Source organism: Thermomonospora catenispora (assembly GCF_006363815.1).
GTDB classification, from domain to species: Bacteria; Actinomycetota; Actinomycetes; order Streptosporangiales; family Streptosporangiaceae; genus Thermomonospora; species Thermomonospora catenispora.
In genome coordinates this window covers 169,259-214,715 of sequence record NZ_RRYT01000005.1, presented here as the reverse complement: position 1 = coordinate 214,715, position 45,457 = coordinate 169,259, and the positions used below count along the sequence as shown (strand labels likewise).

The 45,457-nt window shown below is 73.4% G+C and carries 47 protein-coding genes; 23 read left to right on the top strand and 24 right to left on the bottom strand.

Features of this window, described 5'->3' with window-relative positions; translation table 11 throughout:
• Positions 1 to 512 precede the first annotated feature (512 nt).
• Together EIO00_RS06790 and EIO00_RS06785 are read left to right on the top strand one after the other, a co-directional pair.
• Positions 513 to 863 carry an ArsR/SmtB family transcription factor gene (locus tag EIO00_RS06790; RefSeq protein WP_140176252.1) on the top strand — a complete coding sequence of 117 codons (351 nt, stop codon included), beginning with the start codon at positions 513 to 515 and terminating at the stop codon, positions 861 to 863.
• Positions 864 to 969: 106 nt separating this feature from the next.
• The gene (locus EIO00_RS06785) at positions 970 to 1,494 is read left to right on the top strand and encodes a GNAT family N-acetyltransferase (protein ID WP_140176250.1); all 525 of its coding nucleotides are present in this window, start codon (positions 970 to 972) and stop codon (positions 1,492 to 1,494) included.
• 169 nt (positions 1,495 to 1,663) lie between these two features.
• Here the strand turns inward: EIO00_RS06785 and EIO00_RS06780 are convergent, their stop codons facing one another.
• Together EIO00_RS06780 and EIO00_RS06775 are read right to left on the bottom strand one after the other, a co-directional pair.
• Entirely contained in the window at positions 1,664 to 2,575 is a 912-nt protein-coding gene (locus EIO00_RS06780; RefSeq protein WP_140176248.1) for a DUF6891 domain-containing protein, read from the bottom strand.
• Between the two features lie 264 nt (positions 2,576 to 2,839).
• Entirely contained in the window at positions 2,840 to 3,316 is a 477-nt protein-coding gene (locus tag EIO00_RS06775; RefSeq protein WP_140176246.1) for a hypothetical protein, read from the bottom strand.
• A 447-nt stretch (positions 3,317 to 3,763) separates the two neighbouring features.
• On the opposite strand from EIO00_RS06775, the gene EIO00_RS06770 reads away from it, so the two are divergent.
• Positions 3,764 to 4,285 (top strand): GNAT family N-acetyltransferase, encoded by a 522-nt coding sequence (locus EIO00_RS06770; RefSeq protein ID WP_175596144.1) that lies wholly within the window; start codon positions 3,764 to 3,766, stop codon positions 4,283 to 4,285.
• A 201-nt stretch (positions 4,286 to 4,486) separates the two neighbouring features.
• Entirely contained in the window at positions 4,487 to 5,077 is a 591-nt protein-coding gene (locus tag EIO00_RS06765; protein WP_140176242.1) for a hypothetical protein, read from the top strand.
• 43 nt (positions 5,078 to 5,120) lie between these two features.
• Here EIO00_RS06765 and EIO00_RS06760 read toward each other — a convergent pair whose 3' ends face one another.
• The 3 genes from EIO00_RS06760 to EIO00_RS25560 all read right to left on the bottom strand — a co-directional run bounded on the left by EIO00_RS06760 (position 5,121) and on the right by EIO00_RS25560 (position 7,990).
• Positions 5,121 to 5,675, bottom strand: coding sequence for a DUF4240 domain-containing protein (locus tag EIO00_RS06760; protein WP_140176240.1), 555 nt, complete (start codon positions 5,673 to 5,675; stop codon positions 5,121 to 5,123).
• 171 nt (positions 5,676 to 5,846) lie between these two features.
• Positions 5,847 to 6,476, bottom strand: coding sequence for a DsbA family oxidoreductase (locus tag EIO00_RS06755; protein ID WP_140176238.1), 630 nt, complete (start codon positions 6,474 to 6,476; stop codon positions 5,847 to 5,849).
• Positions 6,477 to 6,667: 191 nt separating this feature from the next.
• Entirely contained in the window at positions 6,668 to 7,990 is a 1,323-nt protein-coding gene (locus EIO00_RS25560) for an FAD-binding oxidoreductase (protein ID WP_140176236.1), read from the bottom strand.
• A 62-nt stretch (positions 7,991 to 8,052) separates the two neighbouring features.
• On the opposite strand from EIO00_RS25560, the gene EIO00_RS06745 reads away from it, so the two are divergent.
• The 4 genes from EIO00_RS06745 to EIO00_RS06730 all read left to right on the top strand — a co-directional run bounded on the left by EIO00_RS06745 (position 8,053) and on the right by EIO00_RS06730 (position 10,914).
• Entirely contained in the window at positions 8,053 to 9,051 is a 999-nt protein-coding gene (locus EIO00_RS06745; RefSeq protein WP_140176234.1) for a helix-turn-helix transcriptional regulator, read from the top strand.
• 241 nt (positions 9,052 to 9,292) lie between these two features.
• Entirely contained in the window at positions 9,293 to 9,691 is a 399-nt protein-coding gene (locus EIO00_RS06740; RefSeq protein WP_140176232.1) for a MerR family transcriptional regulator, read from the top strand.
• A 207-nt stretch (positions 9,692 to 9,898) separates the two neighbouring features.
• Complete coding sequence (locus EIO00_RS06735) at positions 9,899 to 10,516, top strand: sigma-70 family RNA polymerase sigma factor (protein WP_140176231.1); 618 nt, start codon at positions 9,899 to 9,901, stop codon at positions 10,514 to 10,516.
• 104 nt (positions 10,517 to 10,620) lie between these two features.
• The gene (locus EIO00_RS06730; protein ID WP_140176229.1) at positions 10,621 to 10,914 is read left to right on the top strand and encodes a hypothetical protein; all 294 of its coding nucleotides are present in this window, start codon (positions 10,621 to 10,623) and stop codon (positions 10,912 to 10,914) included.
• Positions 10,915 to 10,993: 79 nt separating this feature from the next.
• Here EIO00_RS06730 and EIO00_RS06725 read toward each other — a convergent pair whose 3' ends face one another.
• A complete protein-coding gene (locus EIO00_RS06725; RefSeq protein WP_140176227.1) occupies positions 10,994 to 11,188 on the bottom strand; it encodes a hypothetical protein in 195 nt (64 codons plus the stop codon).
• Between the two features lie 102 nt (positions 11,189 to 11,290).
• Here EIO00_RS06725 and EIO00_RS06720 point away from each other — a divergent pair, with 102 nt between their 5' ends.
• The 4 genes from EIO00_RS06720 (at position 11,291) to EIO00_RS06705 (ending at position 15,040) form a co-directional block, all read left to right on the top strand.
• Positions 11,291 to 12,475 carry a site-2 protease family protein gene (locus tag EIO00_RS06720; RefSeq protein ID WP_140176225.1) on the top strand — a complete coding sequence of 395 codons (1,185 nt, stop codon included), beginning with the start codon at positions 11,291 to 11,293 and terminating at the stop codon, positions 12,473 to 12,475.
• A gap of 112 nt (positions 12,476 to 12,587) precedes the next feature.
• On the top strand, positions 12,588 to 12,986 hold the full coding sequence (locus EIO00_RS06715) for a hypothetical protein (protein ID WP_140176223.1): 399 nt from the start codon (positions 12,588 to 12,590) through the stop codon (positions 12,984 to 12,986).
• 251 nt (positions 12,987 to 13,237) lie between these two features.
• Complete coding sequence (locus tag EIO00_RS06710; protein WP_140176221.1) at positions 13,238 to 14,086, top strand: LLM class F420-dependent oxidoreductase; 849 nt, start codon at positions 13,238 to 13,240, stop codon at positions 14,084 to 14,086.
• Positions 14,087 to 14,269: 183 nt separating this feature from the next.
• A complete protein-coding gene (locus EIO00_RS06705) occupies positions 14,270 to 15,040 on the top strand; it encodes a MerR family transcriptional regulator (protein ID WP_140176218.1) in 771 nt (256 codons plus the stop codon).
• 20 nt (positions 15,041 to 15,060) lie between these two features.
• On the opposite strand, the gene EIO00_RS06700 is transcribed toward EIO00_RS06705, so the two are convergent.
• The 3 genes from EIO00_RS06700 to EIO00_RS06690 form a co-directional block, all read right to left on the bottom strand.
• Complete coding sequence (locus EIO00_RS06700) at positions 15,061 to 16,782, bottom strand: sigma-70 family RNA polymerase sigma factor (protein WP_161602663.1); 1,722 nt, start codon at positions 16,780 to 16,782, stop codon at positions 15,061 to 15,063.
• 397 nt (positions 16,783 to 17,179) lie between these two features.
• Positions 17,180 to 18,805 carry a long-chain fatty acid--CoA ligase gene (locus EIO00_RS06695; protein WP_241661176.1) on the bottom strand — a complete coding sequence of 542 codons (1,626 nt, stop codon included), beginning with the start codon at positions 18,803 to 18,805 and terminating at the stop codon, positions 17,180 to 17,182.
• Positions 18,806 to 19,053: 248 nt separating this feature from the next.
• Positions 19,054 to 19,581, bottom strand: a complete 528-nt coding sequence (locus EIO00_RS06690; RefSeq protein ID WP_140176212.1) for a SigE family RNA polymerase sigma factor — start codon at positions 19,579 to 19,581, stop codon at positions 19,054 to 19,056.
• A gap of 315 nt (positions 19,582 to 19,896) precedes the next feature.
• On the opposite strand from EIO00_RS06690, the gene EIO00_RS06685 reads away from it, so the two are divergent.
• Positions 19,897 to 20,865, top strand: coding sequence for a hypothetical protein (locus EIO00_RS06685; RefSeq protein WP_241661174.1), 969 nt, complete (start codon positions 19,897 to 19,899; stop codon positions 20,863 to 20,865).
• A 2-nt stretch (positions 20,866 to 20,867) separates the two neighbouring features.
• Positions 20,868 to 21,815: a MauE/DoxX family redox-associated membrane protein gene (locus tag EIO00_RS06680; protein ID WP_140176210.1), complete on the top strand. Its 948-nt coding sequence runs from the start codon at positions 20,868 to 20,870 to the stop codon at positions 21,813 to 21,815.
• Positions 21,816 to 22,054: 239 nt separating this feature from the next.
• On the opposite strand, the gene EIO00_RS06675 is transcribed toward EIO00_RS06680, so the two are convergent.
• From EIO00_RS06675 to EIO00_RS06665, 3 genes are all read right to left on the bottom strand, one after another.
• Positions 22,055 to 23,248, bottom strand: a complete 1,194-nt coding sequence (locus EIO00_RS06675; protein WP_140176208.1) for an ATP-binding protein — start codon at positions 23,246 to 23,248, stop codon at positions 22,055 to 22,057.
• Between the two features lie 261 nt (positions 23,249 to 23,509).
• A complete protein-coding gene (wrbA, locus tag EIO00_RS06670) occupies positions 23,510 to 24,139 on the bottom strand; it encodes an NAD(P)H:quinone oxidoreductase (RefSeq protein WP_140176206.1) in 630 nt (209 codons plus the stop codon).
• Between the two features lie 562 nt (positions 24,140 to 24,701).
• A complete protein-coding gene (locus EIO00_RS06665) occupies positions 24,702 to 25,340 on the bottom strand; it encodes a hemerythrin domain-containing protein (RefSeq protein WP_140176204.1) in 639 nt (212 codons plus the stop codon).
• A gap of 131 nt (positions 25,341 to 25,471) precedes the next feature.
• Between EIO00_RS06665 and EIO00_RS06660 the strand changes: the two genes are divergently transcribed.
• Positions 25,472 to 26,314 carry a MarR family winged helix-turn-helix transcriptional regulator gene (locus EIO00_RS06660; protein WP_241661173.1) on the top strand — a complete coding sequence of 281 codons (843 nt, stop codon included), beginning with the start codon at positions 25,472 to 25,474 and terminating at the stop codon, positions 26,312 to 26,314.
• Positions 26,315 to 26,326: 12 nt separating this feature from the next.
• Here EIO00_RS06660 and EIO00_RS24760 read toward each other — a convergent pair whose 3' ends face one another.
• Positions 26,327 to 26,944, bottom strand: coding sequence for a hypothetical protein (locus tag EIO00_RS24760; RefSeq protein ID WP_206664059.1), 618 nt, complete (start codon positions 26,942 to 26,944; stop codon positions 26,327 to 26,329).
• 134 nt (positions 26,945 to 27,078) lie between these two features.
• On the opposite strand from EIO00_RS24760, the gene EIO00_RS06650 reads away from it, so the two are divergent.
• Positions 27,079 to 27,939 carry an SDR family oxidoreductase gene (locus EIO00_RS06650; protein WP_140176200.1) on the top strand — a complete coding sequence of 287 codons (861 nt, stop codon included), beginning with the start codon at positions 27,079 to 27,081 and terminating at the stop codon, positions 27,937 to 27,939.
• Between the two features lie 31 nt (positions 27,940 to 27,970).
• Here the strand turns inward: EIO00_RS06650 and EIO00_RS06645 are convergent, their stop codons facing one another.
• From EIO00_RS06645 to EIO00_RS06620, 6 genes are all read right to left on the bottom strand, one after another.
• On the bottom strand, positions 27,971 to 28,294 hold the full coding sequence (locus EIO00_RS06645) for a DUF202 domain-containing protein (protein WP_140176198.1): 324 nt from the start codon (positions 28,292 to 28,294) through the stop codon (positions 27,971 to 27,973).
• Positions 28,291 to 28,641, bottom strand: a complete 351-nt coding sequence (locus EIO00_RS06640) for a YidH family protein (protein WP_140176196.1) — start codon at positions 28,639 to 28,641, stop codon at positions 28,291 to 28,293. The genes EIO00_RS06645 and EIO00_RS06640 overlap by 4 nt, the downstream gene beginning before the upstream one ends.
• 305 nt (positions 28,642 to 28,946) lie before the next feature.
• On the bottom strand, positions 28,947 to 31,262 hold the full coding sequence (locus tag EIO00_RS06635) for a heavy metal translocating P-type ATPase (RefSeq protein WP_140176194.1): 2,316 nt from the start codon (positions 31,260 to 31,262) through the stop codon (positions 28,947 to 28,949).
• A 78-nt stretch (positions 31,263 to 31,340) separates the two neighbouring features.
• Positions 31,341 to 32,273: a hypothetical protein gene (locus EIO00_RS06630; RefSeq protein WP_140176192.1), complete on the bottom strand. Its 933-nt coding sequence runs from the start codon at positions 32,271 to 32,273 to the stop codon at positions 31,341 to 31,343.
• A gap of 6 nt (positions 32,274 to 32,279) precedes the next feature.
• Positions 32,280 to 32,486 (bottom strand): heavy-metal-associated domain-containing protein, encoded by a 207-nt coding sequence (locus tag EIO00_RS06625; RefSeq protein ID WP_140176190.1) that lies wholly within the window; start codon positions 32,484 to 32,486, stop codon positions 32,280 to 32,282.
• 839 nt (positions 32,487 to 33,325) lie between these two features.
• On the bottom strand, positions 33,326 to 33,784 hold the full coding sequence (locus tag EIO00_RS06620) for an SSI family serine proteinase inhibitor (RefSeq protein WP_241661172.1): 459 nt from the start codon (positions 33,782 to 33,784) through the stop codon (positions 33,326 to 33,328).
• 22 nt (positions 33,785 to 33,806) lie between these two features.
• Here EIO00_RS06620 and EIO00_RS06615 point away from each other — a divergent pair, with 22 nt between their 5' ends.
• Complete coding sequence (locus tag EIO00_RS06615) at positions 33,807 to 34,142, top strand: rhodanese-like domain-containing protein (RefSeq protein ID WP_140176188.1); 336 nt, start codon at positions 33,807 to 33,809, stop codon at positions 34,140 to 34,142.
• A gap of 43 nt (positions 34,143 to 34,185) precedes the next feature.
• Here the strand turns inward: EIO00_RS06615 and EIO00_RS06610 are convergent, their stop codons facing one another.
• Complete coding sequence (locus EIO00_RS06610) at positions 34,186 to 34,566, bottom strand: hypothetical protein (RefSeq protein WP_140176186.1); 381 nt, start codon at positions 34,564 to 34,566, stop codon at positions 34,186 to 34,188.
• A 313-nt stretch (positions 34,567 to 34,879) separates the two neighbouring features.
• On the opposite strand from EIO00_RS06610, the gene EIO00_RS06605 reads away from it, so the two are divergent.
• Together EIO00_RS06605 and EIO00_RS06600 are read left to right on the top strand one after the other, a co-directional pair.
• Positions 34,880 to 36,640 (top strand): PAS domain-containing sensor histidine kinase, encoded by a 1,761-nt coding sequence (locus tag EIO00_RS06605; protein WP_241661175.1) that lies wholly within the window; start codon positions 34,880 to 34,882, stop codon positions 36,638 to 36,640.
• 614 nt (positions 36,641 to 37,254) lie between these two features.
• Positions 37,255 to 37,764: an ATP-binding protein gene (locus tag EIO00_RS06600; RefSeq protein WP_241661171.1), complete on the top strand. Its 510-nt coding sequence runs from the start codon at positions 37,255 to 37,257 to the stop codon at positions 37,762 to 37,764.
• Between the two features lie 9 nt (positions 37,765 to 37,773).
• On the opposite strand, the gene EIO00_RS06595 is transcribed toward EIO00_RS06600, so the two are convergent.
• Complete coding sequence (locus EIO00_RS06595; protein ID WP_140176182.1) at positions 37,774 to 38,967, bottom strand: arginine deiminase; 1,194 nt, start codon at positions 38,965 to 38,967, stop codon at positions 37,774 to 37,776.
• 157 nt (positions 38,968 to 39,124) lie between these two features.
• On the opposite strand from EIO00_RS06595, the gene EIO00_RS06590 reads away from it, so the two are divergent.
• The 4 genes from EIO00_RS06590 (at position 39,125) to EIO00_RS06580 (ending at position 42,587) form a co-directional block, all read left to right on the top strand.
• The gene (locus tag EIO00_RS06590) at positions 39,125 to 40,336 is read left to right on the top strand and encodes an MFS transporter (RefSeq protein WP_140176180.1); all 1,212 of its coding nucleotides are present in this window, start codon (positions 39,125 to 39,127) and stop codon (positions 40,334 to 40,336) included.
• A 223-nt stretch (positions 40,337 to 40,559) separates the two neighbouring features.
• Entirely contained in the window at positions 40,560 to 40,691 is a 132-nt protein-coding gene (locus EIO00_RS25555; RefSeq protein WP_277752852.1) for a hypothetical protein, read from the top strand.
• Between the two features lie 127 nt (positions 40,692 to 40,818).
• Complete coding sequence (gene tuf / locus EIO00_RS06585; RefSeq protein ID WP_140176178.1) at positions 40,819 to 42,006, top strand: elongation factor Tu; 1,188 nt, start codon at positions 40,819 to 40,821, stop codon at positions 42,004 to 42,006.
• A 170-nt stretch (positions 42,007 to 42,176) separates the two neighbouring features.
• On the top strand, positions 42,177 to 42,587 hold the full coding sequence (locus tag EIO00_RS06580; RefSeq protein WP_140176176.1) for a nuclear transport factor 2 family protein: 411 nt from the start codon (positions 42,177 to 42,179) through the stop codon (positions 42,585 to 42,587).
• 105 nt (positions 42,588 to 42,692) lie between these two features.
• Here EIO00_RS06580 and EIO00_RS06575 read toward each other — a convergent pair whose 3' ends face one another.
• From EIO00_RS06575 to EIO00_RS24475, 3 genes are all read right to left on the bottom strand, one after another.
• Positions 42,693 to 43,370, bottom strand: a complete 678-nt coding sequence (locus tag EIO00_RS06575) for a hypothetical protein (RefSeq protein WP_140176174.1) — start codon at positions 43,368 to 43,370, stop codon at positions 42,693 to 42,695.
• 179 nt (positions 43,371 to 43,549) lie between these two features.
• Entirely contained in the window at positions 43,550 to 45,112 is a 1,563-nt protein-coding gene (locus tag EIO00_RS06570) for a long-chain-fatty-acid--CoA ligase (RefSeq protein WP_140176173.1), read from the bottom strand.
• A gap of 87 nt (positions 45,113 to 45,199) precedes the next feature.
• Positions 45,200 to 45,370: a hypothetical protein gene (locus tag EIO00_RS24475; RefSeq protein ID WP_175596143.1), complete on the bottom strand. Its 171-nt coding sequence runs from the start codon at positions 45,368 to 45,370 to the stop codon at positions 45,200 to 45,202.
• Positions 45,371 to 45,457 lie beyond the last annotated feature (87 nt).

Sequence of the window (45,457 nt, the reverse complement as noted above, 5' to 3'; positions counted from 1 at the left end):
AGGGGTTCGAATCCTCTCGGCTGCGCCACAGGTCAAAGGCCCCTCGCGATCACCGCGAGGGGCCTCTGCGTCGGCCATGGGAGCCACGCTGGGAGCCACCGACCGATCAGCCCTCTAGCAGAGCGCTCACCATCGACCCGACCGCCGCGGCGAAGACATCGCGACCCCCATGAGCCGTCCGCCGCTCACGCGCACGCAACCCCAAGGCCTGAAGGACGGATCTGCATGGCCTGGCCGAGCAACCACCTCATGAACGGGAACGCGCACCTGAACCAGCGTGGACGGCATGAATGCGACAAAGGTCATGCAGCCGGGCGTGCGGCAGCGGCCCGACCGGAGGTTCGACGTCCCCGCCGGACAGCCGATCGAGGACATCCGGTCCATCCGCGACGAGATCGAACGCCTGCGCGGGTTCCCTGCTCGCCGAGCTCCTGCCCGCCGACGCCTGACGCGCCCCGTGCATCGGTCGCCGCCTTCCCCGAACCCAATTCATCGTCTATCGTCGATGGACGATGAATGGGCAGAAAGGGCCGCTCGACCGGCGGACGGCGACCGAGTACGCGTCATGGTTCAAGGCGCTCGCCGACCCGACGCGCGTCCAGATCGTGTCCTTGCTCGCCCGGCGGGGACGGCCGATGAACGTCAAAGAGATCGTCGACGCCGTCCACGTCGGGCAGTCGACCGTGTCCGCGCATCTCAAGGTGCTCACCGAGGTCCGGTTCGCGCTGGTCGACCAGCGCGGCACCTCCCGCTTCTACCGGATCAACACCGCGTGCGTGGAGCGCTTCCCCACCGCCGCCGATCTGGTCATGGGACGTCCCGCACCGGTCGCCCCTGCCCGCCCGCCCGAAGGGGAGGCCTGATGCCCGACGCCCACATCACCATCGCCCCCACCGCCGACACCGGGGACGGGCCGTACGCCGCCCCCGTCCGAGCCGCCGAGCCCATCAGCCAGCCGGGGACAACGCCATGCCACGCCACCAGCCTCCCGGCGTCGCCATCCGCGCCATGGAACGCCGCGACGCCGACCAGGTGCTGACGATTTACCAGCAGGGCATCGACACCGGAAACGCGAGCTTCGACACCACCGCACCCACCTGGCAGGAGTTCGACGCCGCCAAGCTCGACCGTCACCGGTTCGTGGCGATCGACCCCACCGCCGAGCCGGGCAGCGACGTGCTCGGCTGGATCGCCGCCAGCCGCGTTTCCGACCGCTGCTGCTACGCCGGGGTGGTGGAGCACAGCGTCTACATCGCCTCCCACGCTCGCGGGCGGGGCATCGGCGCCGCCCTGCTGGCCGCGTTCATCGCGTCCACCGAGGCCGACGGCATATGGACCATCCAGGCCGGCGTCTTCCCTGAGAACACGCCGAGTCTCCGCCTGCACGCCAAGGCGGGATTCCGCACGGTGGGCATCCGCCAACGCCTCGGCCGCATGCACGGCCGGTGGCGCGACGTCGTCCTGCTGGAGCGCCGGAGCCCCGTCGTCCTGTGACCCGATCCGCCCCGGCCCGGCGGCGAGGGATCACGCCGGCGCGGGCCGGAGGCGGCCGGGTCGGTGCAGGTCGGCGAATGCACCGGATCGACGCGTCGTCACCCGCTTGTCGTCCGCCTGTCGCCCGTCCTCGGACGGCCGCACACGTCCCGCTCTCGATCCGTGCCCGTCAGGACCGGTGCTCGATGGCCGGCTCGCCCGGCTCGTCGACGGCGACCCGGTCTTCCTCGGCGAGGATCCTGATCATCCTCTCGGCCTCGGTCATGGTCACGTCGCGGCGGCGGGAGCGGCGTCGCGCGGGGTCGGACGACTCCAGGGACAGCGTCCCGTCCCGGGTCCAGGTGACCTGGAGGCGTCCTCCGGAGCGTCCGATGAAGCCGGCGAAGTTGCCGGGATGGGGATCCAGCTCCAGCAGGACGTCCCTGGCCTCGACGTACGACACCGGCGTCGGGGTGTCCTTTCTGCGGCCCCGGTGGCCGCGGTAGAAGACCTCGAGAGGACGGGGGGAGGCGTCCTGGGGTTCGGGGCCGCCCGGCCAGGAGGCGAGCCGGCCGAACCGGCGGCGACGCCAGGTCAGGGGCACATGAATGCGCTTACTCGGGTCGCCGTTCCAGGCGGGGGAGAGGCCGTGGCCGCGCAGCGCGGCGACGACCTCCTCGCCGATCTCCACGACGTCCCCGGCGTCGCTGAAGACGCCGAAGGCCAGGTAGCAGCCATGGCCTTCGGCGGCGACCTCCATGTCCTGGTGGTGGGCGAAGACGTAGCCGCGGCGTTCCTGACCGTCGGGGATCTCGCCGTCGATCTCGGACGTTCCGCAGCGGAGACAGCAGGTGAAATCGGTGCGCGCGACGATGCCCGCGGTGTTCAGGTCGCCGAACGCCAGCAGCAGCCGGTCGGAGTCGAGGAGGTCGGGCCAGGTGCGCTGCTCTTCGAGGTAGGACTCGAACTCTTCGATGACGACCTGGCTGAAGTCGGCGGAGTCGTCCCCCAGGTAATCCGCGCAGTCGCTCAGGATGGTCTCGTAGTCGTCCTTTCCCAGGGCGAGCCGAAACCTGACGAACTCTCGGAGCTCTTCGTCCATACGGCGCAGCATTGCACACGGCTGTGACAGTTCCGACGTTTCTCCTCATCCGTCCGATCGGATGAACCCCCGGCCGGACGACTCCTCTCGATCGGATGAGTCCTCTTGGCCGACGAGTCCGCTCGATCGGGCGGACGACCGTTCAGGACGGCCGTCACCGCGGCCGCGGCGTCATCGTCGCGTCCGCCCCGGCCCGGATCCCATACCGTCCCGGCGTCTCCGCCTTCCGCTTCGAAACGCCGGAGGGGACCGGCGGCCCGCCGTTCACTCCGCCGCGACGAGTCCGTGGTCGCGTTGGAAGTCCCACCACCAGTCCCGGCTTCCGGTCAGCCGCGCATAGCCCTCGCCGAGGAGGAAGCGGTCGACGAAGTCGTCCACATCGTCGGCGAGCCGCTCGAACCGGGTGGCTATGAAGCTGTATTCCAGCCAGAGCTCGGGGAACCACCAGATCGCGCCCGTCGGCCGCTCCATGACCAGCGGGAAGTCGTCGACGAGGCCGAAACAGAGCCACCGGTCGCGATCCCCGCCCATGAGCTGCACGGTGTCGGCGTCGTCCAGATGGAACTGGTTGCGGTCCAGCTCCCGGTAGGGGAAGACCACCACCCATCCGGCTCTCAGGCCGTCTGCGAGCGTCAGCAGGTCGCGCAGCCCTTCCGGGATGTCGGGCATGGGGTCGCGCGAGCCGGGCTGGAATTCGGCGAACATGTACGAGTCCGGGACGGCGGCCAGTGCCGCTCTCACCGCCTCGAACTTCCGCCGTACCCGCTCTTTCACTCTGGGGTTTCCGTTCCGGTCGCCACGCCGCCCGCCCAGGATATTCGCCCTTCGTCCTCCGAGTCGTCCGTTCGTCCGCCGCCCGCGCCGGCGAGCGCCCCGTCCACCGCCGTCGGCCGCCATGGGCGCCGGTGCGCGCGGTGCCGCCCCGGATCGCGGCCGGGAGGCGTGCGGGCGGCGCGCATGTCCTCAGCCGGCCCGCCTGAGGGCCCGCCGGGACGTTCTCCCCGGTCGCGTCACGCTCCCGCGCCGAACGTTCCGGCGCCCCGAGGAGGGCGTGGAGGCCGCGCGGCGAAGACCGGTCGCGGGCGGGGGCGACGGGCCGGAGCGGCGGCGCCGTGCGCCATCGCTCTCGCGGGCGTCCGATGCCCTCGATGCACGGCTCGGGCGGCATCGGCTTGGGATCATGGACGGGTGACCACCACCCGGCTCCTCACCCTCGACGACGCACCGGTCCTGGCGGAGCTGGTGCGGCTCAACCGCGATTTCCTGACGCCCTGGGAGCCGCTCCGGAGCGAGGAGTACTACACGCCGGAGGGGCAGCTCGCCGAGATCCGGGAGGCGCTGGAACGGTATGAGCAGGGCTCGTCCGTGCCGCACGTCATCGTGGACGATCACGGCCGGGTGGTGGGGCGCATCACGCTGAGCGGCATCGTGCGCGGCGCCTTCCAGTCGTGCAGCGCGGGTTACTGGGTGAGCGCCCACGCCAACGGCCGGGGGCACGCCACCGCGGCGGTGCGGGAGATGGTGCGTCTGGCCTTCGAGGATCTGGGGCTGCATCGGGTGCAGGCCGAGATCCTGCCGCACAACGTCCGATCGCGACGCGTCCTGGAGCGCAACGGCTTCGTCCGCATCGGGCTGGCGCCCGCCTACCTCAACATCAACGGCCGCTGGCAGGACCACATCCTGTACCAGAAGGTGAGGCCCGATCCCTGACGGCCGGCCTCGCGGGCCCGCCGCGGACCCGTGCGGGCCGGAGCGGGGTTCCGGTCCCGCCGGTCTCGCCGCGCCGCGTTCTCCTCACGGTCCGCCCCGGGTCCGGGGCGGGAGAGGAGGGCGGAGAGGTCCGGCGGCGCGTCGTCCGCGGCGCTCGTGCGCCCGAGCCGGCTCGGTTCCGGGGCGGCGGATAATCGCCGCGTGGACATTCGAGATGTTCTTCGCCAGGCGGTCCGGCGCGTCCCCGACTCGGTCGTCGCCGACGGCGGGGTGACCGCGGCGGACGTCGGCGAACTCCTGGACCAGGACGAGTGGGAGGTCGTACTCGAATTCCTCATCGAGCTCGGCGAGGCGTATCCCGCGGACCCCTCGTGGTGGGACCTGCTGGCCGAGGCCGCTCGTCAGCTGTGGCTCGACCGCGTCGAGGCCTGGTGTCTGTGGCGGCGCTATGAGGCCGTCCACGGCGTCATCCGCGCCGACCTCCGGCTGGTGCCCTCCACCGCGCCCGGTGGGCGGCGCCTCCCCGTTCCCGCTCGGGGGGTGCTGCGTCCGTTGTGGGACATCGGCGACGTCACCGCGGCGGGTCATCCCGACCTGTACGTGGCGCGGATCTGGGTGGAGGACGCGCCGGAGCTCCCGCCGGGCGGGCGCGGCACGGTGCGGCTGGCCCCCTTGTCCCCCGAGCGATGGCGTCGGCTGGCGCCGGGCGATGTGATCACCATGCACGAGCAGGCGCCGGTCGCCGGCACGGCGACGATCCTGGAGGCCTCCTTCACCGAGCGCGCCGGCTGAGCGCGCCGGCGGCCCGCCCGGGGCGCGGCGATGGTCGCGCCGCTCAGGCTGGGAGGAACAGCTCCGCCAGGCGGGGCAGCCGGGCGCGCATCTCGGCGTCGTCGTCGAAGTCGAACTCCTCGCCCATGTCGGCCTCGTCCTCGTCCGGGTCGTGGGAGTCCCGGTGTTCGTCGACGGCCTCGTAGAAGTCGTGCTCGTCCTTGCCGGTGATCCGTTCGTAGGCCTTGGCCGCCGCGTGGCCGGCCTGCTCGTAGAACACCGGATAGCCTTCGCCGTCGGTCGCGGCCTTGATCACCGCCGGGTGGTCGGCCAGGGCGTCGGGCGAGCGCCGTACGCGTTCATGCCACTCCCGCCCGAGGGCGATCAGCCCGGCGCGGAAGTCCGCGAAGGAGTCGTCGGAGCAGCCGCCGCCGATCAGGTGTGCGGCGGCCCACACGTCCCACCGGCACACCGCCGCGTCCAGTTCGTCGAAGCGGGCCTGGAAGGCGCAGATCTCCTCCGCGGAGCGTTCCGCGAGCCGGTCCTCCAGCGCCTCGTGGAACGCCTTGTCGTCCGCTCGCGCCGCCTCGACGATGCCCCAGAAGTCGTCCTCGTTCACGGCGGTCACTTTGCCACAATTCGAGTGATCTTCCGGGGTTTGAGTTGATCATCCCTAATCGAAGGGCCTCGTCGACCGACACATCGTGCTCCGCCCCGGCGGGCGCGGGCCCTCGCGCCCGTTCGACCACCGGTCTCGACGGCGCTCGAAGGCCCGCCCGGGAGGCCGTGCTCAGGAGGCGACGGCGTCGGCGACCTGGCGGAGGGCGGACTCCAGCACCTCGACGGACTGGGCGCCCGAGACGCCCCACCGTCCTTCGAAGAGGAAGAACGGGACGCCGCTGACGCCCATGGCCCGCGCCCTGGCCCCCTGCTCCTCGACCTCGGCGACGCCCCGGTCGGACGCCAGCAGGTCGCGCACCGCCGCGGCCTCCAGCCCGGCCTCACCGGCCAGCTCGGCCAGGGTGTCGTGGTCGGCGAGGTTGCGTCCCTCGGCGTGCTGGGCGCGGAAGAACCGTTCGACGACCGCGTCCTGCACCCCCGCCGTCCCGGCCAGGCCGATGACGCGGTGGGCGTCGCGGGTGTTGACGCTCAGCGCCTTCTCCGGGGCGAACGGCAGGCCCTCGGCGGCGGTCAGCGCCCGGAGCCGGTCGTGTGCGGCGGCGACCTGCTCGGGGCCGCCGAACTTCTCCGCCAGCACCTCCACGACGGGCCGGGCGGTGGCGGGCGCGGCGGGGTCGAGCTGGAACGGCCGCCATCTGACCTGCACATCGCCGCCGAAACGCGCCACCGCGGAGCGGAACCGCGCCTGCCCCAGGTAGCACCAGGGGCAGACCACGTCGGAGTAGATCTCAACGTTCATGCCCCGGTCAACCCGCGCCCCGTCCGCCGCATTCCGCCGGCGGGGGACGTCGTTTCGCCCCGCCGGCCGACCGTGCGCCTCCCGATCGGGCGCGCCGCTCGACCGGCCGCGTCCCCGCCACCCGGCCGCGTCCCCGCCGGCCGCTCAGGCCCCTCGCCCGGTCGTCGCCGCCCGCGTCCGGGCGGGGCGCTTCAGCGTCGGCGCCCGTCGTGGAACAGGCCCGCCGGGTCGTGCCGGGCCTTGAGGTCGGCGAGGCGCTCTCGGTGCCCGGCGGGAGAGGGGTCGTCGTGCCCGGGGCCGTAGAGGAAGTTCCCCATGCGGCCGACCGCGTGCGCGGCGAAGGGCTCAAGGAGGGACCGGTGGAGGGCGCGGATCCGCTGCGGGTCGCCGGGCTCGGCCGGGGAGAGGACGGTGAGGGAGTAGGCGGCGTCGCGGTGGGCGACCGCGTTGGGGACGCGCGGCGGGCGGGAGAGGGCGCCGCCCAGATGGCGCAGGCCGACCACGCACATCAGCGGGGCCGCCGGGCCGGCGTCGTGCACCAGCGCCGCCAGCGCGGCCGGTGTCAGGTCGTCCACCAGGAGGTTGTCCGAGAGGTAGGCGTGGGGCCGGTCGGGTTCGTCGAAGACGGCGCCGGACTCGGCGTAGGGGAGGTCGCGCAGGGTGTCCAGCAGGCGGGGGCCGATGTCCCGGAGGGGTTGGAGGAGGCGTTCGGCCCGGTCGGCGGGGCCCGCGTAGGCGAACTGGAGCTGGATCACGTGCCGGCCGCGCAGCGGTTCGGGCACCGGCGGCAGGTCGGGGAGAGGAAGCATCGTCACCGCCGAGGTCATCTCCTCGGGGACCGTCGCCGTCCACTCCCGCCAGGCCTCCAGCGCGTCCGGGACCTGCTGTGCGTCGAAGTACAGCCCTCCCCCGAACAGCCGGGCGACGGGCATCAGGTCGATCTCCATCCCGGTGACGACGCCGAATCCGTGGCCGGCTCCGCGCAGCGCCCAGAACAGGTCCGGGTCGGCGTCGGCCGTCACCCGGCGGAGCGCGCCGTCGGCGCCGACCAGGTCCATGCGGCGCACGTGGTCGGCGGCGAATCCGTGGCGGCGGGCGAGCAGGCCCACGCCTCCGCCGAGGGTGTAGGAGAGCGCGCCGACGCCGGGGAAGCTGCCCGACGGCGGCGCCAGCCCGTAGGGGGCGGCCGCCTCGATGACGTGCCGCCAGGTCGCGCCCGCCTCGATCCAGGCGGTGCGGGCGGCGGGGTCGACGCGGACCGCGGTCATCCGGCGGGTGCTGATCAGGATCCCCCGCTCCATGGGGTCGCCCAGGCCGTGGCCGGTGGCCTGCACCGCGACGGGCATGCCGCGGGCGGCGGCGTGCCGGACGGCGGCCTGCACGTCGCCGGCGTCGGCCGCTCCCACGATCAGGGCGGGCCGGTGGGCGGTGAGGCGCTGGTAGCCGGTGCGTTCGGTGTCATAGCCGTCGTGGCCCGGGGCGAACACCGGGCCGCGGGTGGTGAGCTCGTCCATGCCGCCCACGCTAGGAAGCGTTCAGGACGCATCCTGTCCGCAAGTCGGGTCACTGTGGAGGCATGCGCAAAGATCTGCCGGGGCGGCTGCTGCGGCTGCTGTCGCTGTTGCAGAGCCGGCGTGAGTGGTCCGGGACGGAGCTGGCCGAGCGGCTCGGGGTGACCGACCGGACGGTGCGGCGCGACATCGACCGGCTGCGGGAGCTGGATTATCCGGTGGAGAGCGCCCCGGGCACCGGCGGCGGCTACCGGCTGGTGTCGGGGCGGGATCTGCCGCCGCTGCTGCTGGACGACGACGAGGCGGTGGCGATCGCGCTCGGGCTGGCCACCGGGGCGCAGAGCGGCGTGGCGGGCCTGGACGAGAGCGCGATGCGGGCGCTGGCGAAGCTGGAGCAGGTCCTGCCGGCGCGGCTGCGGCCCAGGCTGGCGGCGCTCGGCGGGGTCACCGCGGCGGTGCCGCATCGCAACGCGCCCGCCGTGGATCCGACGGTGCTGGCGGTGCTGGCCTCCTGCCGCCGGGACCGCCGGATGGTGGTGTTCGACTACCGGCCTCGGTCGGGGGAGCCCGGCGAGCGGCGGGTGGAGCCGCACCATCTGGTGACGCTGCGGGGGCATTGGTATCTGGTGGCCTATGACCCGGACCGGGAGGGGTGGCGCACCTTCCGGGCGGATCGGATCGACGAGCCGCTGCCGTCCCGTCGCCGGTTCTCCCCGCGCCCGCTGCCCGAGGCGGATCCGGCGCGTTTCCTCGCCCGTTCGTTCGCCGAGGCCTCCTATCGCCACACGGCGCGTCTCGTCGTGCGGATGAACGCCGACGAGCTGCGGGAACGGCTGTTCGTGCCCGTTCCGGGGGAGGTGGAGGCGCGGGGGGAGCACGAGTGCGCCGTCCGGTTGAGCGCCGAGTCGCCGCAGCTGGTGGTGCAGTTCATCGCGGCGATCACGGCGCTGGGGGCCGAGGTCGTCGTGGACGCGCCCGAGGAGATCCGTGCCCGGGTGCGGGAGCTGGGCGGCCGGTTGATCGAGCTGGCCGCCGGCGGGGAGGGCGGCGGGCGTGCGCGGTGAGCGGGGCGAGGGGCGGGCTCCGGTCGGGATCGCGGACGGTGGTCGGGGCCGCCTGCGGGGAACGATCCACGAACCCGCCGACGGCGGCGGGAGGCGGGCCCAGACTGGAGTGACGACGTTCCGTCCCGGGCGCTTCCCGTGCCGGAGGGATCGAGAACCCGCAGCCGGGGGATCGTTCGCGCACCAGGTCATAACGTGGGGCCGGGCGGTTCCCCTCGGCGGGCGACGCAGGAGGAGACGGATGGGCCACAAGCACATGCAGATCGGGGAGGTCTCCGCGCGGACCGGCCTGAGCCTGCGCACCATCCGGCATTACGAGGAAGTGGGGCTGGCCCCGCCGAGCGCCCGTTCGCAGGGCGGGTTCCGGTTGTACACCGAGGACGACGTGGCCCGGCTGCTGGCGATCAGGCGGATGAAGCCGCTCGGGTTCTCCCTGGAGGAGATGCGCGATCTGCTGTCGGTGCTGGACGCGCTGGACTCTCCCGATCTGTCCGCGGAGCGGCGCGCCGAGCTGACCCGGCGGCTCGCCGAGTATCGGGCCAGGGCCGATCGGCGCTGCGCCGAGCTTCGCGATCTGCTGGCGGAGGCCGAGCGGTTCGCCGCCGAGCTGTCCGACCGCCTCCCGCCGCCCCGGAGCTGATCGTCCGTTCCCCGGGGCCCGATCCGTCGCCCGGGATCGTTCCGAACGGGGTCGGCCGACGTCTCCCTCGAGTGAATCACCCCGTACCGCGCGATAAGGGTAAGGGTGGACGTGCGGGGTATGGGGGGCGCGTCGGGCCGATGACCGGCGTCGCCGAAACGATGCAAGGAGGCTCGACGACCGTCGTCGAGAAGTGCCGGAGCGGTGATGACGAAAGGGACCCAGGCCCCGGCGGACGCCGATGAACTGCGCGATCGTTTCGTCCGGGAGGCGGTGCCCCATCTCGACGCGCTGTATCCCACGGCCCTGCGGATGACGCACAATCGGGCGGATGCAGAGGATCTGCTTCAGGAGACGTTCCTGCGGGCCTTCATCGGCTTCCATCGGTTCCAGGAGGGAACCCATCTGAAGGCGTGGCTGTATCGGATCCTGACCAACACCTTCATCAGTTCCTGTCGCCGGGACAAGCGCCTGCCGCAACGCGCCGAGTCGGAGGAGATCCAGGATTGGCAGCTGGCGCGGGCGGAGACGCACACCTCCGGAGGGTTGAAGTCGGCCGAGGCCGAGGCGCTGGAGCGGCTGCCCGACTCGGCGGTGCTCTCGGCGCTGCGGTCGCTGCCGGAGGAGTTCCGCACGACGGTCTACCTCAACGACGTCGAAGGGTTCTCCTACCGGGAGACCGCCGAGATCATGGGCATCCCGATCGGCACGGTGATGTCCCGGCTGCACCGCGGGCGGTGCCGGCTGCGGCGGATGCTGGAGGAGCAGGCGGAAGCACAGGCGAGGGAGCAGGCGAGGGAGCTCGAGCGCACGGCCGCGCGCTGAGCCGGCCCCGGTTCATCGAGGGGGTCGGCGATCCGCCCTCCGACCCCGGTGATAACGTTCAGTCACCAACAAATGACCATGAGTGACACCCGGAGGTCGGATCCGTGACCATTCCTCAGCGCGCCCTCGTTCCGCTTCTCGGCCCGGCCGTGCTCGCCGTGGCCCTCGCCGCACCCGCGACGGCCGCCACGAGCCAGGCGGATCGGGCGAGCAAGCCGAACACGGCGACCGTGGCGAGCAAGCCGAGCAAGCCCGGCAAGCCCGGCAAGCCCGGCAAGACGCACAAGGACCTCGCTCCGGATCGCTTCTGCTTCCAGGCGGATCTGCCCCTGGTCGGCGCCGAGCCCCCCAAGACCGACCTGCTCTACTGCTACGACTTCGGCTCGTCCTGGCATTGATCCCGACCGGGCGAGGCGGCATGGGACACGCCGGTCCGGTGCGCGGCCCGCGCACCGGACCGGCGTCGTCAGCCGGCCCTCACTCGAAATCGTCGGGGTTGAACTCCTCCGGCCGATGCGCGGTGCCGCCCGTCATTCCGACATCGTGCGGATAGGCGGGCCGGCCGGGGCCCTCACCGGGCGGGCGCGAGGAGCTCTGCTGCTGCGTCTCCGTCCGTGGGGCGCCGGCCATCGGCTCGCTCGCACCGCGTTCCGGCTGGGACTGCGTGCTCATGGTCTCCTCCACCGCTCGTCCGGGGAGGCTGCCCTACCCGGACGAGCGGTGATAACCCCCAGGTGAGGCCATAAATCGGCACCGCTCGGGTAAGGGCGGGGCATGAATGAGTCGTTCCGGCTCGGCACCGTCGCCGGCATCCGCGTGGGCGTCAACGTCAGCGTGCTGGTGATCGTGGCGATCATCGTGGTGGGGCTGGCGTTCGGGCAGCTTCCGGCCGTGTTCCCGGGGCGTTCCCCGCTGGCGTACGGGGTGGCGGCGCTGGTCGCCGCGACGGCGTTCCTGGCCTCCCTGCTGGCGCACGAGCTGGCCCACGCCGTCGTGGCCCGCCGGCACGGGATCGAGGTCGACGGCATCACGCTGTGGCTGCTGGGCGGGGTCGCCCGGCTGCAGGGCGAGCCGCGGACCCCCGGGGCCGACTTTTGGATCGCCTTCGTCGGGCCGCTGACCAGCCTGGTGCTGGGGGTGGTGTTCGGGGTGCTCGCCCAGCTGCTGTTCTGGGCGGGCGGGACCGGCCTCGCCGTGGGCGTGCTGTCGTATCTGGCCGGGCTGAACGTGCTGCTGGCGGTGTTCAACCTGATCCCGGCGGCGCCGCTGGACGGGGGTCGGGTGCTGCGCGCGGTGCTGTGGCGGGCGCGCGGCGACCGCGCCCAGGCGGCGATCTGGGCGGCCCGGGCCGGGCGGGTCTTCGGGTTCCTGCTGATCGCGCTGGGCGTGATGTGGTTCGTCACCGGCCGCGGGTTCAACGGGCTGTGGCTGGCGCTGATCGGGTGGTTCCTGGTGAACGCGGCCACCGCCGAGGAGCAGCAGGTGCAGACGCAGGCGTGGCTGGGCGGCGTGCGGGTCCGCGACGTGATGTCCCCCGACCCGATGAGCGCGCACCCGTCGGAGAACGTCGCCGACTTCGTGCACCGCGTGGTCCTCACCCACCGGTTCTCCACCTATCCGCTGTTGGACGGGCTGGGGCGGCTCACCGGGCTGGTCACGCTCAACCGGATCCGCGCGGTGCCGCCCGCGCAGCGGCTCGCGAGCACCCTCGGCGAGATCGCCTGCGGCCCCGACGAGATCCCCCGGGCGCACCCCGACCAGCCGCTCACCGAGCTGATGCCCCGCCTGGCGGGCTGCGCCGACGGGCGGGCCGTGGTGGTGGACGCCGACGACCGGGTCATCGGGCTGATCACCCCCAGTGACCTCAGCCGCGCCCTGCAGTTGGGCGAATTGGCCGCCGCGGACCCCTATGCCCGGCACCATGGGGCCGATATGGTCACCGTCCCGCCCCGCAGCTGACGACCGGCGCACCACCGCACGGCCGGCGGGCGCGCGCAGGCGACGGCCGATTCCGGGGGGCGCGCGGCGGGGATGGTTACCACCACCGCCATCGCCCGGAGGGAGGTCGTCGATGACGCCCGACGCCACGACACTGCCGATGACCGGCTGGACGGCCCGGCTGCATGGGCAGAACGGGCATCCGCCTCGGCTGGAGCTGGATCCGGGCGGCGGCTCCCCCATCACCTACAACCTGTTGCCGCAGGCGTCCTCGGGGCAGCTCGTGCTCGGCGCCCACCACGCCCGGCCCTCCTCCGGGCCCGTCTCCACGGTGGTCACGCTGGCCTACGGGGTCACGCCCAAGTCGCCGCTGACCGTCACGTTCGTGCGTTACCGCCCCTGGCGGCCCGCCGGCCGGCACCGGGCCCAGCCCATCCTGCTCGGCGACCGGGTCTGGCTGGCCGAATGCACCGGGCTCTTCGACGAGGTCCAGGTCTCCACGGGGGACCACACCGTCACCCGGCTGCTCTAGCGTCCCGCCCCGGATCGGCGGAGCCGATGCGGGGGAACCGGTGTGAGGATGAAGGTCTGGGGGGGCATCCCCTCCCAGGCGTCGCGGTCGCGGGCTCCTCGCGCGGACGCCCCGTGCCCGAGGCGACGCGTGCCCGGCGGCGACGCACCCGGAGACGATGCGCCCGGGACGGCGGGTGGCGAGGAGCATGCGGCGCGCGGGGCGGAGCGAGGGATCCGGCGCCGCCCGATGATCGATCAGGGAGGTCAGGGATGGAACTGGGACGCGTCGGCATCTGGAGCCTCGAGCTGCGGTCGGAGGATCCCGCGGTGCGCGGGGAGATCCTCAAGGCCGCCGCCGAACTGGAGGAGCTCGGGTACGGGGCGATCTGGCTGGGGGGCAGTCCCGGGATCGGGCACGCCCGGACGCTGATCGAGGCGACCTCCCGGATCGTGGTGGCCACCGGGATCCTCAGCATCTGGGACCATCCGGCGGCCGAGGTCGCCGCCGAGCATCGGGCGCTGACCGGGGACCATCCGGGCCGGTTCCTGCTCGGCCTGGGGGTGAGCCACAAGGCCGCGGTGGGCGAGCGCTATCGCCGCCCGTACACGGCGATGATGGAGTACCTGGACGCCCTCGACGAGGGCGGGGTGCCGCAGCGGGAGCGGGTCCTGGCGGCGCTCGGTCCGAAGATGCTCGCCGCGGCCCGGGACCGGGCGGCGGGCGCGCATCCGTACCTCATCACCGTCGAGCACACCCGGCGGGCCCGGGAGATCCTCGGCGCGGGCCCGTTGCTCGCCCCCGAGGTCAAGGTCGTGCTGGACGACGACCGCGACAACGCCCGCCGGATCGCCCGGGAGCACTACTCCTTCTACGCCGCGCTGCCCAACTACACCGCCAGCCTCAAGCGGCTCGGCTTCACCGACGAGGACCTGCAGGACGGCGGCAGCGACCGGCTGATCGACGCCTGCTTCGCGATCGGCGATCTGGAGGCGGTCCGGGCCAGGATCGCCGAGCACCACGCGGCGGGCGCCGACCATGTGGTGATCCAGGTGATCACCTCGAACCCGGCGGCGCCGCCCCGGCGGGAGTGGCGGGAGATCGCCCAGGTGATCGGCTAGCGCCCCGGGCCGCCCAGGTCTCCCGGACGTCCGGAGCGCCCGAGATGTTCGGGAGGCCTGGGAGCCCGGCCGGCGGACGCGTGGGACGCTGCCCGTCTCTTCCGAACCGAGCGATCGTGTCATCACGCGATGTCACACTAGGGGACGTAAGATTGTGCCGGACGGAGAGGCGGGTGGCGCGGCATGGCCGAGTACCGGATCGACGAGCTGGCTCACAAGTCCGGCGTCACCGTCCGCAACATCCGCGCCTACCAGGACCGCGGCCTGCTCCCGCCGCCCAGGCTGGAGGGCCGGGTCGGCTACTACGACGACAACCATCTGGCCCGGCTGCGGCTGATCTCCCAGCTGCTGCGCCGCGGCTACACGGTCGCCGTCATCAAGGAGCTGCTGGTCGCCTGGGAGCACGGCAAGGACGTCAGCGAGGTGCTCGGCCTGGAGAAGGTGCTCACCGACCCGTGGTCGGAAGAGCTGCCCGGGCAGGTCACCGTCGAGGAGCTGATCGCCACGTTCGGCGCCGGCATGGAGAGGGAGCAGGTGACGCGCCTGCTGGACCGGGCGGTGGCGCTGGGGCTGATCGAGCCGGAGGGCGACCACTACCGGGTGCCCAGCCCGCGGCTGCTGCACGTGGGGGCCGAGCTGGTGGCGGCCGGGATCCCGCTGGAGTCGGTGCTGGACATCGCCGAGCAGATCCGGGACGACTGCGATGTGATCGCCGGGCGGTTCGTGAACCTGGTGAACGAGCACGTGTTCGACCGGATGCCCGCCGCCGTGCCCGACGCCAAGGAGATCCCCGAGCTGGCCGCGATCGTCCGGCGGATGCGCCCGCTGGTGAAGATGGTGGTCGACCCGTTCATCGCGCGGGCCATGGAGGTCCGGACGCAGGAGGCGCTGGGCGCCCGGCTGGAGCTGATCCGCGACCACCTGCGGGAGGCGCAGCAGGAGACCGCCGGCTGATCACGGCGCCCGCCCGTCGCTCACAGCAGTGACAGCGGCCACCGCACCCGGACCTGCCGCACGTTGCCCTGCTGGTCGGTCACGTCGACCACGGCCTCGCCCGGCATGCGCAGCAGGGCCGGCTTCTTGAACCGCACGACCAGCTCGGCGGTGTCGCCGGCGGCCAGCTCGCCCGCCGTGGCCGACAGCTCCAGCCGATCGGTGGAGGGCTCCGCCGACCAGGTGACCGGGCCGCCCTCGGCGCGCAGCGTGATGACCGCGCCGTCGCGGTTGACCGTCACCTCGGCGGGCCCGACCTCCAGCGCGCCCGTCACGGGAAGCGGCGCGGGCGTCTCGACGGGGGCGGACGGGGTCGGTTCGGCCGGCCGCTCCTCCTCGGTGTGCGGGCCGGTCTCCGGGGCGGCCGGGGAGCCGCTCGGCGCGGGGGAGGCGCCCGGTCCGCCGGGTCCCGGCGCGGCCTGCGGAGGAGCGTCGCCGCCGCCGTGCCGGCCCGCGGCCTCCCCGGTGTCCCCGGCGGACGGCTGCGGCCGAGGTTCGAACGGGAAGTGGATCTGGGAGTTCACCGGGCTCATCAGCATGATCGCGACCAGCGCGGTGAGCAGCGCGCCCGCCGAGCCGCCGCCGACGAACAGCCAGCGCCGGGTGCTGGTGGAGGGGATGTCGGGCTGACGGGGCATGCCCTCGGGGGTCAGCGCGCCGCCGCGCGCCGCGATGTCGACCCGGTGCCCGACCAGCTCCGGGTCGGTGGCGGTGTGCAGCACCCGGTGCCGCAGCGCGGCGGGCAGCACCGGCGCGGGGGCCAGCACCAGCAGCGCGGCCACCGGCGCCTGCCCGCGCCGCTCGCACTCGGGGCACTCCTCCAGATGCCGGGCCAGCTCCGGGTCGGCCGGGGCCGCGGCGCCGCGGCGCCGACGACGGCTGGGGCGTCGCGCGGGCCGGTCGGAGGCCGGACGCCGGACGCCGCCCGGTCGCCGGCCGTCCCGCGACCCCGCGTCGCGGGACGCGCCGCCGGCGTCGCCGCCCCTCGAGAGGCGGCGGGTCACCCCGGCCCGCGGGTCGTCGACCCTGCGTCCGCCCGGCACCGGGGCCACCCGGACGTCCGACGGCAGCGAGGCCGCGGCCTCCCGGCGCTCGGGGGCGGTCCCGGCGTGCTCGTCGATGTGCTCGTCGGCGTACTCGGCGGTGCGGTCGGCCAGCTCCTCGGGCGCCTCGGCGGGGTCCACGGCGGGCACCGGCGCCGTGCCGGCCCGGCAGCGCCGGGCCATCGCGCGCAGCTCCCGGCGGACCGCGACCTCGGCGCGTTCCCGGGCCCGGGCCAGATGGACGGCCGTCCGCCGGGGCGGCCGGCCGAGCACGGCGGCGACCTCGGCGGCGCTCATCCCGTGCCGCAGCGCCAGCAGCAGCATCTCCTGGTCGGCGAAGTCCAGGCGGCCCAGCGCCGCCTCGACCAGCTGGCGGACCTCGCCGGCGGTGACCCCGATGTCGGCGTCGGCCACCTCGTGCAGCCAGGCCGATCCGCTGGCCCAGTCCCACGACAGGCCGCGGCTGCGTCCCCGTTGCAGGCAGCGTCGCCGGGCCGCGCCGTACAGCCAGACCCGCAGCCGGGAGCGGTCCCGCACGCGCGCCGCCCGCCGATGGGCGTCGATGAACGCGTCGTGCACGACGTCGGCCGCGATCTTGGGGTCGGCGACCATGGACAGGCAGTAGTCGTACAGCGCCTCGGCGTAGGTGTCGTAGAGCACGCCAAGGGCCTCTTCGTCACCCGACCGCAGTCCTTGCAGAAGCCGCCGATCGACGTCCGGCCGGGAAGCTGACCACCTCGGCATGCGTCCGCTCACTCCCCCTCGACAGGTGAGGGAGCCACCCTCACGGGGGCCGCGACAACTTTACAGATTCCTTTGCTTACACCAATTTCGACACGGTCACCACAAGATCCCGGATATGGGTTCGGCCCGTCGCCCGTCCGCTTCGGCGAAGCGGACGGGCGACGGGCCGGGCCGGGATTTGCGGATCTGAGAAGCCTTCGGATTGTCGGCGCGGCGACGGCGGTGCGGGGCGAGTATGCGCCGCGCCGTTTTCCCTGGTCGCCGAATGGACCGCCGCTCGACTTCGCGGCGGCCCGTCACCCACGGTGGCCGCTCAGTCGACGCGCTGTACGTTCAGCTCGCCGTCGGCGTACTGCTGCCGAATGGTCTTTTTGGAGAACTTGCCGACGCTGGTGCGGGGGACCTGGTCGACGAACGCCCAGCGTTCCGGAAGCTGCCACTTGGCGACCTGTCCGGCCAGGAACTCCTTCAGATCGGCGGCGGTCACGGTGGCGCCCGGGCGGAGCACCACGGTGGCCAGGGGGCGCTCCTGCCAGCGCTCGTCGGGCACCCCGACCACGGCCGCCTCGACCACGTCCGGATGCGCCATCAGCCGGTTCTCCAGATCCACCGAGGAGATCCATTCCCCGCCGGACTTGATGACGTCCTTGGCCCGGTCGGTGAGCGTCATATAGCCCTCGGGCGAGATGGTGCCGACGTCCCCGGTGCGCAGCCAGCCGTCGTGGAACTTCTCAGGATCCTCGTCCCGGTAGTACGTTCCGGTGATCCACGGGCCGCGCACCTGGATCTCGCCGACCGACTCACCGTCGTTGGGCAGCACCACGTCGCCCTCGCCGACCACGCGGGCCTCCACCCCGGCCAGCGCCCGACCCTGGGTCACCCGGTAGGGCCACTGCTCCTCGCCCTCCGCGCCGGGCGGCGGGTAGGCGATCGTGGCCAGCGGCGAGGTCTCGGTCATGCCCCACGCCTGGATGATCCGCACGCCCCGCTCCTGGTAGGCCCGCATCAGCGCCTCCGGCACCGCCGAGCCGCCGCAGGTGATCAGGCGCAGCGAGGACAGGTCGGTGCCGTGCTCGGTGACGTACTGCAGCACGTCGTTCCAGATGGTGGGGACGGCCGCGGACACGGTGGGACGCTCGGACTCGATCATCCGGCACAGCGGTTCGGCCTGCAGGAACCGGTCCGGCATCAGCAGCGAGGCGCCCGCCATCATCGCCGCGTACGGGATGCCCCAGGCGTTGGCGTGGAACATCGGCACGACCGGCAGCACCTTGTCGGCGAAGTTCAGTCCCTTGGCGTTGGCGGTGCACACCGAGATGGAGTGCAGCCAGGAGGAGCGGTGCGAGTAGACCACGCCCTTGGGGTTGCCGGTGGTGCCGCTGGTGTAGCACATGGCGGCGGCGGACCGTTCGTCCACCTCCGGCCAATCGAAATCGCGGTAGGAGGCGATGTGCTCCTGGGCGGCCAGCAGTTCCTCATAGTCGTGGACCTGTTTGCCGGTCTCCCGGAGCGGCGCGGTGTCGCCCTCGCCGGAGACGATGACGTGCTTGACGGTCTTCATCTCGCCGAGCACGCCGGCCAGCAGCGGGATGAGGGAACCGTCCACGATGACGACCTCGTCCTCGGCGTGATCGGCGATATAGACCAGCTGTTCGGCGAACAGCCGGATGTTCAGGGTGTGCAGCACCGCGCCCATCGCCGGGACCGCCAGATAGGCCTCCATGTGCTCGGCGTTGTTCCACATGAACGTGGCCACCCGCTGGTCGCCGTCGATCCCCAGACCGCGCAGCGCCGCCGCCAGCCGCGCCGCCCGCGTCCCCACCTCGGCGTACGACCGGCGACGGACGCCTTCTCCGGTGTACGTGGCGACCTCGGCGGTGCCGAACACCTCGACACCGTGGCGCAGGATCGAGGTGATGGTCAGCGGGTAATCCTGCATCGTGCTCAACACGGCGCGACCTCCAGGTCGAAGCGCGGACCTTTCGGTCGGATTGTCGGACGCCGCAACGCGGATGTCAGTAGGCCCGCGGAACACACTTGCCCCCGAAAACACGCGCCGGGACTGGTCATCGTGCACAGCCCGAGGCGGCCGGCGCGGTGAACGCTCACCGCGGGCGGGGCGCCGCGGGATCACCTCGGCCTCTTCGCTGGAGTGCGCGACGGGCCCGCGCGCGGGCGGGGCGCCGGTCAGGAGTCGGTGTCCAGGGCGTGGGTCTGGGCGAAGTCGTGCTCGAGGGAGGCGTCGTCGCGGAGCCTGGCGACCGCGCGGGAGACGGTGCTCTTGACCGTTCCGATGCTGACCCCGAGCACCTCGGCGATCTCCGCCTCCGGCATGTCCTCGTAGTAGCGCAGCATCACCGCGAGCCGCTGGCGCTTGGGCAGCCGGTCCAGGGCGCGGCCGAGCGCGTCGTGCATCTCGCTGCGCCGGGTGTGGTCGTCGACCGGCCGGTCGGGCAGCACGTCGGTGGGGTAGACCTCCAGCTTGCGCCGTCGCCACCAGGAGATGTGCGTGTTGACCATGGCGCGGCGCACATAGCCGTCCACCGAGCCCCGGTCGTTGATGCGGTCCCAGGCCAGATAGGTCTTGACCAGCGCCGCCTGGAGCAGGTCCTCGGCCTCGGCGCGGTCCCCGGTGAGCTGCATGGCCGTGCGCAACAGCATGGGGCCGCGCGCCGCGACGTAGCGGTGGAACTCCTCGTCGTGCGCCTTGTTCACCGATCACCGACCCCAGGGGAGTGCGCGTGCCCGTCCCCGGGCTGTGCACTCGTCCCGGTGCTCGTCGGAGCGTCCGGGCGGGCCGGGGCACGGGTGTGCCGTCTCGTCCGACCCTGACACGAAGATCGTAATTACGGACCAACAAAAATGGCATATTCGGGTCAACTCGGAGGTGGTTCCTTCACCCCGGTACTGTGAACTTCAGCCCGAGAACCCGTCCAGTCCGACATTTCGGTCGACAGTCGGACCGGCATGAGTGACCCTTGACCGACCCCCTGACCCGTGATGTCGCTGCACACCCCATCAGGAGCGCCGATGCCCCACCGTGATCGGACACGGCGGCGCCGGCGCGCCGGCCTGGCCCTGGGCCTGGCCGCACCCACCGCCGCCTCGGCCGCCCGGCACGCCGAACCCACGGCGGTGCGCGGAACGATCGTGGACGCCAGCCCGCACGTGCTCGTCGTGGACACCGGCGGCGCCGAACCGATCCGGCTGCCGCTGACCCCCACCACGTCGATCTGGTACGGCGGCCGTTCCGGCCCGCACGCGCTCGTCCCCGGCCGGGAGGCGATCGTCCGGCCGAACGCCGACGGACCCGGCGTGGAGCGGGTGTGGGTGGACATCACCCGGGTCACCGGCGTCATCCGGGCCCGCTCCCACCGGGTGATCGAGGTCGACCAGGGGCCGCACCGGGGAACGGCCGAAGTGCACGTCCCCGACCGCGTGCTGCACCGGATCCTGGTGCGTCACCCCCGGATGGAGCCCGGCGAGCTGATGGACGTGATCTGCGTCCGCTCCCCCGACGGGCCGCGCGCCGTGCGGCCCGGCTCCTCCCAGCCCGCCCAGCGCCTCGCCCCGCCCGCCGGGGACGCCCCCGCCGCCACGGCCGTGCAGGGGACCGCCACCTGGTTCCGCCCCGACCCCGACGCGGGCGCGGCCCGGGGCGCCGCCTACCCGGCGGTCGACCCGGAGGGACGTGCCGGGGGCTGCCCGGACGTCCCGCCCGCCTGCGCCCCGCTGCCGTACCTGTCGCAGGGCAGCGAGCTGATCGTGCACAACGAGTGCACCGGCCGCAGCGTCGCCGTGCCGGTGATCGAATGCGGCTGCATCGCCGCCCGCTACTGCGACCGCTGCGTGGAGTGCGGCACCTCGCCGCGCGGGCGGATCGTGGAGCTGACCCCCGAGGCGTTCGTGGACCTGGGCGGCGACCTGGACGCCGGGTGCTTCAACGCCCGGGTGGACCTGGCCGCCACCGCCGCGTGCTCCCGCCCGGAGGAGAGGTGACGATGGACTTCCTCCCCGACGCCCAGGTCCTGCTGCTGGTCGTGGTGCTGGCGCTGTCCGGGACGACCAAGCTGCTGTCCCGCCCCGCGCCCGCCCCGCGGCCCCCCGCCGAGATCCACGGCGTCCCCGTCCCCGCCGCCGAGCCGCACTGGACCGCCGTCCTGCGCCGCAGCCGCCCGGTCACCGTGGCGCTGGCCCTGGTCGAATGCCTGCTGGCGGGGGCGCTCGCCGTCACCCCGCACCCGGCCGTGCGGGGCGCCGCCGTCGTGCTGATGGTGACCGCCACCTGGGTCGTCATCGAGCTCCGCGAACGCACCCCCGATCTGGGCTGCGGCTGCTTCGGCGAGCTGAGCACCGAGCCCGTCGGCCGCCGCTCCGTCGTCCGCGCCGCCCTGCTGGCCGTGGCCGCCCTGGGCGCGCTGGGCGGCGACCGCGCCGCCCTGGAGATCGTCGCCGGCGGCTCCTGGCGGACCTGGTCGCTCTTCGCGGCGGAGCTGGCCCTCCTCGCCGCCGTCTCCCCCGAGCCCGCCGAGCTGCTGCGGCGGCGCCGCCGTCCCCCGACCCCCTGCGAACGCCGCCCCAGCCCGCTGCCCGAGAGCCTCTCCCGGCTGCGCCGCAGCGACCAGTGGCGGCGGCACCGCTCCTCGCTCACCGCCGAGGAGCCCGTCGACGTCTGGCGGGAGGGCTGCTGGCGCTTCCTCGCCTATCCCGCCCGCGACGCCGAGATCGTCTTCGCCGTCTCCACCGCCGCCCGCGACCGCACCGTCCACGCCACCGTGCTGCCCTCGGACGAGTCCGCCTCTTCAGACGCCGGGGATCCGGCCGACGACACCGCCCCCGCACGCGTCCCCGACGAGGCCGGAGGGTCCGGTGCTCCGGTCGAGGGACCTGCACCCTCGCCCGCCGTGGAACGATCCGCCGAAGGGGACCGGACCCTCACCTGCCGCTGAGCCCGTGTCCGCGCCGCGCCCGCCCTCGACCCGCCGGAGCGGCGCGGACGGCCGAAGGTCCGCGCTCTCGCGCCCGCCCCGGGACACGAGGGTCCCCGGGGGCGCGAGGGCGATGAAGAAATCTCAAGGATTATCGGACCAGCGCTAGAGAGCGCTAGATTCCGCGATGCGCAGGGCAGCGCAGGATTTTCTACCGCTGTCTAGGGTCGTTCCTAGACAGCGGTAGAGAGCGCGATGGGTCAGGTGGGCTGGGCGCGCAGGAACTTGCCGAAGTGGGGGACGGTGAAGGCGACCAGACCCCGCTCGGCGCTGTAGATCAGTCCCTTCTTGATGAGACCGTCACGGGCCGGGGAGAGGCTGGAGGGCTTGCGGCCCAGCTCCGCGGCGACCGCGGCGGTGGGGACCGGGTCGTCGCCGAGCATGGCCATGGCGCGCATGTAGTCGCGCTCGGCGGGCGTGGCGCGCTCGTACCGGCTGCCGAAGAAGCCGACGGCCAGCTCGCTCTCGGCCTCGGGGGCCGCGACCTCGACGTCGGCGGCGCCGATCGGGCTGGCGGGGGCCACGTCCCAGGCGACCTTGGCGTACGCCTGGACGAAGTAGGGGTAGCCGTCGGCGGCCTCGTACAGGGCGTCCAGGGCCTCGGGGGTGAACTCCACGCCCTCGCGCGCGGCCGGGGCGATCAGGGCCTGGTCGGCGGCCTCGCGGTCCAGGCGGTCGATGCGGGCGTAGCGGAACAGCCGCTCGGAGTAGGACTTGCTGGCCGACAGGACGGTGGGCAGGTGCGGCAGGCCGGCGCCGACCACGATCAGCGGGCCGCCGATCTGGGACAGCTCATGGCAGGCGGCGCACAGCGCGGACACGTCGTCGGCGGGCACGTCCTGCATCTCGTCGACGAACAGGCCGATGCCCACGCCCAGGTCGGTGGCCACCGAGGCGGCGTCCACGAACAGCTCGGTCAGGTCGATCTCCAGGTCCCCGGAGTCGGCCCGGCCGCGCACCGCCGGGACGTCGATGCCGGGCTGCCAGCGATGCGCCCGCGCCCGACCCTTGCCGCCGGGCTCCTCACCTGCCTGGGCGAAGGACTTGAGCACGCCGAGGAAGTGCTCGATGCGCTCCGGGGCGCGATGCCGGGGCGCCAGCTCGCGGACGGCCATGTGCAGGGCGGCGGCCACCGGCCGGCGGATCGACTGCTCGGGGCGGGCCTCGATCTTGCCGGTGCCCCACAGCTTCTGCATGGCCATCGAGCGGAAGGTGTTGAGCAGCACCGTCTTGCCGACGCCGCGCAGGCCGGTGATGATCATGCTGCGCTCGGGGCGGCCGCGGGCCACCCGTTCCAGCACCACCTCGAACTGCTGCAGCTCACGGTCCCGCCCGGCCAGCTCGGGGGGCCGCTGCCCGGCGCCGGGGGCGTACGGGTTGCGCACGGGGTCCACGGTCTCGGAGCGTATGAGCCGATATAGCTGCGGCCGTAGATTTCCGTAGAAAGCGCTGCGGCGTGTCGTGTGCCGCCGCGCACCCCGGCACCGGGTCCGCTCCTTGGCGCTGGTCGGCATGGCCACCTCGTCGCATCCCTCGCCGGTCCGCCCGCGGCCCGGCACCCGGCACCGCGCGTCGAACCTGTGTTCGACTCGTTCGAACACAGTAGCGCATGCCTCGGCGCCCGTCACGCACTCCACGAGCCCGGCCGGGCGGACTCAGCCGGCGCGTCCCCGCTTGAACGCCTGGGCGACCTCCACCACGCGCCGGGCCTGGAACTCCATCGCCGCCAGCTGCGTCTCGCCCGGCGGGACCTCGCCGTTGCGGGAGGTGTGGCTGGTGCCGTAGGGGTTGCCGCTGCGGAACTGCACGGGGTCGGCGTAGCCGGGCGGCACGATGATCGCCCCCCAGTGGTAGAAGGTGTTGTTGAGCGCCAGGATCGTCGCCTCCTGCCCGCCGTGCGCGGTGGCCGTCGCGGTGAACGACGAGACGATCTTGTTGATCAGCCGCCCCTTCCCCCACAGCGGCCCGGTGGCGTCGATGAACTGCTTGAGCTGGGCGGCCGGCCCGCCGTACCGGGTCGGGGCCCCCATGAGCACCGCGTCCGCCCAGTCCAGGTCCTCCAGCGTCGCCTCGCCGATGTGCCGGGTCGCCTCCACGTGCTCCCGCCACATCCGGTTGGCCGAGATCACCTCGTCCGAGGCGAGCTCCCGGACCTTGCGCAGCCGCACCTCGGCGCCGGCCTTCTCCGCCGCCGTCGCCGCCGTCTTGGCCAGCTCGTACACCGTCCCCGTCGCCGAGTAGTAGATGACGGCGACCCGTACCGGCTCACTCAGGTCGTAGGCCATGAGCGCTCCTCATCTCAGCACGTCGTCTCAGCACGTCGTCTCGGCGCGTCCGCCGACCGGATCACGAAACGGCCGCTCGTCCCGACGGTCGTTCGCAGCCGTGCTAGAGGGACGCTATCGGCACCAACCGTCGAACATTGCCCGATTCGCCGCAAGTCGCCCAGCTGTCCCGATCGTCGTCGCGTCCGCCGCGCCGATGCGGGCGCGACGACGTCTCGGGCCGCCCGCCGAGATCACCCGGTGGACCGCCGCCGACGCGGGCCGGACACGGGCCGGGCGCGGGCCGGGTGCAGGTCAGGCGCGGCGCCTTCTCGCGCCGTCCCCTCACGCCGCCCTGCGCCCCGGCCCGCGCGCCGTCCGGCGCTCCGCACGGCGGTCCGGCGGCGCGCCGGGGCCGTGNCCGCACGGCGGTCCGGCGGCGCGCCGGGGCCGTGCGACGACGTGCCGACGATGTGCCGACGACGTGCCGACGATGTGCCGACGACGTGCCGACGACGTGCCGACGATGTGCCGGGCCCCGTCCCGCCCGGGCGGGACGGGGCGATGAGGAGGCCGGGGCCGGTCAGGAGGCCCGGGCGGGGACGGGCCACAGGTCGAGGGCGGCGTAGGCGGCCCGCCACTCGTCGTGGTACGCGCGGCGGACCGGCTCCGGCATGCCGGCCAGGGTCCGGGCGACGGTCTCCTCGTCGGCCTCGTCCAGGATCCAGGGCAGGTAGCGGTGGGCGTGGGCGCCGATGCGGTCGCGGTTGACCTCGCTGAAGCGACGCACCTGCTCCTCGGTCAGCACGGACTCCAGCAGCGGCATGGCCTCGGCCTCCTCATGGCGCAGGTGCTCCCTCAGCCCGGTGGCCAGGGCGTCGAGCAGCTCGCCCAGCCGCTCGGGAGCGGCCTCGCGGTCGGCCAGGGTCGCGTCGATGGCGCTGAGCAGCGGGTCGAGGGCGGCGTGCTCGGCCTCCATCTCATCGAGCAGGGCCAGCCCGTCGGGCCGGCCGGCCAGGGCCTGCCGCGCCTGCGGCCACAGCGCGTCGTCCTCGGCGGTGTGGTGGATGTGCAGGAACGTGGTGAACATCTCCCAGCCGGCGGCGGTGCGCAGCACCAGCCGCGGGTCGTCGCCGGCGCGTTCGGCGGCGCGGGCCAGACGCTCCAGCTCGCGCCGGAAGGCGTCGTGCACGGTCTTCATCCGCATCGCCAGCTCGGCCATGTCCGTCTCCTCTCGCGCGCCTCCGGGGCGCCCGACGTTTAACGTCAACTTGCTTAACTATCAATGCACTTAATCATCAATCCTGTGAACCGTCAATGTCGGGGCTAGGCTCCCCTCTGGGAGGTGGGCCAGTGGCGACGGATCTGCTCACGACGCTGAGCGAGAGCCCCGGCAACCTGCTGCGGCGGGCGTACGCGCGGCTCACCGCCGAGGCGCTCGGCGACGGGCCGAACGCTCAGGACCTCGTCGTGCTGGACGCCCTCGCCGGCCAGGACGCGACCTCGCAGGCCGAGCTGGGCGAACGGCTGGGCATCAACCGGACCACCATGGTGAAGCTGGTGGACCGGCTGCAGAGGGCCGGCCACGTCGCCCGCGCCCGCAACCCCGCCGACCGCCGCTCCTATGCGCTGTCCCTCACCGACGAGGGGCGCCGGGCCCTGACCGAGCTGCGGCGGGCCGCCGCCGACCGCGACGCGCGGCTCACCGCCCCGCTCACCCCCGAGGAGCGGCGGAGGCTGAACCGGCTCCTCGGCCGTCTGCTGCCCGACCCCGAGCACCCCGCCGTCCCGAGCACCGAGCACCTGATCGCCCAGGCCCATCACCGGCTGCGCCGCTCGGGCGACGCGCTGCTGGCCGAGATCGGCCTGCGCACCCGGCACTTCGCCCCGCTGGCCGCCCTGGACCGCCTCGCCCCCTGCCCGCAGCAGGACCTGGCCCGCGCCATGCGGGTCACCGAACCCGCCGCGGCCCAGGTCGTCGACGAGCTCGTCCGGGCCGGCCTGGTCGCCCGCGGCCAGGACCCCCACGACCGGCGCCGCTACGCCCTGGACCTGACCGAGCCGGGCCGCGAGCGCCTGGCCCGCGTCCGCGAGGTGATCGAACGCCTGCGCGCCCAGGTGGTGGACGCCGTGGGACCGGAGGGGGAGCGCGAGCTGTGCTCCCTGCTGGCCAAGCTCCTCACCGACGAGCGGTGATGACGGCCGGCCTCACCGGGGCTCGTCGGCGTACCCCTCGGCCTCCCGGCAATAGGCCAGATAGTCGGCGATCAGCTCCGGCGGGTTGGCGGCCGCGGTGGCCTCGCCCTCGATGGGGCGGAACATGTCGAAGACGACGATGGGCAGCGGGCGGCCGAAGACCTTCTCCAGGTGTCCGCTGTCGTGCAGGTGGCGGGCCAGACCGATGACCAGGTCGTCGAAGTGGTCGATCAGGGCCTGGGAGCGCTTGGCGATCTCCTCCTCGGAGAGCTCCCGGGGGTCGTACCACAGGCCCAGCGAGGCGACCTCGGCCAGATACAGCTCGGTGCCGACGGGGTCGTCGGGGTGGTGGCCGATGGGCGGAGCCTCCTCCAGCAGCATGTAGGCGTAGCTCCAGCGGGCCTCGTCCTCCTCGGCCGAGGTCTCGTCCACCATGCGCCGGCAGTGCTCCTCGGTGTTGTACCCGATCGCCAGATACGGGTCGTAGGGGTAGGTGAAGTCGTCGGTCCGGATCGAGTGCTCACCGTGCGAGATCCGGAACGACACGACGTAGACGTCGCCCCGGAGCTCTTCCGGAACGGACTCCACGGCTCGCTCCCCGGCCCGCCACAGGTGGTCCCGCAAGCTCATGGTCCCTCCACGGTCCGACGCGACCCCACCATGATTCACCCACCGGGCCCGTACGGAGGGCGAAATATCGCGATTTTCATGCTGAGAACGTCCGGAATTGACCTCAACCTTGGTTGAGGAACCAACATGACCCCATGAGCGAACACACCACCGTCCTCGTCACGGGCGCCACCGGGAACGTCGGCCGCCGCCTGGTGCCCCTGCTGGCCGAAAGCGGCGTCCGCACCCGCGCGCTGACCCGCCGCCCACGGTCCGCCTCCGCCGACCCGCCGCCGGAGGGCGTCGAGATCGTCGGCGGCGACCTCACCGATTCGGCGGGCTGGCGGGACGCCCTGGACGACGTCGATGCGGTGTTCCTGCTGTGGCCGTTCTTCACGGCGGACGGGGCGGCGCCGGTGATCGAGGCCGTCGCCGAGCGCGTGCCCCGCATCGTCTACCTGTCCTCCTCCGCCGTCCTCGACGACCGGCTGTTCCCCGACGGCGGCGTGTGGGGACGGGTCGAGCGGCTGGTGGAACGGTCGGGAGCGGAGTGGACCTTCCTGCGCGCCGGCGGATTCGCCGCCAACACCCTGCAGTGGGCCGGGCAGATCAAGGCCGGCGACACGGTGCGGGCGCCGTACGGCCGGGCGGCGCGTTCGCTGATCCACGAGGCGGACATCGCCGAGGTCGCGGCCCGGACCCTCACCGAGAGCGGGCACGCGGGACGACGCTACGTGCTCACCGGCCCGGAGACGATCACGCAGCACGAGCAGGTCCGCATCATCGGCGAGGCCATCGGGCGCGCCCTGCGCTGGGAGGAGCAGCCGCCGCAGGAGGCCCGCGCGGAGGTGGCCGCCTTCATGGGCGAAGAGCTCGCCGACCGGTCCCTCGCCTACTGGGCCTCGCTGGTCGAACGACCGGAACCGGTCACCACGACGGTCGAGCGCGTCACCGGCCGTCCCGCCCGCCCGTTCCGGGAGTGGGCGCGCGAACACGCCGCCGACTTCACTCCCTGACCCGCCTCCGCCCGCGCTCACCGCTCGCCCCCTACCCGTGCAGCAGCACGGCGATCAGATCGAGCAGGGCGACCACGCAGATGACGGCGGTGAGGGCCCGGGTCGCCCGGGCGTGCGCGGTCAGCACGCCGGCGGCCGTCCGGCCGCGGCCCCGCCGATAGCCGCGGGCGGCCGCCAGCCAGATGAGCGCGGCGATCGCCATCACGGCGACCCCGACGACCACGGCCGCGGGCCCCAGACCGGGGACCGCCCGGGTCAGCAGGGCCCCGTTGACGGCGATCAGCAGCGACGTGCGCTGCCAGGCCAGGGCGGTGCGCTCAAGCTGGGCGCCGGGGTCGGCGAGCGGGGCCGTCATTCGACGACCACCAGCACGACGACCACCGCGGAGACCACGGTGACGGCGACCGCCAGGACGGGGGTCAGCCACGAGTCCGGCAGCGCCTCGCCGCGGCGCATGGCCCGCTCGTTCACCGACCAGCGCCGATAGCCCGCCACCACGACCACCAGCCCCAGGGCGGCCAGCACCACCGCGGCGAGACGGCGCCACCCGGCGGTCGCCACGTCCGGAAGGAGCTGCACCACGGCCAGCGCCCCGGCGTTCAGCGCCAGGGCGGTGCGCACATACGCCAGGAAGGTCCGCTCGTTGGCCAGCGAGAACCGGTAGTCCACCACCGTGTCCCGCCGCCGGTCGGCATCGTCCATCCGCCCTCCAGTGAAACCGTCGAAAGCCTTGCGCCCGCCGCGCCCGCCGCGCGCCGACCGCCGCGCCGAGGCGACGTCGCGGCGGGACCGGCTCCGTCCGTCCCCGCCGCCGGCCCGCGGCGGGACGACCCCGCTCATCCCGCCGCCGGGACGCGGAGGTCGGGCCCGCACGCCGCCCCGTATCCCGGCGGCGTGCGGGCGGTCCCGTTCGCCTCACCGGATGCGACCGCACAGGCCGGGCCGGGTCCTGTGCAGGCGATACGGTCTTCCCGTTCCGCCGGCCCCTCATCCGGCCGGGACGGGGCTCAGGGGGCGGTGGCGGCGGCCTTCTCCGGGGCCGCGGCCGGCGCCGGCCGCCGCGGGACGTCGGCGGTCAGCGGCGTGAAACGGCGCAGGCGGAGGCTGTTGGCCACCACGAACACCGAGGAGAACGCCATCGCGCCACCCGCGATCATCGGGTTGAGCAGGCCCGCGGCGGCCAGCGGCAGAGCGGCGACGTTGTAGGCGAACGCCCAGAACAGATTGCCCTTGATGGTGGCCAGCGTCCGGCGCGACAGGCGGATGGCGTCGGCCGCCGCCCGCAGGTCGCCGCGCACCAGGGTCAGGTCGGAGGCCTCGATGGCCGCATCGGTGCCGGTGCCCATGGCCAGGCCCAGGTCGGCCTGGGCCAGCGCGGCGGCGTCGTTGATCCCGTCCCCGACCATCGCCACGGTGCGCCCCTCGGCCTGCAGGCGCTTGATCACCTGCACCTTGTCGGCGGGCAGCACCTCGGCGATCACGTCGTCCGACTCGGGGTCGATGCCGACCTCGGCCGCCACCGCACGGGCGACCGCGGCGTTGTCGCCGGTCAGCAGCACCGGCCGCAGGCCCAGCTCCCGAAGCCGGGCGACGGCCTCGGCGGAGGTCGGCTTGACCCGGTCGGCGACCGTGAGCACCGCCCGGGCCGCCCCGTCCCAGCCGACCGCGACCGCGGTGTGCCCGTGGGACCGGGCCTCCTCCAGGGCCCGCCGCAGGGAGGGCGGCAACCCCCAGGACCGCTCCTCCAGCAGGCTCGGGCGGCCGACCAGCACCTCGCGTCCGTCCACGGTCCCCTGCACGCCCAGCCCTTCGAGGGCGGCGAAGTCCGTCACGGCCGGCAGTCCGCCCACCCGTTCGCGGGCGCCCTGGGCGACGGCCCGCGCGATGGGGTGCTCGGAGGCGTCCTCCAGCGCTCCCGCCAGCCGCAGCGCCTCCTCGACCGTCACCCCGTCGGCGGTGAACACCTCGACCAGGCTCATCGTGCCGGTGGTGACGGTGCCGGTCTTGTCCAGCACCACGGTGTCGATCGCGCGGGCGCCCTCCAGCGCCTCCGGGCCCTTGATGAGGATGCCGAGCTGGGCGCCCCGGCCCGCGCCGACCATCAGCGCGGTGGGGGTGGCCAGGCCCAGCGCGCACGGGCAGGCGATGATCAGCACCGCCACGGCCGCGGTGAACGCCGCCGCCGCGCCCGCGCCGCTCCCCAGCCAGAACCCCAGGGTCGCCACCGCCAGCGCGATCACGACCGGGACGAAGACCCCGGAGATCCGGTCGGCCAGCCGCTGCACCCGGGCCTTGCCGCTTTGCGCCTCCTCCACCAGGCGGGCCATCTGCGCCAGCCGGGTGTCGGAGCCGACCCGGGTGGCCCTGACGACCATGCGCCCGCCGGTGTTCACGGTGGCGCCCGCGACGGGGTCGCCGGGACCGACCTCGACCGGCACGGATTCGCCGGTCAGCATGGAGGCGTCCACCGCCGAGGAGCCCTCCTCGACCACCCCGTCGGTGGCGATCTTCTCTCCGGGGCGGACCACGAACCGGTCGCCGACGGTGAGCCGCTCGACGGGGATGCGCTCCTCACGGCCGTCCCGCAGCACCGCCACGTCCTTGGCGCCCAGCTCCAGCAGCGCCCGCAGGGCGGCTCCGGCGCGGCGCTTGGAGCGGGCCTCGAAGTAACGGCCGGCGAGGATGAACATGGTGACCCCGGCGGCGGCCTCCAGGTAGATGTTCATCGACCCGTCGCCGCGGGTCATGGAGAGCTCCCAGCCGTGCCGCAGTCCCGGCGTCCCGGCCTCGCCGAAGAACAGCGCCCACAGCGACCAGCCGAACGCCGCCAGCGTGCCCAGGGAGATCAGCGTGTCCATGGTGGCGGCGCCGTGCCGCAGGTTGATCCACGCCGCCCGGTGGAACGGCCATCCGCCGTACGCCACGACGGGGGCGGCCAGGGTCAGCGACAGCCACTGCCAGTTGTCGAACTGCAGGGCCGGGATCATCGCCATCGCGATGACCGGCACCGACAGCGCGATCGAGACGATCAGCCGCTGCCGCAGCGGGGTCAGCTCATCGGGTGCGGCGTCGGGTTCGGTCTCGGCGGCCGGGGGCTCGGGCAGCGCGGCGGTGTACCCGGCCTTCTCGACGGTGCCGATCAGGTCTTCGACGGTGACGTTCCCGGAGGTGACGGTGACGGTGGCCCGCTCGGTGGCGTAGTTGACCGTCGCGGTCACGCCGTCCAGCCTGTTCAGCTTGCGTTCGATGCGGGCCGCGCAGGAGGCACAGGTCATCCCGCCGATCGTCAGCTCGATCCGCCCGGACGCGGTGCCGGTGCTCATCGTCCCTCCTGTCGCTTCGGTGGTGTCGTGGACGGTTTCCGCATCGCCGCCGGCCCGGGAACGGGCCGTCGGAGGGGGTCAGTGGCCGTGGGCGTGGTCGTGGCCGTCGTCGGGCGGGGCGGGCCGGGCGGAGGGGGCGGCGGCGTCCGGTCCGGCGACGACGGTGAACTCGGCGGTGCGCACCTTCCCCCGGTGCTTGAAGTCCAGGTAGAGCCGGTAGGCGCCGGCGCCGGGGGCCTCGGCGTGGAAGGCGATGTCCGGGCCGGCCCCGGTCCCGCCGTCGGGGTGGACGTGCAGGTACGCCAGGTCGCCGCCGCGCAGCGCCACCAGATGCCCGTAGGCGCCCAGGTAGGGCTCCAGGTCGGTGACCGGTTCGCCGTCCCGGCTCACCGACAGGGTCAGCCGGCCGGGCCGTCCGGGGACGAGGGCTCCGGTCAGGGTGACCCGGTAGCCGTCCACGGTGGCGGTCCGCTCCGCCGGGGGCGGTTCCTGGGGCCGATAGTCGCCGGGCACGGTGAGGTCCATGCCGAGGGTGAGCTGCTCGGCGGCCTCCTGCGGCCGGAAGTCGGCGAAGACCCGGTACGGCCCCGGGTCGGGCAGCGCGAGCGGGACGGACCATGTGCCCTGAGAGTCCATCCGGGGGTGCAGGTGTCGGTAGTTCCGCAGGTCGCGGCGGACGACGATCAGATGCAGCGGCTTGTCGTGGATCGTGGCGAACCGGGTGACCGGTCGCCCGTCCGGCCCGTGCACGGCGAAGCGGAGCTCGCCTCGCCGCTCCGCGCGGAGCGGATCCGAGTGCGGGACGAGCGTGTACCCGTTCTGTGAGATCTGCAGCCCGCCCGGCAGCGGCGGTCCGCCGTCGTGGTGCTCGGCGGTCCGCGCCTCGTGCCCGTGGGCGCGGGCCGTCCCCTGTGCTCCGAGGGGGCCGGCGAGCCGGCCGACGCCCAGCGCGCCGGCGAAGACCACGGCCAGGCCGAGAACGTAGGCTCCCAGCTTGGTCGGGGTGTTCACGATGGATCAGTCCTTCACGCGATAGCCGGCCTCCTCGACGGCGGCCCGGATCCGGGCGTCGTCGAGGGCGCTCTCGCCGGTGACGGTCATCCGCCCGCTGTCCAGGTCGACCTCCACGGCGGTCACGCCGGGCACCTGGCCGACCTCCTCCTTGACCGAGGCGACGCAGTGTCCGCAGGTCATCCCGACGACGGTGTAGGTGCTCGTGCTCATCCGAAACCCTCCTCATTTACCCCTGGGGGGTATGTTGCACTCCATGCTGCAGGACCGCGGCCTCACCGGCAACCCCTACCCCCTACCCGTTTATGAGACTTGCATCATAGGTGCTCACATACCGGGACGGGGTAACGGCCCCCTTCACCCGCCATGGGGTGCAACACCGTGCGGGCGGCGGTGCTTCCATCCGCGCCGGCGGCCGGGCCGAAACCCGCCCCCGGGCGGCGGAGCCGGCGCGCCGCCCGGCCCGCGCGACGCCCCCGTGCACGGCTCCGCACGGCCGCCCCACGGCCTCGCCCACGGCAGGGGCCGCCGTGCGCCGCCTCGCACCCGGCTCCGCCGCGGGGCCCGCATCGCGGCGCCGCACCCTCTCGGAGCGCGCCCGCCCCGGAGGTCGGGCGACCGCGCCGCCGCGCGCCCCGTCCCCGCGCCCGCCGCGCGCCGTGGCGCACCCGCCTCACGCCCGCCGCACGTCGTCGCGCCCGCGGCCGGATCGTCAAGCGCGACACGGCCCGTTGCGCGTCCGTTATCCACAGGGCTGGGGATGTCGGGGCGGGAGGCGGGCCGAGACGTGCGGGACATATGCACAGGTATGCATATGCACACGACAGGGGGACAGCGGGCCTCCGAAGTTATCCACAGGCTTGTCCACAGCAATCCACAGGGACGTGGACACGGTGGACAACGCCCGCCGACCCCGCGGCGCGCCCCCTCGCCGGGCGCCCGCGGGCGGAGGGGCCGCCGGCCGGCGACACGATACGGCCGCCCGGCGCGCCGCGCACCCGGAACGCCGGGCGCGATCCTCACCGGTCCGGGACGAGTCGATGATCGCCCGGTCAGCCGGTGGGGCCGAAGAGCGGGGCGACCCGCTGCCAGCGGTCGATCTCACAGCCGTTCAAGCGGGTGAAGCGGGCGTCGACCCTCGCGCCGCGCCAGGTGCCGGTGACCCTGGCGGTCTGGTCGCCGCCGTGGATCTGGGTGCAGACGGCGCCCGCGGGGACCGGCTCGAAGGGCTTGTCCGCCGCCGCGAGGGCCCGGCAGGCGGCCTGCGGGTCGGGATGGGCGCCGCCGGCGGGATCGCAGGTGAGGGTCCACACGACGGCCGACGCCCCGGGCTCGGCGCGGACCTCGACGGTCAGCTCGGTCCGCGGCGCCGGTGACACGCTCGCGGGCGGGGCGTCCGCGGAGTCCTCGGCGCCGCAGCCGCCCAGGACGACGGCGGCGAACGCGGCCGCGCCCGCCGCGGCGGTCAACGACCTCCAGTACCCCATGGAGGATTCGACGTGCACGGGCACGACAAGGTTCCATGGAGGTGTGATGTTCTTCGGACAGAGCGTCCCGGCCGTGGGCGTGACCGACCTTCCTCAGGACGCGTACCTGCTGGACGTCCGCGAGCAGGAGGAGTGGGACGCCGGCCACGCCCCGGGCGCCGTGCACATCCCGATGAGCGAGCTGAACGAGCGGGCGGCGGAGATCCCGCGGGACCGCGAGGTGTACGTGGTGTGCCGGTCGGGAGGCCGCTCCGCCCAGGTGACGGCGGCGCTCAACCGGGTCGGCTGGACCGCCCGCAACGTCGACGGCGGGATGCAGCGGTGGGCCGCGGCCGGCCTGCCGATGGTCTCGGAGACCTCCGAGGAGCCCTACGTGGCCTGAGGACGCGTCCGGAACCGCCCGGCCGGGGCACGCCCGTGATCGCCTAGCAGTTGCCCAGGCAGTCGGCGCGGAACAGCTCCTCCTCGCCCGACCGGACGACGAACTCGCCGCGCACCCAGTCCGACCTGCTCAGCGGCGCGGTGGAGGTGACGATCGCGATGAGGGTGATCTCCCGGCCGTCCTCGGCGGCGCCCCGGCAGGTGAACGCCGTGGCGGAGGGGTCCTCGTTCTCCACGTCGCAGGACAGGTCGCCCTTGAGGGGGATGCCCGTCCGCTGCTCGATGGCCTCGGCGCCGGCGACCTGGAGCATGCCCTGACGTTTGCCGATCTCGAAGCCCTCCTTGGCGGCCTGGCCGACTTCTCCGCAACCGGTGAGGGCGAGCAGGGCGACGGCCACGGGCAGGGCGATGGAGGCGCGTGTCACGAGGGCAGCGTAAACCGGACGTCTGACGGCAGCACGGAAATATCACCGCCGCACGCCTTCGGTGACCGCAACCGGACAACGCGCCCGCGAGGGCGGACCCGACCGGGCCGGATCCGCCGCCTCGGTGGTGATCCTGCGGTGACATGGCCGTTCACGTGGGAACTTTCCCTCCGGCTTCGCCCGGCGCGGGAAGGGGACCGGTGGCACGATGACAGGCGTGGTTCCCCCTCCAGACCCTCCGGACGGCCAGGACGCGATCGTCCGCGCGGTCATCGAATGCGCCGCCGACGCGATCGTCGCGGTCGACGAGCGGATGCGGGTGTCGCTGTGGAACCCGGCGGCCGAGCGGATGTTCGGCTGGTCGGCCGCCGAGGTGCTGGGCCGCATTCCGCCGATCATTCCGCATGAGCTCCAGGCCGAGCACAACGCGGTGCTGGAGCGGGTCCGCCAGGGCGGGCAGATCTCCATCGCGACCCGGCGGTTCCGCCGCGACGGGCGGCTGATCGACGTCCGGATCGACACCAGCGCCCTGCACGACCCGTCCGGGAGGCTGCTCGGCTGGGTCGGCGTCTATCACCCGGTCGGCGAGGCCGACGGGGCGCAGCACCACATGGCCGAACGGGCCCGGCTGGTGCGGCGGCTCAACGAGGTGGTCGCCGACCTGAACGCCGAGCTGGACCTGGGCACCGTGCTGGACCGGATCACCACCGCGCTGATCGAGCTGACCGGGGCGGACGCCGGCGGGTTCGTGCGGATCGACGGGGAGCGGCTGGAGCTGGTCAGCATGCACGGCCTGCCCGAGCGCATGCGCGGCGCGGTCGCCGAGCTGCGCCCCAGCCTGGTCGGCGAGCTGCTGCGGTCGGGCAAGACGGTGATGATGGCCACCGGGGAGCCCCGGCCGGGCGATCCGATCTGGTCGCGACTTCCGGGCCTGCACACCATCGCGCTCGGCCTGTCGTATCTGCAGAACAAGCCCTACGGCGCGCTGTACGCGCTGTTCTCCGGCCAGAACGTGGGGCACGCCGAGCTGGAGCTGCTGGAGCTGCTGGCCGGGCACGCCGGAGTGGCGGTCGGCAACGCGGTCGCCTACGCCGAGGTCGTCCGCCAGCGCGCCCACGAACGCGCGGTGATCGACTCCAGCGCGGACGGCATCGCCGTCCTGGACCGCGGCGGGCTGGTCCGCCAGTGGAACCCGGCGGCCCGCAGGCTGACCGGCGTCCCGGCCTCGGAGGCGATCGGCCGGCCGCCTCCGTTCGAGGTGCCCGCCCCCGGCGAGACGCTCACCCAGCGGCTGCCGTCGGGGGTGTGGCTGAACGTGCTGTGCGCCGAGGTCACCGAGACCGGCGAGCTGGTGGTGGACTTCCGGGACGTCACCGAGGCCAAGGACCTGGAGGAGGCCAAGGACCTGTTCCTCGCCACCACCAGCCACGAGCTGCGCACTCCGATCACGGTGGTGCAGGGGTTCGCCAGCACCCTGGTCAACCGGTGGGACAAGCTCTCGGACGCCGATCGCCGTGCCGCCGTGGAGACCATCGCCGAACGGGCCCGGGCGCTGGCCCGGCTGGTGGAGCATCTGCTGCTGGGCTCGCGCGCCGGGGCCGGGGAGCTGAAGGTCACGATCGAGAAGTTCGATCTGGCCCGGCTGCTGGAGACCGCGGTGGCCGGGTTCCGTTCGCTGTCGGACCGGCACACCGTGGAGCTGGAGGTGGCCGACGACCTGCCGCCGGTGCGAGGGGACTGGATGGCCACCGACATCATCGTGGGCCAGCTGCTGGAGAACGCCTTCAAGTACTCCCCCGAGGGCGGCACGGTGTCGGTCCGGGCCTGGGCCGAGGGCGGGGACGTGGTGGTGACGGTCTCCGACGAGGGCGTGGGCATCGCCCCCGGCGACCATGAACGGATCTTCGAGCGCTTCGTCCAGGGCGAGGCGGGGGACCGTCGTCGGTTCGGCGGCATCGGGCTGGGCCTGTACATCGTGAAACGGCTGGCCCAGGCCCAGGAGGGGGACGTCTCGGCGCACTCCCGCCCCGGCAGGGGCGCCACCCTGCGACTGACCCTCCGCCCGGCCGACTGACCGGCGGGCGGGGATCCCGGCGTCCGGCTCCGGCGTCCCGGGGTCCGGCGTCGTCGGCGCACGGTGCGGCCGCCGGGCCCGCCGGCGGAGGCGGTCCCGTCCCCGCGGCCCGGCCGGTGACCGGCGATCCGGACTCCGCGCGGCCGCCGGATCCACCGCCCGGAACGGCTCCCGTCCCGCGCCCGGTGATCGGGACCCCGCGCGGCCGCCGGATCCGTTGACGCGAGCGGCCCCCGCCCTCGCCGGGCCGGGCAGGACACGAGCAGGCAATTTGCCTGCGATGTCTGATGTGTGACCAATGAAACGCCGATGTTAGGAGTAATCCCGGTCACAGGTGGATAGGTCACGTTGCGGACTCGCTCACCATCGACATGGGTTTGGGGGTGATTGGCCGTGGCGAGGGGTCGGTCACCCGTCGTCTCGGAAAGAGCGACATGTCACCCTTGTCGAACGGGTCGTCGCCCGGCCAGCGGACCGAGGAGGTCCTCACCGGGTCGGACGCTCCGCACCGGCCGGACGGGCCTCGTCGGCGCACGTCAGGCGTGTTTCCGGTCGTCTGCATCAGGGCATTTCGGTCGTAGCATGTCCGACGGATCGCTACCGGGCCGGGGGAGGTGAGGGCGTCGAGCGCCGTACTGCTGCCGCACGCGCCGTCGAGCGTCGCGATCGCCCGCCGGCGCCTCCGCTCGGAGCTGCGGGCCTGTGGAGTGCGGTCCAGCGTGGTGGACGACGCGGCGGTGATCGTCAGCGAGCTGCTCAGCAACGCGCTCCGCCACGCCCGGCCCCTGCCGTCCGGACAGATCCAGGTGAGCTGGACCCGCACCGGGGACGTCCTGGAGGTCGCGGTCAGCGACGGCGGCGCGATGACCGAGCCCCGCCGCGGCCAGCCCACCCTCTCCTCGCTCGGCGGACGCGGCCTGGGCATCGTGGAGGCCCTCGCCGAGCACTGGGGCGTGCGTCACGAGGGCGACCGCACCACCGTCTGGGCCGTGCTCAGCGCCCCCTGCGACCCCCATCCGCAAGGCGGCTCGGTGCCCAAGCTCGCCCAGACCGCCGCCTTCGCCGACGACGCCGAGGTCGCCGACTCCGCGTCGTGGCACCACACCCGCTTCGCGGGCGGCTGAGCGCCCCGCTCAGATCGGGTCGCGCCGGATCGGGCAGGACATGCAGCGCGGGCCGCCGCGGCCGCTGCCCAGCTCACTGCCCGCGATGCGGATCACCTCGACGCCCGCCGCCTCGAGCCGGGCGTTGGTCTCGGTGTTGCGCTCATAGGCCACGGCCAGGCGGGGGGCGATCGCGAGGGTGTTGTTGCCGTCGTCCCACTGCTCGCGCTCGGCGGTGACCGGATCCAGGCCGGTGTCGATGACGTGGAGCCGGTCCACGCCCATCGCCTCGGCGGCGGCCTCCAGGAACGGCCGTTCCTCCTCGATGCGCAGATCCTCCTCGCCCGGGCGGACGGTGTAGGCGGTCAGCGAGTGCGCCACCGGCGGATACATCACCACGGTGTCGACGTCGACCATGGTGCAGACGGTGTCCAGATGCATGGTGGCCCGCTCCTGCGCGACCGGGACGGCCAGCACGGTGTGCGCCGCCCCGGCGGCGAAGACCTGCCGGGCCAGCCGCTCCACCCCCGCGGGAGTGGTGCGCTCCCCGGTGCCGACCGCGATCACCCCGGGCGCCAGCAGCAGGATGTCGCCGCCCTCCACATGCTCCAGCTCGGGCCGGTAGACCAGCTCCACGCCGCGGAACCGGGGATGGTGCTCATAGATCAGCCGGGTCAGCGAGCTCTCCCGGCGGCGGGCCCGCATCGCCAGGCTGGTCACCGCCGCCCGCGGGCCGATCCAGGCGCTGGAGTCCCGGGTGAACAGCAGGTTCGGCAGCGGGTCGATGATGAAGTCGCGCGGATCCATCAGCCGGTAGACCAGGCCGTGCCCCGCCTTCAGCTCCTCGTGGGCCAGCCCGGCGACCAGGATGTGCGCCAGCCGTTCGGGGTCCAGCTCCTGCAGGTGGCTCTTCACCACGGCGCGGAGCCGGTCGCCCAGCCGCCGATCGTCCACCGCATCGGCGATGGCCTCCCGGCGGGCGTCGTCGTACTCCAGGACGTCCTGCAGCAGCTCCAGCAGGTACAGCACCTCGACGCCGTGGTCGCGCAGCGCCTGCGCGAAGGCGTCGTGCTCCTCTTGCGCCCGGTCGACCCAGGGGATCCCGTCGAACAGCAGCTTGTCGTTGTTGCGCGGGGTGAGCCGTTTGAGCTCGGCCCCCGGCCGGTGCAGCAGCACGGTGCGGAGCCTGCCGACCTCGCTGTCGACCCGATAATCAGCGGTCACTTTGTCCAGCCTATTCCGTGGTGTCCCATCGGCCCGTCGAACCGGGACGAACCTTCCCCGGCAAGGCCCCTCCTCCCGTACGACGAGTCCCTCCCGGACCGCCGTTTATGCTCGGGATCGGCATGCGCACTCCCCCCGACACCATCGAGCGGCGCCGATGAGCCGGCGCGTCCCCGTCCACGCGGTGCACCTGGGCGCGGCCACGCTGCTGCGCGTGTCCGCCGAAGGGCTGGGGGCCGGGCTGGTGCTGGTCGTCCAGGCGCGCACCGGGCAGCCCGCGCTGGCCGGGTTCCTGCAGGCGGCGGTGATGCTCCCGTACGTGGTGGCCGGCCCGGTCGTGGGCCATGCGCTGGACCGGACCGGACGCCCCCGGGCCTTCGCCCTCGCCCTGGCGGGCTGCTATGTGCTGGCCGCCGCGTCGCTGATGCTGACGGCGGGGCGGGTGCCGCTGGCCGTGGCGCTCGCCGTGGCCGTGGCGGTCGGCTGCGCCGAGCCGATCGTGGTGGCGTTCACCGGGCTGCTGCCCCGGTTCGTCCCGGCCCACCGGCTGACCAGCGCCTACGGGCTGGAGGCGGCGACCTACAACATCGCCGCCATCGCCGGCCCCGGACTGGCCGCGGCCATGGCCGCCGGGCCGGGCGCCGAATACGCGGGGCCGGCGGTCGTGGGCAGCGCCGCGCTCGGGCTGCTCCTGCTGCCGCTGTGGGCCGTTCCCCCGCCCTCCCCGACGTCGTCCGGACCGCCCGCCGAGGCCCCGCCGGCCACCGGCCGGTGGCCGGCTCTGGAGGTGATCGCCGGCGGCCTGGTGGTGCTCCTGGCCAACCGGGTGCTGCGGGCCGTGACCTGCGCGACCACGGTGGCGTTCCTCGGGGTGGGCGGCGTGGCGGTCACCGCCGTGCTGTTCGCCGAGCATCTGGGGGAGTCCGCCGGCATGGGCGGCCGGCTCATCGCCGCGTTCGCCGTCGGGTCGCTGATCGGGTCGCTGGCCTCGGCCCGCTGGCTGTCGGCGCGGCGGGCCGAAGGGGTGCTGCTGGGCGGGATGGTGGCGTTCGGGCTGGCGCTGGCGTCGATCGTCGCGGCCCCGTCACCGTCCTGGGCGCTGGCGGGGTTCGTCCTGGCGGGCGTGTTCGACGGACCGGTGTTCGCCGCGACGCTGACCCTCCGCCAGCGCGAGGCGCCCGCCGACCGGCTCGGCCAGGTCAACACCACCGGCGGCAGCCTCAAGATCGGCTCCGCCGCGCTCGGCGCGGCCCTCACCGGCGCCCTGGCCGCCCCCCTCGGCGCCGTCGGGCTGCTGCTGGCCATCGCCGCCTGCCAGCTGCTGGGCGCCGCGGCCGGAGCGCTCCTGCTCCTGCGCGGGCGCGGCTGATCCGCGCCACGGACGGGTCCGCCCCGCAGGCTCCCCCGGCTCCTCCGCGGACGCGGCCGACCCGCGTACGGCGAGAACATCCCCACCCCGCTCTCGCCGGCCCCTCCGCGGGCGCGGCCGCCCCCGCGGCGAGGGATGAGGAGATCCGCCTCCCGGACCGCACGAAGCGCACCGGACATTAATTCGATGGACCGGAGCGGAACGATCTTTTACGCTCACAAACATGTTCCCCACGGCCGACCTCGAAACGCGCGCGGAATTCGTTCCGTCGAGCGCGCTGTCGGCCGTGTTCTCCACCGTGGTCACGGCGGCCCGGAAGGCATCTTCCGACGCATTTGACGGCCTGCGACGCTGACCCTCCTCCGAGCCGTCCCGCGAGAACCGTCGGAGGAGGGTGGCCCTGCACCGGCAAAGGCCTTTCCCCGGCCTTCCCGGAGGTTCTCACATTCCTTTTCCCGATTTCCCGTGAGGACGCAGCGATCATGGCCAAGCAGCTTTACGAGCGCACCAAGCCGCATCTCAACATCGGCACGATGGGGCACGTCGACCACGGCAAGACCACCCTCACCGCGGCGATCACCAAGGTGCTCGCCGACCGGGGAATGGCCAGGGCCGTGCCGTTCGACCGCATCGACCGGCACCGGGAGGAGCGCGAGCGCGGCATCACCATCAACATCGCGCACGTCCACTACGAGACCGCCACCAGGCACTACGCCCACGTGGACATGCCCGGCCACGCCGACTACATCAAGAACATGATCACCGGCGCGGCGCAGATCGACGGGGCGATCCTGGTGGTCTCCGCGCTGGACGGGCCGATGCCGCAGACCCGCGAGCACATCATGCTGGCCCACCAGGTCGGCGTCCGGCACATCGTGGTGGCGCTCAACAAGGCCGACGCGGTCGAGGACGAGGAGATCCTGGAGCTGGTCGAGCTGGAGGTCCGGGAGCTGCTGTCGCGGTACGGGTTCCCCGGCGAGGAGGTCCCGGTGGTGCGGGTCTCCGGGTTGCGCGCCCTGGAGGGCGACCCGTACTGGACGGCGCGGATCGTCGACCTGCTGAACGCCGTCGACGAGTACGTGCCGGTGCCGCAACGGATCCTCGACCGGCCGTTCCTGATGCCGGTCGAGGGGGTGCTGTCCATCACCGGCCGCGGCACGGTCGTCACCGGCGTGGTCGCCCAGGGCTCCCTGCGGGTGGGCGACCCCGTCGAGGTGGTCGGCCTGAGCGAGCAGGCGCTGTCCACGGTGGCCATCGGGCTGGAGACGTTCGGCCAGGTGATGGACCGCGCCGAGGCGGGCGACAACGCCGCGGTGCTGCTCCGCGGCGTCCGCCGCGACCAGGTCCGCCGCGGCCAGGTCCTCAGCGCCCCCGGCGCCATCCGCCCCTACCGCCGGTTCCGCGCCCGGGTCCGGGTGCTGACCGCCGACGAGGGGGGCCGGAGCAGGCCGTTCCACCACGGCTACCGGCCGCAGTTCTACTTCCGCACCACCGACGTGGTCGGCACGATCGACCTCGGCGGCGAGGACGCCATGGCCCTCCCCGGCGACCTGGTGGACATGTCGGTGGAGCTGGGCAGGCCGGTGGCGCTGTCGGAGGGGCTCGGCTTCGCCATCCGCGAGGGCGGCCGCACCGTGGGCGCCGGCACGGTGACCGCTCTGAAGGACTAGCCGCGACCACCGGCGGCCGTCCCCACGGGGACGGCCGCCGGTGCCGTCCGGACGGTCGCCGCGCCCCGACCCGCCCGCACGGCGGACGACACCGGGACTCCGCCGGTGACCTGACCCGATGACCTGAGAGGTCATGGATTCCGTGACGCGCGTCCCGGAGGCTTGGGGGCATGAGCACCGAAGAGACCGTCGCGGAACTGCTGGCCCGGATCGGCGCAGGAGATGCAGAACGCATCGCGGAGATGTTCGCCGAGCCGGTCGACTGGGGCCTGAGCTGGCCGGACGAGGGGCATCCGGCGGTGCCCTGGATCCGGCCCCGCCGCACGCGGGCCGACGTCGCCGATCACTTCCGTTCGCTGGACGCGGCCCATGTGCGGGAGCGGAACGGCACCACGGTGGACCGGATCGTGGTGGACGGGGCGGACGCGGTGGTTCTGGGGCGGATCGTCCAGGTGGTCAAGGCCACGGGACGTGCGTACGAGTCGCCGTTCGCGGTGCACCTGACCGTGGAGAACGGGCTGATCAGCCGGTACCGCATCTACGAGGACAGCCTGACGGTGGCGAACGCGCTCAGCGGCTGACCGGCCGCGCCGACGGCCGTCATCCGGCCGATCGCCGCCCATGCCCTGCCGCTCCACCCGCCACGCCCGCCGCGCCGACCGCCCTTCGGGGCGGGGACCGCTCGATCACTCGCCCGCACCGCGCCGGCTCCGCCGTGCCCTCACGGCGGTGAGCAGGATCCCGGCCGTGACCGCGCCGGCGGCATGCGTCCACCGGACGCCCGACCGCCGACGCGGGCGCCCGTCCCGGACGGGTGTCTCCTCCGGGACGGCCGGTGGGGGATCGGGGACGGCCGCCGGGGGATCGGGTGAGCGGTCGTCCGCCTCGATCAGGCGGCGGTCCCGGCGCAAGGACCTCAGCTCACGGCACCGCGTCCACAGCCCGTACAGGCCGCCGCACGTGAGGAACGAGCCGAACAGGAGCGTGGGCACCACCCCGCCCCAACGGGCATATCTGCCGGGCGGATGAACGGACGGCCCCACCCCGCCGGGATCGATGGCGGGCACCGTCTGTCCGGGCGTCAGGTCGTCCTCGCCGTAGCCGAACAACTCGGCGGAACGCTCGGGCGTGCCGTCGTCGGGGATCCACTGCCCCCGCCAGTGGCAGATCCTCGGGCAGTGCCAGTCCGATGCGACGAACCGGCCCTTGACGCCCTCGCCCCGCTCGACCCGCAGGCCCGCCCACGCCTCGACGGTTCCCAGCACCAGGAACGTCCCGCCCACGGTCAGTGTCAGGACCATCCAGGCGATCGCCCAGCGCACCCGGCCGATCCGCCAGGTGATGCTCCATCCCTCGTTCCTCATCGACCACCGCACCGTCGCGGGATCCGCGTGCCCGCGCAACGTCGAGACATCGTCTGCGGCATGGCGGCCGGCGACGAGCGCCTCGTCGCCGGCTCACCCCGGCGGCCGCGGAACGCCGCACGGAGCCGCACGGGTCCGGCCGCCGCACCGCACGAGCCCGGCGGCCGGACCCCTGGGGGTCAGTGAACGGCGCGCTCCTTGCCCTCCCAGTAGGGGGCGCGGAGCTCGCGCTTGAGGACCTTGCCGGTGGGGTTGCGGGGGATGGCGTCGACGAAGTCGACGGAGGTGGGGCACTTGAAGTGGGCCAGGCGGTCCCGGCAGTAGTCGATGATCTCCTGCTCGGTGACCTCGCCGGAGGCGACCACCACGGCCTTGGGGGTCTCGCCCCACTTGTCGTGCGGGACGCCGATGACGGCGCAGTCGGCCACCTTGGGGTGGCTCATCAGGACGTTCTCGACCTCGGCGGGGTAGATGTTCTCCCCACCGGAGATGATCATGTCCTTGACCCGGTCGTGGATGTAGAGGTAGCCGTCGGAGTCCAGGTAGCCGGCGTCGCCGGTGCGGAACCAGCCGTCGTCCAGCAGGGCCGCCTCGGTGGCCTCGGGCAGGTCCCAGTAGCCGATCATGTTCTGCGGGGACTTCACCAGGATCTCGCCGACCCGGCCGGTGGGCAGCTCCTCGCCGGTCGCCGGGTCGACGATCTTCAGCTCGGTGCCCTCGTTGGGGACGCCCGCGCTGGCCAGGCGGTGCGCGTTGGGACCGTCGGGGTCGTGGTCCTCGGGAGGCAGCGCGGTGACCGCGCCGGTGGTCTCGGTCAGCCCGTACACCTGCATGAACTTGGTGCCGGGCAGCAGCTTCATGGCGCCGCGCAGCACCTCCTGGCTGATCGGGGACGCCCCGTACAGCAGCATCTGGAGGCTGGAGAGGTCGCACTCGGCGACCTCGGGGATGCTCTGCCAGAACAGCAGCAGCACCGGGACGAGGAAGATGTGGGTGACCCGGCGACGCTCGATCTCGCGGGCGATGCCGACCGGATCCGGCTCCCGGCTGATCACGCCGGTGATGCCGTCGAAGATCACCGCCACGCTCAGCGCGTTCCCGGCGATGTGGTACATCGGCATCGCGATCATCATGCGGGTGCTCTCGTCGATCTCCCACAGCTCTCGGCTCTTGGGCAGGATCGACAAGAAGTTGTCGTGGGTGAGCATCACCCCCTTGGGCCGCCCGGTGGTGCCCGAGGAGTACAGCTGGACGAACACGTCCGAGGTCGCGCCCCGGTGGGCGGGCGGGGCGGGATCGTGCGCGGCGACCCAGTCGGCGTAGTCCAGCCGGGGCTCGGCGGTGCCCTCACCGTCGATCACCGCCAGGTGGGTGGTGTGCTCCAGGTCGCCGGCGATCGCGTCCAGCACCGGGACGAACTCGGGCCCGACGACGAACACCTTGGCGCGGGCGTTGTTGACGATGTAGGCGACCTCTGCCGGTGCCAGCCGGTAGTTGACCGGGACCTGCACCGCGCCGATCCGGGCGGCCCCGAACAGCAGCTCTACGTATTCAATTGAATTCTTGTCCAAAATGGCCACGCGGTCGCCCGGAACGACGCCTGCGGCATGCAGAGCGGAGGCCACCCGGTCCACCCGCTCATCGAACTCACGATACGTGATCTCTCGATCACCATAGAAGAAGGCGATCTTGTCCGGAACGGCGCGGGCGCGCTCCCGCAGAACATCGCTCAGAGGCTGCATGGGTGGAGGCCCCTTTCACCCGGCGTGACGGTGACCTACATCCTGCGATAAGCGGACACTTCCCACAAGCCCCTGAGCAAGCGCCGGTCAGGTTCGCGCCCCCGCCTTGGCGACCAGCGTGACGACCAGCATCACCACGACCGCCACCAGACCGACCGTGAAAAAGAACTTCAGCATCGACAGGATCGCACCGAGGACCGCCAGCACCAGCCACAGCGCCAACACGATCCCCGCGACCTTCAGAACCGTTGCACCCATGGGTTCACCGTATGCATCCGATTACCGCGTCGCATCCCTCTGCAGGATGAGATCCCCCTGAGGGGACCCTGAAAACCCCTTTCCAGG

What these genes read in the sequence shown, in the direction of transcription:
- EIO00_RS06790 (WP_140176252.1), top strand. Translation starts at nt 513, where the DNA reads ATGAATGGGCAGAAAGGGCCGCTCGACCGGCGGACGGCGACCGAGTAC.
- EIO00_RS06785 (WP_140176250.1), top strand. Translation starts at nt 970, where the DNA reads ATGCCACGCCACCAGCCTCCCGGCGTCGCCATCCGCGCCATGGAACGC.
- EIO00_RS06780 (WP_140176248.1), bottom strand. Translation starts at nt 2,575, where the DNA reads ATGGACGAAGAGCTCCGAGAGTTCGTCAGGTTTCGGCTCGCCCTGGGA.
- EIO00_RS06755 (WP_140176238.1), bottom strand. Translation starts at nt 6,476, where the DNA reads ATGAACGTTGAGATCTACTCCGACGTGGTCTGCCCCTGGTGCTACCTG.
- EIO00_RS25560 (WP_140176236.1), bottom strand. Translation starts at nt 7,990, where the DNA reads ATGGACGAGCTCACCACCCGCGGCCCGGTGTTCGCCCCGGGCCACGAC.
- EIO00_RS06745 (WP_140176234.1), top strand. Translation starts at nt 8,053, where the DNA reads ATGCGCAAAGATCTGCCGGGGCGGCTGCTGCGGCTGCTGTCGCTGTTG.
- EIO00_RS06740 (WP_140176232.1), top strand. Translation starts at nt 9,293, where the DNA reads ATGGGCCACAAGCACATGCAGATCGGGGAGGTCTCCGCGCGGACCGGC.
- EIO00_RS06735 (WP_140176231.1), top strand. Translation starts at nt 9,899, where the DNA reads ATGACGAAAGGGACCCAGGCCCCGGCGGACGCCGATGAACTGCGCGAT.
- EIO00_RS06725 (WP_140176227.1), bottom strand. Translation starts at nt 11,188, where the DNA reads ATGAGCACGCAGTCCCAGCCGGAACGCGGTGCGAGCGAGCCGATGGCC.
- EIO00_RS06720 (WP_140176225.1), top strand. Translation starts at nt 11,291, where the DNA reads ATGAATGAGTCGTTCCGGCTCGGCACCGTCGCCGGCATCCGCGTGGGC.
- EIO00_RS06715 (WP_140176223.1), top strand. Translation starts at nt 12,588, where the DNA reads ATGACGCCCGACGCCACGACACTGCCGATGACCGGCTGGACGGCCCGG.
- EIO00_RS06710 (WP_140176221.1), top strand. Translation starts at nt 13,238, where the DNA reads ATGGAACTGGGACGCGTCGGCATCTGGAGCCTCGAGCTGCGGTCGGAG.
- EIO00_RS06705 (WP_140176218.1), top strand. Translation starts at nt 14,270, where the DNA reads ATGGCCGAGTACCGGATCGACGAGCTGGCTCACAAGTCCGGCGTCACC.
- EIO00_RS06695 (WP_241661176.1), bottom strand. Translation starts at nt 18,805, where the DNA reads ATGCAGGATTACCCGCTGACCATCACCTCGATCCTGCGCCACGGTGTC.
- EIO00_RS06685 (WP_241661174.1), top strand. Translation starts at nt 19,897, where the DNA reads ATGCCCCACCGTGATCGGACACGGCGGCGCCGGCGCGCCGGCCTGGCC.
- EIO00_RS06680 (WP_140176210.1), top strand. Translation starts at nt 20,868, where the DNA reads ATGGACTTCCTCCCCGACGCCCAGGTCCTGCTGCTGGTCGTGGTGCTG.
- wrbA (WP_140176206.1), bottom strand. Translation starts at nt 24,139, where the DNA reads ATGGCCTACGACCTGAGTGAGCCGGTACGGGTCGCCGTCATCTACTAC.
- EIO00_RS06665 (WP_140176204.1), bottom strand. Translation starts at nt 25,340, where the DNA reads ATGGCCGAGCTGGCGATGCGGATGAAGACCGTGCACGACGCCTTCCGG.
- EIO00_RS24760 (WP_206664059.1), bottom strand. Translation starts at nt 26,944, where the DNA reads ATGAGCTTGCGGGACCACCTGTGGCGGGCCGGGGAGCGAGCCGTGGAG.
- EIO00_RS06650 (WP_140176200.1), top strand. Translation starts at nt 27,079, where the DNA reads ATGAGCGAACACACCACCGTCCTCGTCACGGGCGCCACCGGGAACGTC.
- EIO00_RS06645 (WP_140176198.1), bottom strand. Translation starts at nt 28,294, where the DNA reads ATGACGGCCCCGCTCGCCGACCCCGGCGCCCAGCTTGAGCGCACCGCC.
- EIO00_RS06640 (WP_140176196.1), bottom strand. Translation starts at nt 28,641, where the DNA reads ATGGACGATGCCGACCGGCGGCGGGACACGGTGGTGGACTACCGGTTC.
- EIO00_RS06635 (WP_140176194.1), bottom strand. Translation starts at nt 31,262, where the DNA reads ATGAGCACCGGCACCGCGTCCGGGCGGATCGAGCTGACGATCGGCGGG.
- EIO00_RS06625 (WP_140176190.1), bottom strand. Translation starts at nt 32,486, where the DNA reads ATGAGCACGAGCACCTACACCGTCGTCGGGATGACCTGCGGACACTGC.
- EIO00_RS06615 (WP_140176188.1), top strand. Translation starts at nt 33,807, where the DNA reads ATGTTCTTCGGACAGAGCGTCCCGGCCGTGGGCGTGACCGACCTTCCT.
- EIO00_RS06605 (WP_241661175.1), top strand. Translation starts at nt 34,880, where the DNA reads ATGCGGGTGTCGCTGTGGAACCCGGCGGCCGAGCGGATGTTCGGCTGG.
- EIO00_RS06590 (WP_140176180.1), top strand. Translation starts at nt 39,125, where the DNA reads ATGAGCCGGCGCGTCCCCGTCCACGCGGTGCACCTGGGCGCGGCCACG.
- EIO00_RS25555 (WP_277752852.1), top strand. Translation starts at nt 40,560, where the DNA reads ATGTTCCCCACGGCCGACCTCGAAACGCGCGCGGAATTCGTTCCGTCG.
- tuf (WP_140176178.1), top strand. Translation starts at nt 40,819, where the DNA reads ATGGCCAAGCAGCTTTACGAGCGCACCAAGCCGCATCTCAACATCGGC.
- EIO00_RS06580 (WP_140176176.1), top strand. Translation starts at nt 42,177, where the DNA reads ATGAGCACCGAAGAGACCGTCGCGGAACTGCTGGCCCGGATCGGCGCA.
- EIO00_RS06575 (WP_140176174.1), bottom strand. Translation starts at nt 43,370, where the DNA reads ATGAGGAACGAGGGATGGAGCATCACCTGGCGGATCGGCCGGGTGCGC.
- EIO00_RS06570 (WP_140176173.1), bottom strand. Translation starts at nt 45,112, where the DNA reads ATGCAGCCTCTGAGCGATGTTCTGCGGGAGCGCGCCCGCGCCGTTCCG.
- EIO00_RS24475 (WP_175596143.1), bottom strand. Translation starts at nt 45,370, where the DNA reads ATGGGTGCAACGGTTCTGAAGGTCGCGGGGATCGTGTTGGCGCTGTGG.